A 55,674-nucleotide genomic window follows, 5' to 3' on the forward strand; every position below is an offset into this window, starting at 1 on the left:
ACTGATGCCCGCAAAAGCGGGGTGACATTCTTGCGAGGATGTCGCATTAACCGCGCGCCGCCCGGCGAAGCGTGCCGGGCACACGACAAAACGCGTTCCATTTCCTAGGGGGAAGCAATGGCCAAGTTCTTTGGAAACCTGCATCTGGTGCTGGTGGTCGGCCTGATCGCCGCCATTGCCGTGATGGTGGGATATGGTGAATCGGCCCCGATCACCGCGAATGGGATCTTCCGGTGGGCCCACACCTTCTTCGGCATCCTGTGGATCGGCCTGCTCTACTACCTGAACTTCGTCCAGGTGCCGACCATGCCCAAGGTCCCGGCCGAACTGAAGAAGGGCGTCACCGGTTACATCGCGCCCAAGGTGTTCTTCTTCTTCCGCTATGCCGCGCTGCTGACGGTCATCACCGGGCTCGGCGTCGCTTACCTGTCGGACTATGTCCACCAGGCGCTCGCCTTCTCGGGCGAAGGCAACGTCAAGCTGATCGGCCTCGGCATGTGGCTGGCGCTGATCATGGCGTTCAACGTGTGGTTCATCATCTGGCCCGCCCAGCAGAAGATCCTCGGCCTGAAGGAGGCCACCGACGAGGAGAAGGCCGCCGCCGCGCCGCGCGCCCTCGCCGCCAGCCGGACCAACCTGCTGCTGTCGCTGCCGATGCTGTACTGCATGGTGACGGCCAACCTCGGCGCCTGATCCAGACACCATCGCACCAAGCCGAAGGCGCCGGCCCGCAAGGGCGGCGCCTTTTTGCTTACCGGGAATGGGGACGGGCTGCCCGCTACCGTTCGCCTCGACCCGGCCGGCACCCGGGCGGACAGCCCTTCCGCGGGGAGAACCGGGACTGGCAGCCGGTGCCGGATCGTCCCGGGCTCCCTCGCGGAACCCGCCTTCCCGATAGCCCACGGCGATGGCGCCGTCATTGCGGCCCATCAAAACATGCTGGAAAAATGCTGGTTTAGCTGACGACCCAGGGCAGCAGCGGTTGCAGCATCAGATGGGCGCTGACGTGGCCCAGCACCCCGGCCATCCAGCCATGCCGGCAGTAGAGCCAGCCCCAGACCGACCCGGCCCCGACATGCAGGACGATCTCGCGCAGGAGCGTCAGGGCCGACCCATCCAGCTCCGCCAGATAGGGCCAGGCCCAGAGCGGCCACAGCACCGCCGCGGTCAACCCCACCGCCAGGGCATCGATCCGGGCGGTCCGTTCGCCCCGCCAGGCGACCAGCGCCACCATGATCAGGCTGAGCCCGCCCAGCCGCAACACCAGCTCATCCTCCACCGCGCCCAGGGCGAACCGGGCAAGCCGGTCCGTCAGGGACCATTCGTGGGCCAGGACGTGCTGAACGGCTGGTACGACCGGGCGGAACAGCGTGGCATCGGCCAGCGACATCGCCAGCCCCACCGTCAGCCCGGCGGTGATCGCGACCCGGGCCGAGCTCAGGCCGCTGCGCAGGGTCAGGATCAGTCCGGTCCGGGCAAAGGCGCGCAGCGGTCCGGCCCCGGCCACCACTCAGATCTCGACCTGGCTGCCCAGCTCGACCACGCGGTTGGTCGGGAGCCGGAAGAACTCCATCGCACTGGCCGCGTTGCGCAGCATCCAGGCGAACAGCTTTTCCCGCCACAGCGCCATGCCGGGCTTGGATGAGGGGATCAGCGTCTGGCGCGACAGGAAGAAGCTGGTCTTCATCATCTCGAACGGCTCGCCGCACATGCTGATCCTGGTCAGCGCCGCCGGCACGTCGGTTTCTTCCAGGAAGCCGAAGCGCAGCGCCACCTTGAAGAAGCCGGCACCATACTGCTTGACGGTGAACCGCTCCGCATCGTCGACATAAGGCACGTCCTGGATGGCCACGGTCAGGACCACGACGCGTTCATGCAGGACCTTGTTGTGCTTGATGTTGTGCAGCAGGGCCGAAGGCACGCCGTGCGCGGTCGAGGACATGAACACCGCCGTGCCCGGCACCCGCGCCGCGCTGGAATGGGCGCTCTTGGCGAAGACCTCGAACGGGATGGAACCCTCCGCCATGTTCTGGCGCATCAGCGCGCGGCCCTTGGACCAGGTGGTCAGCAGGGTGAAGATGCTCAGCCCCATGACCAGCGGCACCCAGCCCCCGTCGGGGATCTTGGTGAAGTTGGCCGAAAGGTAGGCCGCGTCGAGCGCGAAGAACAGGCCCAGCAGCGGCACCGCCTGCCACAGGCGCCAGTTCCACAGTTGCAGCACGACCACCGCCAGCAGCACGTTGTCGATCGCCATGGCCCCGGTCACCGCGATACCGTAAGCCGCGGTCAGGTTGCTCGACCGCTCGAACACCAGCACCAGCAGGATCACCGCGATCATCAGCGCCCAGTTGATCACCGGGATATAGATCTGCCCGGCGTTCAGGCTGGTGTACTTGATCGTCATGCGCGGGATGAAGCCCAGCTGGATCGCCTGCTGCGTGACCGAAAAGGCCCCGGTGATCACCGCCTGCGAGGCGATGATCGCCGCCGCGCAGGCCAGGCCGAGCAGGGGCCACTGGAACCACTGCGGCGCCAGGTAGTAGAACGGGCTCGCCAGCGCCTCGGGGTGGCGGACCAGCAGCGAGGCCTGCCCCAGATAGTTGAGCACCAGCGCCGGCAGAACGAGGGCCAGCCACGAGACCCGGATCGGCGAGCGGCCGAAATGCCCCATGTCGGCATAGAGCGCCTCGGCCCCGGTCACCGCCAGCACGGCCGCACCCATGGCCAGGAAGCCGCGGAACGGATCGGCCATGAACAACTGGACCGCGTAATGCGGGCTCAGCGCGGCGATCACCTGAGGATGGTCGGCGATGCTCAGCGCGCCCAGCACGGCGATCACGGCGAAATAGGTCAGCATGACCGGACCGAACAGCGTGGCGACCTTGGCCGTGCCGCGGCTCTGGATCACGAACAGGCCCACCAGCACGCCCACCACCATCGGCACGACCAGCGGGGCCAGCTCGGGCCGATAGACCGCCAGACCTTCGATCGCGCCCATCACCGAGACCGCCGGGGTGATCATCGAATCGCCATAGAACAGCGAGGTCGCGAAGACCCCCAACAGGACGATCCCGGCCGACCAGCGCTTGCCGCTGATCGACTGGTTGATCAGCGCGAGCAGCGCCAGGCTGCCGCCCTCGCCCTTGTTGTCGGCGCGCATGATGACCGTGACGTACTTGACCGTCACGATGATCATCATCGACCAGAACATCAGGCTGACGATGCCGAACACGTGGAGGGCATCCAGCGGCAGCGGATGGTGCCCGGCGAAGGTGTCGCGCATGGCGTACAGCGGGCTGGTGCCGATATCGCCGAAGACGACGCCGATCGCGCCGACGGCCAGCTTGATCACCGAACCCTGGTGATGCCCGTGGCCGCCGCCGGCGTGATCATGGGAAGGGTTTGCAGCGGCAGGGCCGGATACGGCGAAATCTGCGGCTTCACTCATTATGGTTGCCCCGGTATGGCCCCTGAGTCGCCGACCCCGGCGCAAAGGTGCCGCCGCTTAGCAGCAGCCCCCCTGCCCCGCAACGGCTTCCCGCAGAGGCTGCCTGTATTGCTACTGGGCGGCCTGGGCCCGCGAGAGGAACCCGTCCAGTTCCGCGACACGCGCCTGGAGGTCGGCACGCCACGGCGCATCGGGCGGAGTCCGCGCGAGCAGGCCGGCCCAGGCCTTGCGGCCTTCATCGATCCGGCCCGAGCGGATGAGGGCCAGGCCCTTGAAAAAGGCCGGCCCCGGGCTGCCCGGCGCGGCCCGCTCGGCCTGGTCGTAGGCATAGATCGCGGCGGGTGAAATGGTGCCCTCGGCGTGGCCGACCAGCGAATTGGCCATGGCCAGCCAGGCCTCGGCATTGTTGGGATTGCGCTGCACCGCGCCCCGAAGGAATTCCGCCGAATCGGCGAACTGGCCGTGCCGGGCCAGGGCATCGGCTACCACCAGGTCACGGTCGCTCATCGGGACCGAATCGGCCAGCTTCTGGCGCTCGGCCACGTCACCCGCCCCCTTGCCCCCGTCGATGGTCTCTGCCGGGGGCTTGGGCGCGCCGCGCTGGGCGGGCGAGCCCTGCCAGGCATAGCCGGCTATCCCCAGCAGCAGAGCCGCCCCGAGCAGCTCCCACGAGCTGCGCGGGGCCTTGAGCACCATGGCGAGCAGCACGAAAATGATCACGGCCAGGCCGATCACGAACACCCAGCTCATGCCTGCGGCCCTCCGTTCCGCTCACCCCGGCCGAAGCGCCGCCGCAGCAGCAGCGCCGCCACCAGCAGGATCGCCACCGGCGCGGCGAACAGCGGCCAGGTCAGGCTGGTCACGCGCGGGGTGTACGTGATGTAATCGCCATAACGCTCGACCAGCCAGGCGCGGATCGCCTCGGGCTCCTCGCCGGCGGCGATGCGTTCACGGATCTGGCTGCGCATGTCGCCCGCGATCGAGGCATCCGAATCGGCGATCGACTGGCTCTGGCAGGTCAGGCAACGGATCGTTTCCATCAGCCCCTGGGCCTTGGCCTCGAGCTTGGGATCGTCGAGCTGGCGATAGGCATAGGGTGCCGGCGGCATGGTATCGTCGGCCCGGGCCGCCACGGAGGGCAGCAGGGTGAGAGCCAGGACAATCACCAGCAGGAGCCGGCTCACAGCGCGGCCTCCTTCAGCTTGGCTTGCAACAGGGCCACGTCGTCCGGGGTGATGTCGCCGATGTGCTGGTAGCGGATCACGCCCTTGCCATCGATCACATAGGTTTCGGGCACGCCGGAAGACCCGATGGCAATCTGCAGCTTGCCGAGATCATCCGCGCCGATCCGGTGATAGGGGTTGCCGTTGCGCTGCAGGAAGGCGGCCAGGTCCTCGCGGTGATCGCGGATCGCCACGCCTTCCACCTCCACTCCGGCCGCGGCCAGCCTGGCCAGTTGCGGCGCCTCGGCAGCGCAGGGGATGCACCACGAGGCGAAGACGTTCAGCAGGCGCGGCTTGCCGTCGGCCAGATCGGCGTGCTTGAGGCCCGGCTTGCCGTCGGTCGCCGCAGGCAGATCAAAGGCGGGGAGCGGCCGGCCGACCAGACGGCTCGGCACCGTATCGTCCTTGGTCCGCACCAGCCCCCACAGGAACAGGGCGGCGAACAGGCCGAAGACCACCAGCGGCAGCCACAGGGCCCAGGAGCGGCGCTTGACGGACGCTTCGGTCATCGGCCCTGCCTCTGGCGCCGGAAGGCGATCTTGTCGGAGGCGACCAGGCGGCGCAGGTCGCTCGCCACGCGGCCGAGCAGCGCGAGCAGCCCGCCCAGCGCGATCAGCGCGCCGCCGATCCAGATCAATGTGACCAGCGGCTTCCACCACAGCCGCAACTGCCAGCGCCCGCCATTGGCGCCGCCATCCGCCTTGTCGCCCAGCACGGTGTAAAGCTGGCCATTCCAGCGGGTGAGCAGCGCGCTCTCCGCCGTGTTCTGCACCGGCGCCCAGAACATCCGTGCCTGCGGATGAGTCACGATCGGCGCGGCCCCCGCATAGCTTGCTTCCAGCGTCGCCTCGAGCGCGGTCCAGTTGGGTCCGGCGACCGGCTCGATCCGGGCCAGGCGGATCTGCCAGGGGCCGACCGGGGTGCTCTCGCCCACGCGCAGGGCCACCAGCCGCTCCGTGGTGAAGGCGCCTTCAGCGGCCATGCCGAGCAGGGCCACGGCGATGCCGAAGTGGGCGATCACCATGCCCCACAGCGGCAGCTTGACCTGGCGCAGCTTGCGCCCGCGCAGCGGCAGCAGGCTGGCCACGGCGACGGCGGGAGCCAGGGCCAGGCCGATGATCGGCAGGACCTTGCCCGGGGCCAGGCTGATCGCCACGGCCAGCCCGGTCAGCGCAACCCCTGCGGCGATCAGCATCGGCAGGCGGACGCGCGCCAACTGGTCGCGCCGCCAGCGCAGCAGCGGGCCGACCGTCAGCACCAGCAGCATCGGCACGACGAAGACCGCGCTCATCGGATTGAAATAGGGCGGGCCGACCGAGACGCGCTCGCCGAAGGCTTCGGTGACCAGGGGATAGAGCGTGCCCATCAGCACGATCCCCAGCGTGCCGGTCAGCATCACATTGTTGAACACCAGCGCGGATTCGCGGCTGGTCACGGCGAACCGCTCTCCCTCGGTCACGGTCGCGGCGCGGAAGGCGAACAGGGTCAGCGCACCACCGATGTAGATTGCCAGCAGGGCGAGGATGAAGGTCCCGCGCTTGGGGTCGACCGCGAAGGCGTGGACGCTGGTGAGGATGCCCGAGCGGACCAGGAAGGTCCCGACCATCGACATCGAGAAGGCGACCACCCCCAGCATCACTGTCCAGGCCCGCAGGGCATTGCGGGCGGCCAGGACCGAGCACGAATGGAGCAGCGCCGTCGCCGCCAGCCAGGGCATCAGCGAGGCGTTCTCGACCGGGTCCCAGAACCACCAGCCGCCCCAGCCCAGCTCGTAATAGGCCCAGTACGATCCCGCGGTGATGCCTAGTGTCAGGAAGATCCACGCCCCCAGCACCCAGGGCCGCATGGCGCGGGCGAAGGCGGGTCCCACCTCGCGCGTGATCAGCGCCCCGACGGCGAAGCTGAAGGCGATCGAGAGCCCGACATAGCCCAGGTACAGCGTCGGCGGGTGGAAGGCGAGGCCCGGGTCCTGCAGCAGCGGGTTCAGCCCCTGCCCTTCCGGCGGGACGGGATTGAGCCGCTCGAACGGGTTCGAGGCGAACAGCAGGAAGGCGTAGAACCCCAGGCTGACGAAGGCCTGTCCCAGCAGGGTGGCGATCATCGTGCGCTCGGGCAGGCGCCGCTCGACCAGGGCGACGAAGCTGCCGGCGAGGCCCATGACGGTCACCCACAGCAGCATCGACCCTTCGTGGTTCCCCCAGGCGCCGGCGATCTTGTACATCATCGGCTTGGCCGAGTGCGAATTGAGCGCGACCAGCTTCACCGACAGGTCGGTCTGGGCGAAGACCAGCAGCAGCGCGGCAAAGGCGAGCAGGGCCAGGGCGCCCTGCACCACCGCGACCGGGCGCACCAATGCGGCGAGCGGAGAGCCTTCACCCCGCAGCGCCGCGACGCCGCTGCCGAACTGGAGCAGCGCCAGGGCGGCAGCCAGCCACAGGGCGGCGAGACCGGCCTCCGCGATCACTGGGTGTCCCTCACCGCCGCACGGGCCGCCGTCATGTCCTTCATCTCGCGCGGGACGTACTTCTCGTCATGCTTGGCCAGCAGGTTGTCGGCCACGAACTGCCCGCCGGCATCGAGCCGTCCTTCGGCAACCACGCCGGAACCTTCCTTGAACAGGTCAGGGACGATACCCTTGAAGCGGACCGGCACCTCGGCCTTGCCATCGTCGACCACGAACTGCACGGTCACCCCGTCGGCCGCGCGGGCCACCGAGCCGGCCTTGACCATGCCACCCAGACGAACCGCGCGGCCCACTTCGGGCGGGTTGGCCTTGAGATCGGCCGGAAGGTAGAAATAGCTTGCCTGGCTGCGCAGCGCCCAGGCGGCGAGCGCCCCGGCGGCGAGGATCGCCGCCAGCGCGATCAGCGCCAGGATCAGCCGCTGGTGCTTGGCCTTGATTGCAGTCACTCGGCTTGTCCTTGCTTGCCCCGGTCCCGTCCGGCATCGCGCCGGCGTTCGGCCCGGCGCATGGCGAGCCAGCTCTGGGCCACCAGCGCCCCGCATCCGCCCAGCCCGATGGCATAGGCGGCGATGACGAAATGCCACTGGTTCAACGCTTCCCGCGCGATCGTGTCGCCCGCCATCAAGCCGCTCCCGTCATGCCGCCGCCCTCATGCCGCCTGCGCCTTGCGCCGCAGCCGGGCCTCGGCCTGCTGCTCGGCCAGCAACGCCCGCATACGCATCAGCACAATGCCGCCAAACAGCAGCGAGAAGCCTAGGGTCGACACGAGCAGCGGGACCAGGAAATCCGCTGCCATGGCCGACTTGCCCATGGTGATGCTCGGCGGCTGGTGCAGGCTGTTCCACCACAGCACCGAATAATGGATGATCGGAATGTTGATCGCGCCGACCAGGCCGAAGATCGCCGGGACACGCGATCCACCCGCGCCATCGCGCTGCGCGGCATCGGCCAGCGCGGCATAGGCCAGGTACAGGAACAGCAGGACCAGCATTGAGGTCAGGCGCCCGTCCCACACCCACCAGGTGCCCCAGGCCGGCCGGCCCCAGATGGACCCGGTCAGCAGGCAGATCGCCGCGAAGACCGCGCCGGGCACGGCGATGGCACGCGCCGCGATGGCCGCCAGCGGATGCCGCCAGACCAGCTCGGTCAGACTGGCGATGGCCAGCGCGGTCCAGCCGCCCATGCCGAGCCAGGCAGTCGGGACGTGGAGATAGAGAATGCGAACGGTATCGCCCTGCAGGCTGTCGGCCGGACCACGCAGCACGCCCCAGCCCATGGCCCCCAGGGCAAGGATGCCACCGCTCAGCATCAGCAAGGGAGTCAGCCAGCGCGCGAGGCGGAGGAAACGGGCGGGATTGGCGAAACCGTGCATGAGCCGAAACGGGTATCCAATGGCCGGCCCCTTGTTTCGGGCCGCAACCGATGCCGTCATTTGGCAGGTGGCAATCGTTCCGGCAAGCAGTCTCTTCGGACGCCCTCACCCGTCGCAAAGGCGGCCCCTTGCGAGCCCATTCCAGCGCTGCGGGAGGGGAAGCGATGGGGCGACCGATGGGGTTCGAACCCACGACCTCCGGTACCACAAACCGGCGCTCTAACCAACTGAGCTACGGTCGCCACGCTATCGCGCCGCGGCCCCCGAAGGGCCTTGGCAGGGCCGCGCCTTTGTCACAGGCGGCGGCGAATGGGAAGCGAAAAGTTGCTCCGCCGAACGTCGTCCCGGACTTGCTCCGGGACCACTGGCCGGATCAGACCGGCGCCTGATCGAGGAGGCCGGCGGCCCCGGGTCGAGCCCGGGACGACGGATACGAAAAAGGGCGGCACACCGGCCGCCCTGATCCGTCCGAAAACCGGCAAGCTTACTTCTTGAGCGTGAGCCCGCCGAAGCGCTTGTTGAACTGGGCCACGCGGCCGCCCTGGTCGAGCAGGCGGGTGTTGCCGCCGGTCCAGGCCGGGTGCGAGGTGGGGTCGATATCCAGCACCAGCGTATCGCCTTCCTTGCCCCAGGTGGAGCGGGTCTCGAAGACGGTGCCGTCGGTCATCTGCACCTTGATGGTGTGGTAATCGGGATGGATATCGGCCTTCATGATCTCGTCTTTCGCTGTGGCCGGTTCCGACCGGCCTGGAAACGGGAAGCTGCGCGCATAGCGGCGACCGCGGGAAAAGGCAAGGCTTGGTGGACCCAGGTCGCGCGTGGCCTTCGACACGCTCAGGCTGAGCGGGCTTTGGGGTGATACGGAGGATGGAGGCCCAATCCGGCGGGAGGGGCCAATCGACCAAACCCGCTCACGCTGAGCGTGTCGAAGCCCACGCGCCAGACTTGCACCAATAAGCTGCCCGATCTCAACCTTCGGGCGGGTCGGCGATCATCGCGGTGAACTTGACCTCGCAGGTGACCTTGTCACCGATCATCGCCCGGCCCTCGAACTTGCACACCCGGGCCCGCTTCTGGACAAAGGCGACGTGCAGGTCGAGCAGCACCCCGGGTTCCACCGGAGCGCGGAACTTGGCCTCCTCGATCGCCATGAAGTAGACCAGCTTGCCCGATCCGGCGAGGCCCAGGCTCTCCACCGCGAGGACCCCGGCCGCCTGGGCCAGGGCCTCGATCTGCAGGACCCCCGGCATGATCGGGCGTCCCGGGAAGTGTCCCTGGAAGAAATCCTCGTTGAAGCTGACCGCCTTGATCGCGTGAATCCGCTCGTCGACGACGAGATCGGCCACGCGATCGACGAGCAGCATCGGATAGCGATGCGGCAGCGCCGCAAGAACGCCCCGGATGTCGAGGGTCTTGGCGGCAGGGGCTGCCGCATTCTCTTCCGTCATGCTCCCGATCCCGGCGCGATCAGCGACCCGGAGGGGTCTGGGTGGTCGGACGCGGGGCGGCCGGTGCGGCCGGGGCCTGGCCCTGGGCCGGCTGGGCCGGAGCCACGGCCTGCAGCGAGGTCAGCGAGGCGTTGACCGCAGCGAGCAGATCGTTGGTCACGTCGAACTGGGGATCATAGGCCAGGGTGGTGCCAACCTCGATCAGCACGGTCGCGCCGCGCTTGGTCATGGTCGGAACATACAGCCCCTGCAGCTTGGTCAGCAACTGCTCGCGGACATAGGCCTGGTTGCGCTGGATCGTCTGCTGCTGGCCCTGCAGTTCCTGCGCGGCCGCCTGCTGGTTGCGCTGGAAGGTTTCGATGCGGGTCTTCAGCGCCGCATCGGGCTCCTTGCCGCCCAGCGCCTTCAGCGCGCCGTCCAGGTACTGGGCCTCGGGCCCGAGGCTGGACTGCAACTGCTGGGCGCGCGATTCATACGCGGCAACCTGCTGCTGCAGCGCGGCAGCAGCGGTCTTGCAGGCGTTGCATTCGCGGGTGATGCGATCGAGGTCGACCACGGCCACCTTGGCGGGAGCGACGGCCTGCTGCGCCTGGACCGGCGAAACGGCAGCGAGAGTGGCCGCAACGGCAGCCGGAATCAGGTACTTGCTCATCAGAACTGGGTTCCTACGTTGAAAGTGAAAGTCTTGGGATCGTCACCAGGCTGCGTCATCAGCGCCCTGGCGAAGTTCAGGCGGAACGGCCCGAAGGGCGAATTCCAGTTGAAGCCGACACCCACGGCGAGACGCGGGCGGATGCTGTTGCCAAAGAAGAACTCGCGCGAGATCAGCGAACCGGCGGTGCAGCCCGTGCTCGGCACGAAGGGCTGACCGGCCTTGGTCGTGCCGCTCGTGGTGGTGGTGCCCTGGGTGCCGTCGGTGTTCGTCACCGGGCAGGTCTGCTGGTACACGTCGTTCAGTTCAGGCGTGCGGATACCCCAGACCGCGCCGATATCGGCGAAGATCGACGGACGGATACCCATTTCGCGGGCGCCGGACCCCAGCGGGATCTCCAGCTCGGCACGGCCCTGGTAGTAATAGCGCCCGCCGATCGCGTCGTCCTGCCAACGGTCGCGGGTTTCGATGAAGGTGTTCGGAATGACCGCGCCGTTGGCGTCCACCGCCACCGGCTTGCGCACGATGCGCGGCCCCACGCCGCGGATGTCGAAGCCGCGGAACTCGGGCTCACCCAGATAGAAGCGGTCGGTCAGGTAGACATCCTCGACCCGGTTGCCCGAGGCATCGACGCGCTTCTTGAGCGCCTTGATCGCCCCGCCCTCGCCCGAAAGCGAGAAGATGAAGCCCTTGCCCACCGGGAAGAACCGCGCCGCATTGGCACGGAACCGGGCATAGCGGACATTGCCGCCCAGGCCCGAGAAATCGGCACTGACCGCCGCAGTCACGCCGCGGGTCGGCCGCACGCGGTTGTCCAGCGTATCGTAAATCAGCGAGGTGCCGAGGATCGAGCTGGTGCGCTTGCCGATCGCGTCGCACAGATAGCGGCCGGCGAAAGCGGGATCGCACTCGTTGGTGGGATTCCCGGCGGCGTCCTTCTTGTAATAGATGTCGCGATCCAGCGTCACGTCATCGAGGTTGAGCGTGTAGCGCCCGACCAGGCTCATGTATTCGGTCAGCGGCAGGCCCAGACGGAGCTGGAAGCCGGTGGTGCGCTGCTGGTAGATGTTGTTGCGGTTCTGCCCGGTGAAGTTGAAGCTGTTGAAGTCGCGCCGGTAGATGTTGCCGCCGAACGAGACGTTGCGATCGAACACGTAGGGCTCGGTGAAGCTCAGCTCGACGCTCTTCGAATAGCGCGAATAGGACACGCTGGTGCCGATCGTCTGGCCACGGCCACGGAAGTTGCGTTGCTGGACCGAGGCCTGGAGGATGAAGCTCTCGATCGACGAGAAGCCCGCCGACAACTGCAGTTCGCCGGTGGGGCGTTCCTCGACGTTGGCCTCGAGCACGATCCGGTCCGGCGCCGAGCCCGGCTTCTGTTCGACCTCGAACTTCTCCTGGAAGTAGCCGAGCGACTTGATGCGGTTGGTCGAACGCTTGACCTGGAGCGAGTTGAACGCATCGCCCTCGGCCAGACGGAACTCGCGGCGGACCACCTTGTCCTGGGTCAGCGTGTTGCCGTTGACGTCGATCCGCTCGACATAGACCCGCGGTGCCTCGGCGATCTGGAAGGTGATCCCCATGGTGAGATCATCCTTGTTGCGATCGTACGACGGGCGCACGTCCGCGAAGGCGTAACCGAAGGCCCCGGCCGTCTGGTTCAGCTTGTCGATGGTGTCTTCGACCATCTTCGCGTTGTACCAGTCATCCTTCTTCATCGGCAGTTGCTTGGCCAGCACGTCGCCATCGAAGTCGCGCAACTGGCTTTCCACCTTCACGTCGCCGAACTTGTAGCGCTTTCCTTCCTCGACCACGTAAGTGATGATGAAGTCATGCTTGTCCGGCGTAAGCTCGGCCACGGCCGACACCACGCGGAAATCGGCATAGCCCTTGGTCAGGTAGAACTGGCGGAGCTTCTGCTGGTCATAGGCCAGACGGTCCGGATCGTAGCTGGTGCGCGACGACAGGAAACGGAACGCGCGCGACTGCTTGGTCACCATCTCGCTGCGCAGTTCGCCGTCCGAGAACACCTCGTTGCCGAGGATGTTGATCTGGCGGACCTTGGACTTCGGGCCCTCGCTGATCTCGAACACGATGTCGACGCGGTTCTGGTCGAGCTGGACCATCTTCGGTTCGACCGTGGCGGCGAAGCGGCCCTGGCGCTTGTACAGCTCGATGATGCGGGCCACGTCGGCACGGACCTTCGACCGGGTGAAGATCTGGCGCGGCGCCAGCTTGATCTCGGGCGAGATCTTGTCTTCCTTCAGGCGCTTGTTGCCCTCGAAGATGATCCGGTTGATCACCGGGTTTTCCTTGACCTGCACGGTCACGATGCCATTCGCCTGGCGGATCTGCACGTCGGCGAACAGTTCGGTGGCGTAGAGGTCCTTCAGCGCCTGGTCCGCCGAGGTTTCGCTGTAGGCCTGCCCGTTGCGCAGGCGGATGTACGAAATGATCGTGTCGGGCTCGAGCCGCTGGTTGCCGATCACCTCGATCCGCTGGATCACGGTCGCCGCGGGTGCCGGGGTCGCGGCCGGCGCGGCGGCAGGAGCAGGCGCAGCGGCCGGCTGGGCCAGCACGGCCACCGGCGCGAGGAAGCTCGTGCCCAGCAAGCCCAGCACCAGCGCGGAAGAACGGCGCCCTGCCGTGTGTTGAGCCATGGTCCGTCCCTTCATCGACGCCAGTATCCCGATCTTGTCCGCGTCCACCCGACTGCCCGCCCGCGCCGACACCGGGCTCGGGACAGTCGCTGCCCTCTGCCCGATGCGGCCTCGCCAATCAAGCAAACAGTCCGGCTCCACATGGTTTGAGGGGCAAGGTTATGCCCGGCCTTCGGTGTTGAACGGCTCACCCGCGGCCCATCGGGAGCAGCGAGACAAGGTCGTTCAGTGTCACGAACAGCATCAGTGCCAGCACAAAGGCCAACCCGGTGCGGAACGCCCAGTTCTGACTGCGGGCGCCCAGTGGCCGGCGGCGGATCGCCTCGGCCGCGTAGAACGCCAGATGCCCACCGTCGAGCGCAGGAATTGGCAAGAGGTTGATGAATGCCAAGTTAATCGAGATGAACGCCGCGAACGAGACGAACGAGAGCCAGCCCAGGCTGAGCTGTTCGCCCGAATACTTGGCGGTCTTGATCGGCCCGCCCAGTTCCTTGACCGAGCGTTCGCCGGTGACGATCTGCTGCACCCCGACCACCAGCATGCGCATGATGCTCCAGGTCTGCCTGCCCGCCAGGGTCACCGCCTCACCGGGCCCGAGCGGGGCGATCCGCGCCTGCGCGGGCGAGATCCCGAGCCGTCCGATCCGGCTCTCGTTGCCGAACTTGTCCCGCTCGACATGAGCCAACAGCGGCACCGACAGGATCAGTTGCCGGCCGCCGCGGTCGATCGCGACCGACACGGTCCGTCCGGGATAGGGCACCACCAGGGCGACGATGTCGGGGAACTGCTCGACCCGCGTCCCGTCGATCGCGACGATCCGGTCGCCCACCCGGATCCCGGCCTCGCGGGCCGGTGCCTGTTCGGCGAAGTGGCCGACCACCGGCGGGGAGACGATCTTGCCGAACGCCAGATTGAACGCCGCGAAGATCAGCACCGCGAACAGCAGGTTGGTGAACGGTCCGGCGGCGACGATCAGGGTGCGTTGCCAGAGCGGTGCCGCGTTGAAGGTCTCGGCTCGTTCTGCGGGCGTGAGGTGGGCAAACTTCGCGTCGTCCGGCCGCGAGGTCGGATCCATGTCGCCCGCGAACTGGACATAGCCCCCCAGCGGAATGGCCGACAGCTTCCACCGCGTCCCGCGCCGGTCGGTGCGCCCGAACAGCTCGCGCCCGAAACCGACGGAGAAGGCCTCGGCCTTGACCCCGCACCAGCGCCCCACCCAGTAGTGGCCCAGCTCGTGGATCACGACCAGCGGGCCGAGCAGCAGGATGAAGCCGACGATCGTGATCAGCAGGGACGGGGTATGCGGCATGACGGTCAGGCAGGCTCCAGCAGTTCAAGGGTCCGCGCCCGCGCCTCGGCGTCGACCGCGATGACATCGGCCAGCGAGGCCGGGGCCGGCGGCGCGTAGCGGCCCAGCGACGCTTCGACCTGTGCCGCTATGGAGGTGAACGCAAGCTTGCCGGCAAGGAAGGCTGCCACAGCCACCTCGTTGGCGGCGTTCAGCACCGCGGGAATGGCGCCCCCGGCATGGGCCGCCTCACGGGCCAGGCGGGTCGCCGGGAACCGCACTTCGTCGGGGGCACGGAAGGTCAGCTCGCCGATGGCGGCAAGATCCAGCGGGGCGCAAGGCGTGTCCATCCGCCGCGGCCAGGCCAGGGCCGAGGCGATCGGCACCCGCATGTCGGACGGGCCGAGCTGGGCCAGGGTCGATCCGTCACGGTACTCGACCATCGAATGGACAACCGACTGCGGGTGGACGATGATCCGCAGCCGCTCGATCCCGACCGGAAAGAGGTGGAAGGCCTCGATGTACTCCAGGCCCTTGTTCATCATCGTCGCGGAATCGACGCTGATCTTGGCGCCCATCGACCAGTTGGGATGCTTGACCGCCTCGGCCGGGGTGGCATGGGCCAGCCGTTCGAGCGGCCAGTCGCGGAACGGGCCGCCGCTGGCCGTCAGGGTGATCCAGCGGACATCGGCCATGTCGTTGCCGGCCAGGCACTGGAAGATCGCATTGTGTTCAGAATCGACCGGCAGCAGCGTGGCGCCAGAGCGCAGCACCGCCGCGGTCATCACCTCGCCGGCCGAGACCAGCGCTTCCTTGTTGGCCAGCGCGACGGTCTTGCCCTGCTCGATCGCGGCCATGGTCGGCGCCAGCCCGGCACAGCCGACAATCGCCGCGACGGTCAGGTCCGCCCCGCGCGCCGCCGCCTCGATCAGCGCCGCCTCGCCCGCAGCCGCCGCGATCCCGGTCCCGGCCAGGGCCTCGCGCAGCGCGGGCAGCGCGGTCTCCTCGGCCACGACCGCCACCTCCGCAGCGAATTCGATCGCCAGTTGCGCCAGCGCCAGCGCATTGCCGTTGGCGGTCAGCGCAACGACCCGCCAGGCGGCGCGGTCGCGCCGGATCAGATCGAGGGTCGAGGCGCCGATCGAGCCCGTGGCGCCCAGCACCGAAATTGTCCGCACCGTCATGCCGCCACCTTGCCGACCACGGCCCCCAAGCCGATCAGAAACAGCACGGCCAGCAGTCCGTCGACACGATCGAACAGGCCGCCATGCCCGGGGATCAGGCGGGACGAATCCTTCACGCCCGCACGCCGCTTCATCCAGCTCTCGAAGAAATCACCCGCCTGGGCGACCACCGCGATCGGCAGCCCGGCAAGGGTAAGCCCCCAATCGCCCCGATGGGCGAAATGCATCACGATCATGGCCCCGATCACCGCCCCCAGCAGTCCGGCCCAGGTCTTGGAAGGGCTGATCGACGGCGCGATCTTGGGTCCCCCCAGGGTCCGCCCGAAGGCATAGGCACCGACATCGATCGCGATCACCACGCCCACCGAGATCAGCACGGGGACCATCCCGAACCCCAGCCGCATCACCAGCAGCGTGGCGGTGGCCAGGCCAACATAGACCAGCCCGCCGACGTGCCAGAGCAGCCGCCCCGGCGTGCCCGGCACGAAGGCCAGGACCAGGCGGGACCATTCGAACAGGACACCGGCTGCGACCAGTGCGACGAACACCGTCCAGACCATGCCCCCCAGCCACAGGGCGGCTCCGGCCACGGCCACCATCGCCAGGGCGGATGCGGTCCGGACCAGCAAGTCGCTCGGTGCTGCCGTTCCCGCCGCGGACCCCGCCTCAGCCATGCTCCACCCCGATCATCGCGCCCCCGCTTTCGTCTTGTGCCGCGCGAAGCCTAGCACGCAAGTCAGCGTCCGCCAAAACGCCGCTCCCGCGCCGCGAATTCCGACAGGGCGGCGTCCAGATGCCCGGCCCCGAAATCGGGCCAGAGCACGTCTACGAACAGCATTTCGGCATAGGCCGCTTGCCACAGCAGGAAATTGGACAGCCGAACCTCCCCCGAAGTCCGGATCAGCAGATCGAGCGGGGGGAGCCCGGCCGTGTCGAGATGGGCCTCGATTGTCTCCGGGGTCACCGGCCCCACCGCCGCGGCCCGCGCCGCAGCCCGGGCGATCTCGTCCTGCGACCCATAGTTCAGGGCGATCACCAGGTTGAGCCCGGTGTTGGTCGCGGTCCGCGCCAAGGCGCCGTCGATCAGGTCCTTGAGCTCGTCACCGAAGGCGGTGTGATCGCCGATCACCCGCAGCCGCACGCCATTGCCGGCGATCTCGTCCAGCTCGGACACAAGGAACCGCTTGAGCAGTCCCATCAGGGCCGAAATCTCGTCTTCCGGACGCCGCCAGTTCTCGGTCGAGAAGGCATAGAGCGTCAGGGCATCGAGCCCGAGCTCACCCGCCCGGCGGACCACGCGGCGCACGGCCTCGACACCCCGCTGATGCCCGACCGCGCGCGGCAGAAAGCGCTGCTTGGCCCACCGCCCGTTGCCATCCATGATGATGGCGACATGGCGGGGCGCCCGCGCGGTCTGGTCCGGCAAATGGGCCGGGCCCGGAGCCGTGCTCACTTGCCCAGGATTTCCTTTTCCTTCGCCGCGGCGGCCTCGTCAGCCGCCTTGATCACGTCGTCGGTCAGCTTCTGCAGGTCGGTCTCGGCCCGCTTGCGCTCGTCCTCGGAGATTTCCTTCTTGGTCTCGTCCTGCTTCAGCGCGTCCATCCCGTCGCGGCGGACGTTGCGGATCGCGATGCGCGCCTTCTCGGCATACTGGCTGGCCAGCTTGGCCAGTTCCTTGCGCCGCTCCTCGGTCAGGTCGGGGATTGGCAGGCGCAGCGTGTTGCCATCGTTGATCGGGTTGAGCCCGAGGCCGGCGGAACGGATCGCCTTTTCGACGTTGGTCACGTTCGACCGGTCCCACACCTGCACCGACAGCAGCCGCGGCTCGGGCACCGAAACGGTGGCGACCTGGTTCAGCGCCATGTGGCTGCCATAGACCTCGACCTGCACGGAATCGAGCAGCGCGGTGTTGGCGCGGCCGGTGCGCAGGCCCGACAGATCGTGCTTCAGCGCCTCGACGGCCCCACGCATGCGACGTTCGAGATCGGCCTTGTCGTACTTGGCCATGGATCAGGCTCCCTTCTGGACGATGGTCTGGGTCCCCTCACCCGCGAGAACCCGGGCGAGGTTGCCCTTTTCGCGGATCGAGAAGACCACGATCGGAATATCGTTGTCACGGCAGAGCGCGACGGCCGAGGCATCCATCACCTTCAGGTTATCTGCCAGAACCGTGTCATAATCCACGGTATCATAACGCTTCGCCTGGGGATTATGCTTCGGGTCGGAATCATAGATGCCGTCCACGCTGGTGCCCTTCAGCAGGGCGTCGCACTGCATCTCGGCCGCGCGCAGGGCGGCCCCGGAATCGGTGGTGAAATAGGGCGCGCCGACGCCGGCGGCGAAGATCACCACCCGGCCCTTTTCCAGATGGCGTTCGGCCCGGCGCCGGATGACGGGTTCGCACACCTGGTCCATCTGCACGGCGGACTGGACCCGGGTGTGGACGCCCAGCTGTTCCAGCGCGTTCTGCATGGCCAGGGCATTCATCACCGTGGCGAGCATGCCCATGTAATCGGCCTGGGCCCGGTCCATCCCGCGCGCGGCGCCGGCCATGCCGCGGAAGATGTTGCCCCCGCCGATCACCAGGCAGATCTCCAGCCCGGTGTCGCGCGCCGCCTTCACTTCCTTGGCCAGCTCGGCCACGAATTCGGGGTCGATCCCGAATGGCTGATTGCCCATCAGCACCTCGCCCGACAGCTTGAGGAGGATGCGTTTGTAGCGGGGCTGGCTCATCGGGCGGGGTGCTCGCGGATCATCGGCTGAAGGGATGCAGCGCCTTAGACTGTGGCTGGCTTGCTGCCAAGGCTGGATAAGGCCGCGGGCCATGCCGCGCCTGCCTTGTCCCGGTCCGGTCCAACGCACGGCACCCCCGGTCCCGGACTTTTCGGCAGCAGCGGAAACCTACGCGGCAGGCTTGGGGGCAAACCGCATGAACGCCATGCAAAAGGGCGCCCCACCGGAGCGCCCTTGTGGTCCGAATTGTGATCCGATGCGCCGAACGGTCAGGCGGCGAGCGGGCTGGCTGCGGAACCGGACAGCGCATGGAGCGCGCGGCGTCGGCGCATGACGAAGGCAAGCGTGCAGAAGCCAACCACCATCAGCCCCCATGACGAAGGCTCCGGCACCGCGCTGACGGGGACCGCATTGACCGCGACCGCATCGATGAAGGCGGTGTTGTCGTTGGTGGTCTTGCCCTGGAAGGTCAGGCGGTAACTGGTGCCGCCGGTCAGGGTCGTGTTCATGGCGCGCGCGGTCCAGACCTGCGCGGTGGTCGTGGCATGGGAGGACAGCGTGGTGACCGAGTTGGTTGCCAGATTGGTCAGGATCGCGTCATAGGCCTGGTTGCCGCTCTGCCCACCACTCGCAACGCGACCGGCATCGAGCCAATTCACCACATAGTCGCCAGTGCTGTTGATCGTGAAGACCTGCGACAGGAACCCGGCGGTCTGAACAAAGCCATAGTACGACCCCTGCGGAGTCGAAATGCCCGGCCAGGCCGAGTTGCTTGCAGACTGGATACCGCCGCCGTCTCCACCGCCGGTCCAGGCGCCAGCACCACAGACTGCCGATCCGGCAACCGACGCCCCCATGTAGCAGTACCCGGCCGGGCCGACTGCGGCCCCCTGGAGCTCGAACCCGCCGTCGCTCAGGATCGCGGCCTGCGCCGCCTGCCCCGGCAGGGTCAGCGCGGCCAGCAAGCCGGCCAACATTGGGATGCCCTTCGCGAAACCTGACGTCATGACTGTATGCCCCCGCTGCTGCGCACCTTTCCCGCAGCATTAACCCGCATTAACCATGATACCGATTGCAGTAAATCCGCGAGGCCGATCTGTTGCACGGGATTTTGTAACCGTCGCGTTTTGGTACGACTGCGGCGAACAGGCCAGCCTGTGCCATCCACGCTGGCTGGCACCGGTGGGGGCCGGAACCGGTGGGGCAACCGGACATGCAAAAAGGGCGCCCCCGCAGGAGCGCCCCCATGCGCCGGCGCCAATCCGCCGGCAGGTTCGGGTCGGCTTACTTCAGGCCGGCGGCGGCAGCCACTTCGGCGGCGAAGTCGGACTCTTCCTTCTCGATGCCCTCACCGAGCTGGAAGCGGACATAGTCGACCAGGGTGATCTTGGTGCCGGCGGCCTTGCCAGCCTGGGCAACGACCTCGGCAATCGGGGTCTTGTTGTCCATCACGAACAGCTGGCTGAGCAGCGCGTTCTCCTTGGCATACTTCGCCACGGCGCCATCGACCATCTTGGCCTGGACCTCGGCCGGCTTGCCGCTCTCGGCCGCCTTCTCGGCCGCGATCTTGCGCTCACGGGCGAGCAGCTCGGGATCGAGGTCGTCGGCCGACAGGGCCAGCGGGAAGGCCGCGGCGATGTGCATGGCGATCTGCTTGCCAAGCGGCTCGAGCACGTCGGCTCCGGCCTCGGACTCCAGCGCGACCAGCACGCCGATCTTGCCCAGGTTGGGAGCGGCGGCATTGTGCATGTAGGGCACGACCACGCCGCTGCTCACCGCAACGTGCTTGATCCGGCGGACCTGCTGGTTCTCGCCGATGGTGGCGACGTTGTTGGTCAGCTTGTCGGCCACGGTGCCGCCATCGGGATAGGCGGCGGCCTTCAGCGCCTCGACCTCGGTGGCGCCGGTGGCCAGCGCGACCTCGGTGGTCTTGCGCACGAAGTCCTGGAACTGGTCGTTCTTGGCGACGAAGTCGGTTTCCGAGTTGACCTCGACGGCCACGCCCTTGGTGCCCGACACGGCCACGCCGACCAGGCCCTCGGCCGCGGTGCGGCTGGACTTCTTGGCAGCGGCAGCCAGGCCCTTGGCGCGCAGCGCGTCGACCGCGGCCTCGAAATCGCCCCCGGATTCGTCGAGGGCCTTCTTGCAATCCATCATGCCGGCGCCGGTGCGCTCGCGCAGGTTCTTCACGTCAGCGGCGGTATAAGCCATGGCGTTTGTCCTTGTTGGGTATGGAAGCGGCGCCGGGCCCTTGGACCCGGCGCGCGACAATTGTGTGACGGACCGCTTGCGCAGCCCGCAGGGGATCAGGCCTCGATCGCGTCCTCGACCGGATTGTCCAGCGCGCCGATGTCGGCACCCGAATCGATCACGGCCTCGCGGCGACCCTTGGTGGCGGCGGCAGCAACGGTCTCGCAGTAGAGGCGGATCGCGCGGCTGGCGTCATCGTTGGCCGGGATCGGGAAAGCGATGCCGTCGGGCGAGACGTTCGAATCGAGGATCGCGACGACCGGGATACCCAGGACGTTGGCTTCCTTGATCGCCAGCTCTTCCTTGTTGGCGTCGATCACGAACATCACGTCGGGGATGCCGCCCATGTCGCGGATGCCGCCCAGCGACAGCTCCAGCTTGTCCCGCTCACGGGTGAGCTGCAGCACTTCCTTCTTGGTCAGCCCGGTGGTGTCACCGTTCAGCTGCTCTTCCAGCGTCTTGAGGCGCTTGATCGAGCCCGAGATGGTCTTCCAGTTGGTGAGCATGCCGCCCAGCCAGCGGTGGTTGACGAAGTGCTGGCCCGACGCGCGGGCGGCTTCGGCGATCGGCTGCTGGGCCTGGCGCTTGGTGCCCACGAACAGCACCTTGCCGCCGGCCTGGACCGTGGCGGAAATGAAGTCGAGCGCGCGGGCGAACAGCGGCACGGTCTGCGACAGGTCAAGGATGTGAACCCCGTTGCGGGCGCCGAAGATGTACGGCTTCATCCGCGGGTTCCAGCGGTGGGTCTGGTGGCCGAAGTGCGCGCCGGCCTCGATCAGTTGCTGCATGGTGACGACGGGAGCCGCCATAGGATATTCCTTTCCGGTTGAACCTCCGGGAAGCTGGAACCGTGCGGTTGGCCCGAAAGCCATCGATCCGCTGCGGCACCGGGTATGGTGCTTCCCGTGTGGATTTGCCGCGACAGCGGTACCCGGCATCGTGCCAAACCGCCCGCGACGCCGCGCCTCTAGCCGCTTCGCCCAGGAAATTCCACCCTAAAATGAGCCGGTTGGAACAAATCGGAACAAACCGCGAATTTCGGACTTGACGAGCGGAACAGGAGAGGAACATAAGGCGGCATGGATCGAAACGGGAACATCCTTCCATCGTTTTGATTACATTTCATAAAATGGCCTGAACACGCCGTCTGACGGCGATTTTCGGGTCAGACCGAAAGGATCCTTGCGATGATCGCCCAGGTTACCGCCGTCGTGCTTCCCGCCCTGTTCGTCGCCAGTGGCCTGTTCGGCCTGGGGGTGCTGGGCATGACCTGGCGGACCTATGGCGGAGCCTTCCGGCGACTGCAGCGTGAACTGGCGGCCTGCGACGTCATGCAGAGCGCGACGGTGACCCTGGTCCGTCATGACGTGCGCGTGATGGGCGATCCGGCGCGCGCCATGCCGGTGCTGCGCCGGCCGGTGCTGCGTCAGCCGGTGCGCGGCGCGGTCAGCCCCGTTCGGCTTCCCGCCCGGCCCGCTGCCGCCTGACCCGGGCGTAGCTGACCCAGCCATAGGGCAGCAGCATCAGATAGATCAGGCAGATCCCGGCCAGCGATGTCCACGGCTCACTGATCAGCGCGGCAAAGACCAGCGCTGCCAGTCCGATGATCTCCAGCCGGACACTGCGGCGCGGGCGCATCGCCCCCCAGCTCAGCGTCGGCAGGCTGGAAATGAGCAGGAAGGCCGTCACGACCAGCCAGCCACCAACCACCTCGGGGCGACGGAACAGGTCATTGCCACCTGTGGCGAACCACAGGTACATCGGCAGGAAGGCCAGCCCGGCGCCGACCGGGGCCGGCACGCCGGTGAGAAAGCCCGCGGCCTTGCGGGGCTCGTCGGCCATATCGATCCGGGCGTTGAAGCGGGCCAAGCGTAGCGCCATGCAGATGGCGAAGGCCAGGGCGGCGAACCAGCCGAGCCGCGGCACGTCCTGAAGCGACCAGAGGAACACGATCAGCGCCGGGGCGACCCCGAAGGAGATGACGTCGGACAGGCTATCGAGTTCGGCGCCGAACCGGGACTGCGCCTTGAGCAGCCGGGCAATGCGCCCGTCGATCCCGTCGAGCATGCCCGCCAGGATCACCGCCAGCACCGCCTTCTGCCAATCGTCGAGCGGCAGACCCGGTGTGGTTGTTGCCGGACTGCCGGTTGCGGCAGTGATGGCGAAGCGGATGCCGGTCAGGCCCGAGGCCAGGGCGGCGGCGGTGATCGCATTGGGCACCAGAGCGCGCAGGCTCAATCCCCCGGGCAGCCGCACCGCCTCGCGGCGCGCACGCCGCACCGGCTCGTCGCTCACTGGCTGACGCCCTCGATCAGGCCCTGCTGGCCGATTTCCGCCAGGACGGTTTCCCCGGCGATCACCCGCTGGCCCAGCAGGACGCGCGGCTCGGTGCCCTCGGGCAGGTAGACGTCGACGCGGCTGCCGAACCGGATCAGGCCCACGCGCTGCCCCGCCGCCAGGATGTCCCCCGGCTTGACGAAGGGCACGATCCGGCGCGCCACCAGCCCGGCGATCTGGGTGAAGCCGATGCGCTGGCCATCAGCCCGTTCGATCAGGATATGCTGCCGCTCGTTCTCGTCACTCGCCTTGTCGAGATCGGCATTCATGAACCGGCCTGGAATATAGACCACCCGGCGCACCGTGCCGCCGATCGGCGCGCGGTTGATGTGCACGTCGAACACCGACATGAAGATCGACACGCGCGTCACCGGCCCGGCGGGCAGGCCGGCCGTTCCTGTCCCGTCATCCAGCACCAGTTCACGCGGGGGATCGACCTTCTGGATAAGGGTGATCAACCCGTCGGCTGGCGAGACCACGAAGCGTTCACCCTGCGGCGTGACCCGCAGCGGATCGCGGAAGAAGGCCAGGACCCCCAGGGTCAGGAAGCCGATCGGCCAGGCCAGGGTCTCCCACGCCATGAAGGCGAAGAACGCGGCCACCGCCGCCGCGATCACCCCGAACTTGCGCCCCTCGGGATGAACCGAAGGCCAGTGCCACGCCGCATCCCCGCGGCCCCGATTGTCTGTGATTTCGCCGGACATCGCGCCCATCTAGGGGCTTGCACCCGCCGGGGCAAGGCGGCAGCGACCGAACCCGCTCCGCGTGGCTGCCAAACGCAACCAGCGGGGGGATCGGGGCCGATCAACAGCCCCTGGCCCGGGTGCGCCCGGCTTTGATGCCCGGCCTGTGATGAAGGTGGTGGTGGACAGGGCTAGATTCGAACTAGCGTACGCTTGCGCGGGCAGATTTACAGTCTGCTGCCTTTAACCACTCGGCCACCTGTCCACACCAGCATGCCGGTGGCGGAAACCCGCCGTTCGTGTGGTCCCTTGCGAGACCGTCCGGCCGAGAGGCGGCCCCAATGGCGAAGCCGGGCTTGCCTGTCAATGGGGGTGCGGGCATGAGCGCCACGCAAATTCGACCACCGGTCGACATTCACGGGACAATGACCATGGCAGAACGCGGCGGCAACAGAGGCGGGGACGACAAGCCGAGGAGCGCCCTGCGCGGCCGCGCGGGCCGCATGCAGGGCGGGCGCGGCTCGGGTCGGGGCTCGTCGGGGGCGGTGCGCCTGTGGGGCCGCCATGCGGTCGAGGCGGCGCTGAAGAACCCGGAACGGCAACACCGCAAGCTGTGGGCCACGCGGGAAGGAATCGCCTCGCTCGATGGCGAACTGCCCGCCGATTTTCCGGTGGAATTTGCCCAGGGCGCCGATCTGGCCCGGCTGGTGGCGCGCGATGCGCCGCACCAGGGGCTGGTGCTCGATTGCGAGCCCCTGCCGGACATCTTCCTCGACGAGGTGCTCGATGGCGATCCGGGGCGACCGCTGTTGATTCTCGACCAGGTCACCGATCCGCACAATGTCGGGGCGATTCTCCGCTCCGCCGCCGCCTTCAACGCCTGCGCGATCGTCACCCAGGATCGCCACGCCCCGCCCGAATCGGGCACCCTGGCCAAGAGCGCCTCGGGCGCGCTCGAAATCGTCCCCTGGGTGCGGGTGGTGAACCTGTCGCGCGCGCTCGACGAGGTGGCCGAGGCCGGATACTGGCGCATCGGCCTGGATGGCGGCGGCAAGGACACGCTGGGCGCGGTCATCCCCACCGGGCCGGTCGCCCTGGTGCTTGGCGCGGAAGGCGAAGGCATGCGCCACAATGTCGCCCAGCATTGCGATGCCCTCGCCCGGCTGCCGATCAGCGCGGCGATGGAGAGCCTGAACGTCTCGAACGCGGCGGCCATCGCGCTTTACGCGATCGCAACCCGCGCAGGCTAAGCGGGGTCCCGGACGGAGGGATGTTCGCTTCCCTCTGTCCGTGTCGACCAGCGCGAAGGGTGCGGCATGGCCCCATGCGGCTGTCATCGATCGCCCGAGGAGACATCGATGTTCCGGACCCATACCCCCAAGGCCGCAGCCGCGCTGTTGACCATTCTCGCCATGGCGCTCAGCGCCTGTCTGCTCACCCCGGGCCGGTTCACCTCCAGCCTCGACCTGCGCCGCGATGGCACCTTCCGCTTTGCCTACCAGGGCGAGATCCACATGCTGGCCCTGACCAAGCTGGCGCAGATGGGCAGCAAGCCCAAGGTGTTCGAGCCCGACACCTGCTACAACGACGAGGCCAAGGAACGCCCCTGCACCGCCGAGGAACTCGCCGACCAGAAGCAGGCCTTCGAGGAACGGCTCAAGCAGAGCGGCCCCAAGGACAAGGCCGAGGCGGAACAGATGAAGGCCCTGCTGGGCGGGATCGACCCGTCCAACCCGCAGGCCGCCGAGGACATGGCCGCCCGCCTCCGCCGCCAGGCCGGCTGGAAGAGCGTGGTCTACAAGGGCGACGGGCTGTTCGTGGTCGACTATGCGATCGCCGGTCGGCTGGACCACGATTTCGTCTTCCCGACCGTCGAGCGGCTGCCGCTGGCCAATGCCTTCGTCCAGCTTTCGCGCCGCAATGACGGCACCGTCCGGATCGATGCGCCGGGCTACAGCGGTCAGTCGGGCGCCGGCAACCCCATGGGCATGGCCCTCGCCGGTATGGCGGGTGCGATGGCCAAGGCCGGCAAGGCTGGAAAGGATGGCGGCGACCTGCCCGGCAATCCCTTCGGCCCGTTCGAAGGCACCTTCACCCTCACCACGGACGGCGTGATCGTGGCCAACAACACCGACGAGGGGCCCAAGCCCGTCGCCGGCGGCCAGCAGCTCGACTGGACGGTCAACATCCGCAACGCCGCGCCGACCGCGCTGGTGCGGTTGGGGAGCTGAAAGCACCATCCTCGCATCGCCGAGGCCGCGCCTGAACGGGAGCGATCCCGGACTTGGGCGGGTTGCCGGAACGTGGCGCCTCGGCGGGACAATCCCCAAAGGAAGGCGATTGGGTCGATTGCCAACGCGACGGCCGAGCCCCCTCCCCGCTGCGACTAGCCCCGCCTGCGGCAGGGCAAGTCTCACTCCCCTCCCCGTTGGGGAGGGGATGGGGGTGGGGGTTCCTGGCGTGTGTTTGCAATCGACCCCATCCCCAAAGGAAAAAGAGATAGGGATAGGGGTGTTCGCCGAAACAACCGCGGCCCCCTCCCCCCCATCCCCTCCCCCGCTTATCCTGAGCTTGTCGAAGGACATGGAAGGATGCGAGACTGGCCCGGCCGCAGGCGGGGCTAGTCGCAGCAGGGAGGGGCTTTGGCCGGCGCGTTGGCAAGCACCCCCATCACCCAAGCAAAAGCGCCGCTCCCTTGCGGGGCGGCGCTTCTGCGAAACCACGGCCCGTGAAGGCCAGGGCCATCCTCAGTTCACGGCGTCCTTGAGACCCTTGCCCGCCTTGAACTTGGGCTGGCTCGACGCGCTGATCTTCATCGGCTCGCCGGTGCGCGGGTTGCGGCCGGTGGAGGCCTTGCGCTTGGCGACCGAGAACGTGCCGAAGCCCACCAGGCGAACTTCCTCACCCTTCTTCAGGGCGCCGCTGATCGCGTCGAAAACACCTTCCACGGCCTTGGTGGCATCGGCGCGGGTCAGACCGCTGGATTCGGCGACGGCGCCGATCAGTTCGTTCTTGTTCATTCGGGAACCCCCTACCTCGTGTGAAACCGGGCTGATTTGGAGCAATCGCGTCGGTTGGCGCGGAATTGAACGGGTTTTCCCGGCCCTGTCAAAGCCTAACCCTGCCCGAATGGTGTGCCCATTAACGATTCGCCGCCGATTTTCGCACCTCACTCGATTGCAACTGTGGATATCCGCGAAAATGCTGCGCCGCAGCGCCCGGCGCAAGCCCGATTGGGCCTGCGCCAAGGCGATTCGCTGGGGTCAAGCGCAGGCCGGCAAGGGCCCGCCCGGAGACCTCCCGAATCAATGCGCGGTGGGCGAAACCGGACCCGGTTGACCCGCAGGTGCCGGCTGGCTGGCCAGATCGTCGGCCTCGGTCCAGACGATCGGTTCGACCGGCGCGGTCAGGGCCCGCACCAACACCTCGTCGACATGGCTGACCGGAACGATCTCGAGCCCCTGGCGGATATTGTCGGGGATCTCGGACAGGTCCTTGCGGTTCTCCTCGGGGATCAGGACGGTCTTGATCCCGCCGCGCAGGGCCGCGAGCAACTTTTCCTTGAGCCCGCCGATCGCCAGCACCCGGCCGCGCAGCGTGACCTCGCCGGTCATCGCCACGTCGGCGCGGACCGGGATCCCGGTCAGGGTCGAGACCATGGCCGTGACCATGCCGATCCCCGCCGAGGGGCCATCCTTGGGCACGGCGCCCTCGGGCAGGTGGATGTGCAGATCCTTGCGCTGGAACAGCGAAGGCTTGATGCCATAGGCCGGGGCCCGCGCCTTGACGAAGCTGAACGCCATCTGGACGCTCTCGCTCATCACCTCGCCCAGCTTGCCGGTGGTCTTGACCGCGCCCTTGCCCGGCACGGTGACGCTTTCGATGGTCAGCAGCTCGCCGCCCACCTCGGTCCAGGCCAGGCCCGTGACCGCGCCGACCTGGTGCTCGGTGTCGGACACCCCGTGCTTGAACTTCCGCACCCCGGCGAAGTCGGCCAGGTTCTCGGGCGTGATGGTGATCGCCTGGTCCTTGCCTTCCAGGATCCGCCGCAGGCTCTTGCGCGCCAGCCGGGCGATCTCGCGCTCCAGCGTGCGGACCCCGGCTTCGCGGGTGTAGAACCGGATCAGATCGCGCAGGCCGGCCTGGGTCAGCGTGAACTCGCCCTTCTTGAGGCCATGGGCCTCGATCTGCTTGGCGATCAGGTGCCGCTCGGCGATTTCGACCTTTTCGTCCTCGGTGTAGCCCTCCAGCCGGATGATCTCCATGCGGTCGAGCAGCGGCTGCGGCAGGTTCAGGCTGTTCGCCGTGCAGACGAACATCACGTCCGACAGGTCGTAGTCGACCTCCAGATAGTGGTCCTGGAACTTGCTGTTCTGTTCCGGATCGAGCACCTCGAGCAGGGCCGAGGCCGGATCGCCGCGGAAGTCCTGGCCCAGCTTGTCGATCTCATCGAGCAGGAACAGCGGATTGCTGGTCCCGGCCTTCTTGAGGTTGTTGATGATCTTGCCCGGCAGCGAGCCAATATAGGTGCGGCGATGGCCGCGGATCTCGGCCTCGTCGCGCACACCGCCCAGCGACTGGCGGATGAACTCCCGCCCCGTGGCCTTGGCGATCGACTTGCCGAGGCTGGTCTTGCCCACGCCCGGCGGGCCGACGAGGCACAGGATCGGACCCTTCAGCTTGTTGGTGCGGGCCTGGACCGCCAGGTACTCGACGATCCGGTCCTTGACCTTCTCCAGCGCGTAATGGTCCGCGTCGAGGATCGTCTGGGCGCGGCCGATGTCCTTCTTGAGCTTCGACCGCTTGCCCCACGGCAGCCCCAGCAGCACGTCGAGGTAATTGCGCACGACGGTCGCCTCGGCGCTCATCGGTTGCATCGACTTCAGCTTCTTCAGCTCGGCATTGGCCTTGGTCCGGGCCTCGTCCGAAAGCTTCAGCTTCTCGATCTTCTCCTGCAGCTCGGCGATCTCGTTGCTCTCGTCGCCATCGCCGCCGCCGAGCTCGGACTGGATCGCCTTGAGCTGCTCGTTCAGGTAGTACTCGCGCTGGGTCTTCTCCATCTGGCGCTTCACGCGGCCACGGATGCGCCGCTCCACCTGGAGCACGCCCAGCTCGCCTTCCATGAACGAGAAGACCATTTCGAGCCGCTTGAGCGGATCGCTTTCGCTCAGCAGCGCCTGCTTGTCCGACACCTTGGCGCCAAGCTGCGCCGCGATGGCGTCGGCCAGGCGCGAGGCATCGTCGATCTCACCCAACTGGTCGCCCGCCTCGGCCGACAGCTTCTTGTTGAGCTTGGCATATTCGCGGAACTGCTCGATCGCCGAGCGCATCATCGCGGACACCTCGTTGCCCGAGGTGGTCACCAGCTCGGCCGTCTCCACCCGCGCCGAGGTCAGCGGGCCATGCTCGCTCAGCTCGATCAGGCGCGCGCGCTGCTGGCCTTCGACCAGCACCCGGACGGTGCCGTCGGGCAGCTTGAGCAGCTGGAGCACGCTGGCGATCACGCCGACGTCGTAGAGATCGTCGGCCGAGGGATCCTCGCAGCCCGGATCAAGCTGGGCGAGGAGGAAGATATCCTTGTTGCCGGACATCGCCGCCTCGAGAGCGGCGACCGACTTTTCCCGGCCGACGAAGAGCGGGACGACCATGCCGGGAAACACGACGATATCGCGCAGCGGCAGCAGGGGGAGAGTAAGCTGTTCCATATCCGTCCAATCTGGGCGCTGCCCGACCGCTCCGCAAGGGTGCGGGGCGTAAGGCGGCGGGCGGGCGCCGGTGTTGCATCGGATATGGGGACAGGGGGGGCGCCGCGCAATGGCGGGCGGCCTCACCCCCTGTGGATTGCCGCTCAGGCGCGGCTGCGGGTCACAGGCCCGGGAAGTTGAACCCCGGCGGCAGGCCCAGGCCCTGCTGCATCTTGGCCATTTCCTCGCCCGAGACCTGATCGGCCTTGGCGCGGGCATCGTTGAAGGCGGCCGCGACCAGATCCTCGAGGATGCCCTTCTCGCTGGGCTGGAGCAGGCTGTCGTCCAAGCTGACGCCCACCACCCGGCCCTTGGCCGAGCAGCGGATGCGGACCAGTCCGCCGCCTGCCACGCCTTCGACCTCGATCTGGTCGAGCCGGCCCTGCGCCTCGTTCATCTGCTTCTGGATGGTCTCGGCCGCCTTCTGGGCGGCCTGGATCATCTCTTCCATCGACTTCATGCGGTTCTGCTCCAGTTGCGTTCGCCCCGGCCCGACTGCGGACCGGGCGAGGAATCCTCTTCGACGATCTGCGCCTGCGGAAAGACGGCGAAGGCGGCTTCGACCAGGGGGGCACGGCGCATGGCCGCGCGGGCATCGCGCTCCACTGCCTCGCGCTGCTCCTCCAGGCTCGGCTGGCCCTCGCCGTCACCGGGTTCGACCTCCCAGCTCGCACCGGTCGCGCTTTCCAGGGCCTTGCGGATCTCGGTGGCGGGCATCGGAGCGAGGCCTGGGGCGAAGCCGTAGCGCAGCAGCCCCGGACGCAGCTCGATCACGCGCAGGCCCAGGCGCAGGGCGGCCCCGGCCATCGGGGAATGCTGTTCGACCTGGTGGACCAGCCCTTCCCAGTCCATCGCCACGGCGACGGGAGCCGACCCGGCCGAAGCAGTCCCACCGCCTGGCGGCGCTGCCCCCGCCTGGACCACGCCCGGCTGCGCGGCCAGGTGCTCCAGCTTGCGCACCAGTTGCCCCGGATCGGGCAGGTCGGCGGCGTGCAGCACGCGCAGCAGCGCCATCTGCGCGGCGATCAGCGGATCGGGCGCGGTCCGCACCTCGTCATGGCCCTTGAGCAGCAGTTGCCACAGCCGATGCAACTGCCCAGCCGAAAGCTGCGCGGCCCAGCCATCGATCGCCGCCCGCTCCTCGGCCGAGATCGCCTCGGCTCCGGTCCGGCCGACCTGGGCCACGGTGATCCGGTGGACCAGGTCCATCTGCGAGCGCAGCAGCGACAGCGGCTCGACCCCCAGGGCAAACTGCGCCGCCACCAGATCGAGCAGGGCCGGCGCATCACCCGCCAGCACGGCGGCCAGCAGGCGGCGCTGGACGGTCTTGTCGGCCAGTCCCAGCATGTCCTGGACCTGGGCCGGGGTCACACGCCCCTCTCCGCCCAGGTCGGCATGGGCAATCGCCTGGTCGAGGATCGACAGCCCGTCGCGGACCGAACCCTCGGCCGCCTCGGCGATCATCGACAGGGCTTCCGGCTCGGCGGGAACGCCTTCCTCGGCACAGACCCGGGCGAAGTGTTCGGCCAGCAACGGCGCGGGAATGCGCCGCAGGTCGAAACGCTGGCAGCGGGACAGGACCGTGACCGGCAGCTTGTCCACCTCGGTCGTGGCGAACAGGAACTTCACATGGGCCGGCGGCTCTTCCAGCGTCTTGAGCAGCGCGTTGAACGCGTTGCGGCTGAGCATGTGGACTTCGTCGATGATGTAGATCTTGTAGCGCGCCGAGACCGCGGCATAGCGCACCGCCTCGATGATCTCGCGCACGTCGTCGACGCCGGTGTGGCTGGCGGCGTCCATCTCGATCACGTCGATATGGCGGCCCTCGGCAATCGCCACGCAGGGTTCGCACTGCCCGCAGGGGTCGATCGTCGGCCCGCCCTGGCCATCGGAGCCCACGCAGTTGAGCGCCTTGGCGATCAGCCGCGCGGTGGAGGTCTTGCCCACACCGCGCACCCCGGTCATCAGGAAGGCATGGGCCAGCCGGTCGCGGCGGATCGCGTTGGCCAGGGTCTGGACCATCGCGTCCTGCCCGATCAGCGCCGAGAAGGTCTGCGGCCGGTACTTGCGGGCGAGCACACGATAGGGCTGCGCGGCCGCTGGGGGCGCGGCCGGTGACACAGGCGGTGACACAGGGGCTGCCGCAGCGGGCGCAGCATCGCCGAACAGGGCCGATTGCCCCGCCGCCTCAAGCTCCGCCGCCGAGGGGGCGTCATCCTCGTCGTCCTCGGGGCCCGGGCCGAACATGTCAGCGGAATCGTCCATCGCGCGCCTAGGTAAGCGCTGGCGGGGCGCTTGTCGAATGGGGAGAGCGGCGCGCGCTGCGGTTAGGTGGGGAAACCGGCCGAACGGGAGAAGCCGCACGCGAAAGAGGGAAAAAGGAGCCGGCCGACCCGCCGCAACCCGTTGTGGCTGCTTCCTTCCGGACCTGACCAGGTTGGCGGACGCAAGCGTCCGACCGACTCCCGGCCGCGCATATGGCGGGGGACCGGCGCTTTGTCCAGCCCCGCGCCCTCAGCCGTTCAGCGGAAGTTGTCGGCGTAGGCCTGCAGCTTCAGCCGCTTGGGCGGGGTCGCCTGGACCCGCGCGGCGATGCCGTAGCGATCGGCATAGGCCTGGGCCTCGGCCTGGGTGGCAAAGCGCAGCACGACCTGCTGCTGCGTGTCGCCCGATCCGGCCCAGCCCATCAGCGGATCGGGCTTCTTGGCCTCGGCCGGCACGAATTCGAGCAGCCAGGCATCGGTCAGGGCCTTGCCCGACTGCATGGCGTTCTTGGGGCGCTGGTAGATGCGAGCGGTCATGAGCGGCGCTTTCGGGCGAATCGGTGATGGAATCAAGTGGCCATTTGGTTCGCGCAAAGGCGCAAAGGCGCAAAGGTGGTTGCGCTTGCGGCGAAGCCGCCTTCCGATCGAGCGGTGGTGGCGGAGCAAAGCCACGAGGCCGTTGCGCGGAGCTTGTCATCCGCCCCCTTTGCGCCTTTGCGCCTTTGCGCGAACCCAACTATCGCCCCTTCTCCCGGGCGAAGGCGTTCTTGGTCTTGAGGCTGGGATCCTCCTCCCACGGCGCCTCGGGCCAGCGGTGCTTGGGGTAACGGCCCTTCATGTCCTTCACCACGTCCTTCCACGATCCGCGCCAGAAGCCCGGCAGATCGCGCGTGGTCTGGAGGGGCTTGCCGCCGGGATCGGTCAGCTTGAGCAGCAGCGGCTGCGGTGGCTGGCCGAAGGTCGGGTGGCGATCGAGCCCGAACAGGGCCTGGACCCGCACCTCGACCGCCGGGCCGCCCGGATCGGCATAGTCGATGGCGTGAGACGTCCCCGCCGGGCTGCGGAACTGCGCCGGGGCGAGCCGGTCGAGCGTCTGGCGCTCGGCGTAATCGAGCCTGGCCAGCAGGGCTTCGTGCAGGCGGCCGGGGTCCAGATCGTCCAGCCGCCGCCCCAGCAGGGGAACCAGCCAGTCCGCCACGGCATCACGCAGCGCGGCATCGGACAAGGCCTCCAGCCCGGCGAAGGCCGCGCGGGTGAGCAGCGCGGCGCTGGCCCCGGACAGCGGCAGCAGCCCCAGCCCCTCCTCGGCCACGCGCGCGGCCAGGAACCGGGCAACCGCCGCCGGATCGGGCCGCGGATCGGGCACCCGCGCCAGCACGATCGCGCCCAGCCGCTGTTCGAGCAGCGCCTCGACCCGGCGCTCCTCGGCCACCCAGCGCAGCGTGGTGCGCCGGTCGATCCGGTTGCCCAGCCAGCGCTGGACCTCGGCCTCGGCCAGCGCGATCGCGGCGGTGATGCGCGCGCCTTTCGCCTCGCCCTGGGCCTCGCCCACGGCCAGCCATTCGGCCCGGATCAGCGGCGAGGCCGGATCGAGCCGCAGCCCCCTGCCCCCGGCGGTAAGCCACTGTTCGCCGGACGGATCGCGGCGGCGGGCGAGCAGATCGGGGAACCCGGCGGCGAGAAGGATGCCGAGCGGAGGCGGGGAGTTGGGTTGGCGTGATGGGTGGCCTGCGACAGGCTCAGGCCGAGCGGGGTTTATCAGTTCCTTCCCAATCAACACCCGTTCAGGCTGAGCTTGTCGAAGCCCACGCGCGGCCTTCGCCCAACGCTCTGCCAGCCTGCGTGAGGATTCCGCCCGACCCGACCGATCCCGCGCAAGGCTGTCGAACCGCCCGTGCAGGTCATCGCTTCGCCCGCCCAACCCGCGCTCCTGCAGCAACAGGGCGAGCATGGCGGCATCGTCCTCGGCACCCCCCTCTACCGCGCTCAGCACCATATGGGCGAGCCGGGGTTCGAGCGGCAGGCCGGCCATCGCCTTCCCGTGCGGTGTTATCCGACCCTCCCCGTCGAGCGCGTCGAGTTGCCTGAGCAGATCATGGGCCGCCGCCATGGCTGCGGCGGGCGGGGCATCGAGCCAGGGCAGCGCGGCGGGATCACCTGCGCCCCACTGCGCCAGGGTCAGCGCCAGCGGGGCGAGGTCCGACACCAGCATTTCGGGCGGATCGAAGGGCGCACGCCCGGCATGGGCGGCCTCGGCCCATAGCCGATAGGCCACGCCCGGCCCCTGTCGCGCCGCTCGCCCGGCGCGCTGGGCCGCGGCGGCCTGGCTGGCGGTGTGCGTGACCAGCCGGGTCACTCCGGCGGCCTTGTCGAACTCGGCGCGGCGCGACAGGCCGGCATCGACCACCACCGACACGCCGTCCAGCGTCAGCGAGGTCTCGGCGATCGCGGTGGCCAGCACGATCCGGCGGCGCCCTTGCGGATCGCGGCGGATCGCGGCGCGCTGGGCAGCAGGGTCGCACTGGCCGTGCAGCGGCAAGACCAGCGCCGCCGGCAGCCGCTCCGCCAGACGTTCGCGGGTGCGCTCGATCTCGCCCACGCCGGGGAGGAAAGCGAGGAGATCGCCCGGCTCCTCGCGCCAGGCGGTCAGGATTGCCGCGGTCATCGCCTCATCCAGGCGCAGCTCGGGCCGGGCGCCCAGCCACCGGATGTCCAGCGGCCAGGCCTTGCCCGCGCTCTCTATCACCGGTGTACCCTCGCCCAGCAGGGCGGCAAAGCGCGCGCCGTCCAGTGTCGCCGACATCACCAATATGCGCAGATCCTCGCGCAGCACCGCCGCGCTCTCCAGCGCCAGGGCCAGCCCGAGGTCGCTGTCGAGATGCCGCTCGTGCGCCTCGTCGAACAGGACGGCGGAGACCCCCGCCAGTTCGGGATCGCGCTGGATCGTACTGACGAAGATCGCCTCGGTCATCACCAGCACCCGCGTGCGGGCGGACCGCTTGCTGTCGAGCCGGGTCAGATAGCCGATGGTGTCTCCGGCCTGCTCTCCCAGCAGCTCGGCCATGCGCTCGGCGGCGGCGCGGGCCGCGACGCGGCGGGGGGACAGGACGATTACCGAACCGCTGCACCACGGCTGGTCCAGCAGGGCCGGCGCCACCGCGGTGGTCTTGCCCGCCCCCGGCGGCGCAATCAGCACGGCCTTTGGCCCGGCCCGCATGGCGGCGAGCAGGTCGGGCAGGACGGCGTGGATGGGCAGGTCGCTCACGCAGGGGCGTTTAGGGGGGATTGGCGCGAGAGGCGAGAGGGGGCTGACTAAGCCATCGGGACAGTCTGTTGCCGGAGTGGTCCGATGGCCACTCCCCTCACGCGCTCAGGCTGACATGACCCGACGCGCAGTCCCCAGCCCCGCTCAGGCTGAAGTGACCAGACGGTCACGCCCCACACCCGATCAGGCTGAGCGTGTCGAAGCCCACGCGCGGCGGGTGCTGCCTGGTCCTGCTGATGCTCCACTGAGTTGGGAGCTGGCAGGAGTGTGGGGCGGCTGTTGGCGCGTCGCCTTCGACAGGCTCAGGCCGAGCGGGGGTCGGACAAGGGCGGGGGTTGCGTCTGGTGTCCCACGCGACCCAAACCACCCATTTTCCTACCCGGCGCCGACCTGCCACGCTGGGCCAATGCGCCGGCCCCATCCCCAGACACCAGCCAGAACCCGCCCACCGGGGCAGCCTGACAGACGTCCTCAGAACCCTGTCAACCGTGTCAACCAGTTCAGCCCAGCCGCACCGAACCTGAACGTAATCGGCGAATCAGTACCGCCGCGCCACCGCGAACTCGGCCGCCTCGGCCATGGCCGAACGGGCGGGACCGGCGGGGAACACGGCGATCGCGTCGATCGCCCGCTGGGCATAGTGCCGCGCCCGCTCACGCGTGGCGGAAACGGTATCATGCTTGGCGATCAGCGCCACCGCATGAGCCAGGTCCTCGTCCTCGGTGCGGAAGCCGGCGATGGCCTCCTGCCAGAACCGGCGCTCTTCGGCACTGCCGCGGGCATAGGCCAGGATCACTGGCAGGGTCATCTTGCCATCCCGGAAATCGTCGCCCTTGCCCTTGCCCATCTCGTCGGCCTCGGAGTCATAGTCGATCGCGTCGTCGACCAGCTGGAAGGCGATGCCGAGGTTACGGCCATAGGCATCGAGCGCGGCCTCCTCGGCCTCGCTGCGTTCGGCCACCACGGCGGCGATCCGGGTGGCGGCGGCGAACAGCGCGGCGGTCTTGGCGCCGATGATCGACAGGTAATGCTCTTCGCTGGTTTCCACCCGGCGCTGCGCGGTCAACTGGTCCACCTCGCCCTCGGCGATCACCGAGCTGGCCTTGGACAGGATCTTGAGCACCTTGAGGCTGCCGTCCTCGACCATCAGCTCAAAGGCGCGGGTGAACAGGAAGTCGCCGACCAGCACGGTCGCGGGATTGCCGTAAACGATGTTCGCGGTCTGCTTGCCGCGGCGCAGCTCCGACCCGTCGACCACGTCATCGTGCAGCAGGGTGGCGGTGTGGATGAACTCCACCGCGGCGGCCAGCTTGTGGTGGCGCGCGCCCTGGTAATCGCACAGCGCCGCCCCGGCGATGGTCAGCATCGGCCGCATCCGCTTGCCGCCACCGGCGATCAGGTGCCCGGCCAGCGTCGGGATGAGGGGAATTTCGCTCTGCATCCGGTCCAGGATGATGGCGTTCACGCTGTTCATGCCCGGCGCGGTCAGCGACAGCAGGGGGGCCAGCGAAGGCTGGGGCGCCGCGGCGCGCAGCGGGATGATGTCAGCGCTCATGCCTGCGTCCTTGGTCAAGGGGCGGCGGTTCGTCAAGGGAACCCGATGGGCAGGACCGGTGGCGTGCCGGATTCACTGGCTTGGACTTGCCCCGCATCCCGTGCTAGCGGCCCTGCCGATGGCTCACGACAGGAACACTCTTGCGCCGGATCCCGCTCCGGATGCGGTTCTCGCCGGTTTTCGCGCCAGCATCGACAATATCGATGCGGCGCTGATCCACATTCTGGCCGAACGGTTCCGGATCACCAAGGCGGTGGGCGCCTACAAGGCGGCGAACAACCTGCCGGCGTCGGACCCGGGGCGCGAGGATCGCCAGATCGCGCGGCTTCGCAAGCTCGCCGCCGAGGCCCAGCTCGATCCGGATTTCGGCGAAAAGTTCCTGCGCTTCATCATCGACGAGGTGATCCGCCACCACCACCAGGCCCAGGCCGGCAGCTAGGCCTTGCCCGCGATCGATGGTTAGACAGCCGCCCGCGGCAGGCGCAGCCTGACGATCAAGCCGCCCAGGTCCTCGCTTTCGCCCAGCTCCACCGTCCCGCCATAGATCTCGGCCACGTCGCGGACGATGGCGAGCCCCAGCCCGGTTCCCGGCTTGCCGGTATCGAGCCGCGCTCCACGATCGAAGATCCGGGTCCGCTCGGCCTCGGGAATGCCGGTGCCATCGTCCTCGACCCAGATCTCGCAGGTGGCAGGATCGTCCGGCACGGCATCGATCGTGACGAAGACCGATCCGCCCCCATACTTGGCCGCGTTCTCGATCAGGTTGCCGAGGATCTCGTCGAGATCCTGCCGCTCCACCGCCACGGCCGCATTGCGGTCCCCGTCGAGATCGAAGCGGGTGCGGTCATAGAGCCGCGTCACCGCGCGCAGCACCGCCTCCACGCTTTCGGCCACGGTCGCGCGCGACTGGCCCACCGCACGCCGGCCGACCGCGCGGGCCCGGGCCAGGTGGTGATCGACCTGGCGCCGCATCACCGCCGCCTCGCGGATCACCGTGTCACCCAGGTCCGGAGCGCGGGCCGTGGCGGCGTTCATCACCACGGTCAGCGGGGTCTTGAGCGCATGGGCCAGGTTGCCGGCGTGCATCCGCGCCTCCTCGGCCTGACGTTCGGCATGGGCAAGCAGCCCGTTGAGCTCCTCGACCAGCGGCTGGACCTCCAGCGGCAGGGGATCGGTCACGCGGTTGGCCCCGGTGGTGCGCAACCGCTTGATCGCCATGCGCACGCGGCGCAGCGGGCCGAGCCCGTACCAGGTCTGGATCCCGGCCATCAGGAACAGACCGGCGCCCAGCACGATGAAGCTCCACACCAGGATCAGGCGGTTGCGCCGGATCTGGGCGTCCAGCTCCTTGCGGCTGGCGGCGACCACGAACCACCATTTGGTGTCGCTGCCCGGCAGGATGATCGACCGCTCCATCATCCGCAGCGGCTCGCCGGCGAACTGGTTGCTGTCATAGATGTGGGGTTCGTTGTCGAAGTGGCCGGCGCGGACCTTGAGGCTGCGGTCCCACAGCGAGCGCGAGGGGAAATCGTCATGCCCCGGTCCGCTGATCTGCCAGTACAGGCCCGAGTTGGGTTCAAGGAAGCGCTGGTCGCCCAGTGGGCGGTTGAAGAACACCTCGCCGGCCGAATCGACCTCGGCCGAGGCGACCATGGCGGTCAGCATGTAGCCCAGCTGATCATCGAGATTGCGGGTGACCAGGCCGGTCAGCGTCCGGTCGAGTGTCAGCCCGCCGACCAGCAGCAGGATGGTGATCCACCCGGCCGCGATCAGCATCATGCGGCGCGACAGCGAGCCGGTGTGCGCCCGCACGGCCGGTGCCGAAGTGGTGCCTTCGTCCGACTGGGCTGGATCCGTCACGCGCGCCGGTCGCCAGGGTCAGCCGCGCGGGGCTTCGGCCGGATCGTCCAGGCTGTACCCCAGCCCGCGGATCGTGGTGATGACGTCGGCCCCCAGCTTCTTGCGGATGCGCGTGACGAACACCTCGATCGTGTTCGAATCCCGGTCGAAGTCCTGATCGTAGATGTGTTCGATCAGTTCGGTCCGGCTGACCACCTTGCCCTTGTGGTGCAGCAGGTAGGACAGGAGCTTGTACTCCTGCGCGGTCAGCTTGACCGGCTCGCCCTTCAGCGTGACCCGCCCGGACCGGGTATCGAGCCGCACGTCACCGGCAATCAGCTCGCTCGACGAATTGCCCGAGGCGCGGCGGATCAGCGCACGCAGCCGGGCGATCAGCTCCTCGGTCTGGAACGGCTTGGCCAGGTAATCGTCCGCCCCTGCATCCAGCCCCGCCACCTTGTCGGACCAGCTGTCGCGCGCGGTCAGGACCAGCACCGGGAAATTGCGCCCTTCCTTGCGCCACATGCCGAGCACGGTCAGCCCGTCGATCTCGGGCAGGCCCAGGTCGAGCACGACGGCATCGTATTCCTCGGTCGAGCCCATGAAGTGCCCGTCCTCGCCATCGGTCGAAAGGTCCACGGCATAGCCGGTCTGCTCCAGCGTCGTCTTGAGCTGGCGGCCCAGGGTGGGTTCGTCCTCGACGATCAGGATGCGCATGTCAGTGGGTTCCCTGGAGACGGATGGTTCGGGCGGCGTGATGGGCAGAATAGCCCGGGGCGTCAAGCCGGGCGCCGGTCGCGGAGCGGGCCATGCCGGGGCCTAGCGACGGTCAAGCACCTGGCCGGTGCGCGCATCGACGTCGACGAAGACCACCCGGCCGTCGCGGATGAACTTGAAGCGATAGGCCATGGCCACGGAATCGTACTCGGGACCCAGGTATTGCATCCCCGCCATCATCGCGATGACGCGGGCTTCCACCTCGCGCGGGGGGCGGACGTTGCCGGCCCGGATCTCGCGCCGGAGCTGCGCCTGGGCGTCCTCGCCGGTCGCGGCGCGGGCCGGGCCGCAGCCCGCCGCGACGGCTCCCGCGATCGCGGCACCAAGCAGGAGGGACTTGCCGATCGAACGTTCCATAGCGCCCTGATGCCTAAGCCGGACGCGTTGAACAAGGTGTGAATGGCGTAGACGGCGCGCAGGGCCCGGCCTTTCCCTTGCCTTCCCGCCGCCCGCCGCCTAACGCCCCGCCATGGCCGCCGCACCGATCCTCTCGTGGGAGGGCCTCAGCCTGCAACAGGGCTCGGGCTGGCTCTTCCGCGACCTCGACATCCACATCGCCCCGCGCGATCGCCTCGCCCTGATCGGGCGCAACGGCGCGGGCAAGACGACCCTGCTCAAGCTGCTGTCGGGCGCGGTCGAGGGCGATCGGGGCACCCGGTCGGTCCAGCCCGGCACGCGCATCGTCACGCTGGAGCAGGACCCGTTCTTCACCGGCTTCGACACCCTGCTCGACTTCGCGCTGTCGGGCCGGGACGCCCCGCCCCGCCACGAAGTCGAGGCCATCGCCGGCCAGCTCGGGATCGATCTGTCGCGCCGGGCCGATAGCGCCTCGGGCGGGGAGCGCCGCCGTGCCGCCCTGGCCCGCGCCCTCGCCAGCGAACCCGACCTGCTCCTGCTCGACGAACCGACCAACCACCTCGATCTCGCCGCGATCGAATGGCTGGAGGGCTGGCTGCAGCGCTACAACGGCGCCTTCGTGGTGATCAGCCATGACCGCACCTTCCTGGAACGCCTGACCCGGGCGACCCTGTGGCTGGATCGCGGCTCGCTGCGCCGGCGCGAGATCGGCTTCGGCGGCTACGAGGCGTGGATGGAAGCGGTCTATGCCGAGGAGGCCCGCGCCGCCGAGAAGCTGGACGCCAAGCTGAAGATCGAGGCGCACTGGCTGGAGCGGGGCGTCACAGCGCGGCGCAAGCGCAACATGGGCCGGCTCGAGAAGCTTTACGAAATGCGCGCCCAGCGCGCCGCGATGCTCAGCCCGCAGGGCGCGGCCAAGCTCGCGCTGGCCAGTGACGATGCCAAGAGCAAGGCCGTGATCGTCGCCGACAAGGTCACCAAGCGCTTCGGCGAACGGGTCATCGTCAAGGACTTTTCCCTGCGCATCACGCGCCGTGACCGGATCGGCCTGGTCGGGGCGAACGGCGCGGGCAAGACCACGCTGCTCAAGCTGCTGACCGGCGAGCTGGAGCCCGACAGCGGCTCCGTCACCCTCGCCAAGACGCTCACCCCCATCGTCATCGACCAGCAACGCAGCCTGATGGCGCCGGACAAGCGGGTCCGCGACGTGGTGGCCGAAGGCGGCGACTGGGTGGACGTCCAGGGTGTCCGCAAGCACGTCCACGGCTATCTGAAGGACTTCCTGTTCGATCCCGGCATGGTCGAGGCCCGGGTCGGCACCCTCTCCGGCGGTGAGCGATCGCGCCTGCTGCTGGCGCGCGAGTTCGCCCGCTTCTCCAACCTGCTGGTGCTGGACGAGCCGACCAACGATCTGGACCTCGAAACGCTCGACCTGCTGCAGGAGGTCATCGCCGATTACGACGGGACCGTCCTGATCGTCAGCCACGACCGCGATTTCCTGGACCGCACGGTGACGATCACGCTGGGCATGGACGGGTCGGGCAAGGTCGATATCGTCGCGGGCGGCTATGCCGACTGGGAGAAACAGCGCAAGGCCCGGCTGGCCGGCAAGCCGGTCCAGCGGACCGACGCGGCGACGAAGGCATCGGCCGCCGCCCCGCCCCCGCCTGCAGCCCCGAAGAAGACCAAGCTGTCGTACAAGGATCAGCGCGACTACGATCTGCTGCCGCAGCGGATCGAGGAGCTCGCCGCGGCGATTGCCCGCGATGAGACGGCCCTGGCCGATCCCGCACTCTATGCCCGCGATCCCGCCCGGTTCGCGGCGCTGACCGCGGCAATCGACAAGGCCCGTGCGGAAAAGGATGCGGCCGAAGAGCGCTGGCTGGAGCTGGCCGAGCTGGTCGAGGGCTGATCAGGTCTATCCACCGATAACCGTCTGTCCCCGTTCGCCTCGAGCGCAATCGAGAGGCCGGGGGCAACGTGTCTCGACTGCGCTCGACACGAACGGGGACAGCTCAAGAGGGGTTTGGGCCAAACCGCCCCCTCACCCCGCCGCAAGGCGCTCCGCGATCCGCTCGTTCACCCGCCGGTCGAGCAGGGCCAGCGGCATCGACCCTTCGAGCAGCACGTCATGGAACCAGCCGAGGCTGAACCGGGCGCCCAGCTTCTGCTGGGCCCGGTTGCGCAGCTCGAGCCACTTGTTGTGACCGATCTTGTAGCTGCAGGCCTGGCCGATCGACGCGCAATAGCGCTCGATCTCGCGCTGGCTGCGGCCCTGGGTGAAGCCCGTGGTCTCGACCATGTAGCGGATCGCCTGCTCACGGGTCCAACGCTTGTGATTGAGCCCCGTGTCCACCACCAGCCGGGTCGCCCGAAACAGGAACGACTGCAGATCGCCGGCCCGCTCGATGCCCTTGTAGCCGCCGAGCTCGTCCGCCAGTTGCTCGGCATAAAGCGCCCAGCCTTCGCCGTAGGCCGAGATGAAATAGTTCTGCAGCAGCTTGGGCAGGTCACCGCCGAGACGGGCAACGCCGCCCTGCAGATGGTGGCCCGGAACCCCTTCGTGATAGGTCAGTGACGGCTGCTGGTACTTGGGCCAGTCCCCGGTGTCCTTGAGGTTGATCCAGTAGATCGCCGGGCGGGTGCCGTCGAGGGCCGACGGATAGTAGTATCCGTTGGCCGCGCCGTCCTGGATCTCCGGAGGAACGCGCCGGATTTCCAGGGTCTCGGTCGGCAGGCGATTGAAGGCCCGGGGCAGCAGGCCGGTCATCTTCGTCACATCGGCATTGAGCGAGGCGATCAACGCCTCGCGCCCGGCATCGGTGTTGGGGAAGCGCTGGTCCGCCGAGGTGTTGAGCGCGACGAGACGCGATCCCACCGAGCCCTGGGTGTAGCCGGCCTCCTTGAGGATCGCGTCGAGCTGCGCGGTCAGCTCGGCAACCTGATCAAGGCCGATCTTGTGGACCTCGTCCGGGGTCATATCGGTGGTGGTCGCATGGCGCAGGGCCATGGTGTAGATCGCCTCGCCCTGGGGCAGACGCCAGGCGCCGTCGCCGGGCCGGGTGGTGGTCTTGAGCCGTTCCAGCAGGGCCGCCTGGCGATCGAGCGCGGGAAAGACCCCGGTGCTGACGATCTGGGCCGCCCGGCGCTCCCAGTCCCCGGCCAGCCCCTTGGCCCGCGCCCGCTCGACCAGCGACTGCACCAGGCCACTCTGCTCGGCTGCGCCCGATCGCAGCTGGCGGATCTGCCCCAGCGCGAGATCGAGCGACCAGGCCGGCGCGACGATCGACCGGGCCGCCTCGGACCGCTGGAGTTCGGTTTCGGCATCGAGCGCGGTCGGAAAAGCGGCAAGACGCGCGAGGTAGGCCTCGGCATCGGCCCCGGTCTCGATCGTATGCTGGTTGGCGAGGAAATCGGGCACGCCGAAATAGGCCCCGTCCTGCTGGGAAATCGGATAGGGCGACTGCGCGCTCGACAGCCCGAACCGCGCCGGTTCGATGTCAGAATCGACGCGGAACAAGGCGATCTCGCGATTGCGGCGCATCGCCGGGCTCAACCCCGCCGGATCGATCGCCTTCAGCGCATCGCGCGACTGCCGGGCAAAGCGCAGGGCGGTCTCGCGCCCACCTGGGCCATAGTCGCTGAGCTGGCTCTTGAGCGCCGCGTAGGGCCCCTTGTCCAGCCCGAGCGAGGTCGCAGCTTCGGGCTCCAGCATCAGCTCGCCGTAGAACTGCCGATCCAGGGCATTGACCAGGCGATCGTCGGCGGGGGTGGCAGCCATGGCCAGCGGGATACGGCTGGCCAGCGCGGCGACGGCGCCACTCCCCAGAAACTGACGACGATCCATGTTTGCCCTCGATATCGTTGCAAAGGTGACCTGTTGGCACAGCCGCGCCGGGTCGGGCAAGCCGGGACACGGGCCCAAGTGCTTGATGGGCCATCGCTTCAGCGCAGACGGTAAAAGCCCGCGACCCGATCGAGCGCGAAGCGCAGCACCAGCTTGCCGCTGCGGCTGGGCCAACCCAGGCCCCGCTCCGCATCGGCCAGACTCTCTCCCGCGCAGACCACCCGCCAGAGCACATCGGACAACCCGGCACCCGCGGCCGCGACGGCGGCATGGAACCGCTCGCGCGCGGCCAATTGGCGCTCCGTCGCATTTAGGCCGGCGCCGACGCCGCCCAGCTTCACCGGGTCCCACCGCATGGTGGTTCCGGGAACCAGTTGCGCCGCCTCGAAATCGCGGCGCAGGCATTCCCCCGCTGCCAGTTCGCGATCGGTCAGATGCCCCCGCGCATGGAGCCAGGTCAGCGGGGATTCGGCGAGATTGACCGTCACGCTCCGCCCGTTGGGCGCCGGAACGCGCGGTCCGGGTCCCACTTCGGTCCACTCCCGCTCGACCAGATGACGCTTCATCGATTCATCCTCCCTCGGCGCGGTCACGTGCCAGTAAGCGCGGCTTGTAGGAAAGCGAAAACACCAATATGGTTATCGCTCAGCCATGGGAGAGGGCGCTTGATCAACCGCATCCGGGATATCCGCAAGGACAAGGGCCTGACCCTCGCCGATGTCGCGGCCCGCTGCGTTCCGCCCACCACGGCCCAGACGATCGGCCGGCTCGAGACCGGCATGCGGCAATTGTCGCTCACCTGGATGAACCGGATCGCCGCCGCCCTGCAGGTCGATCCGCAGTTGCTGGTGCGGAGCGAGCACGGCCTGGTCCCGATGACGGTTGCGCGTCTGACCGACAGCGGGGCCGAGGCCCTGACCCATCCGCGCGAGGCGATCCTGCCCAGCCAGATGGCCGGCGAGGATCCGCTGGTGGCCCTGACCATCGAAGCGAGCAGCGGGGAGTACCGGGCGGGCGATCAGTTGTGGCTGCGACAGATCGTCAATGACTCGGGGTGGGGTCGGCTGCTCAACCGTGACGTGCTGGTTCCCCGGCCCGCCGGCCGCTTTGCTTTCGGCCGGCTGGTCGACCGCGACGGGCGTCGGCTGGCCGTGTTGCCGCCGGGTATCGGCCAGCGCCAGATCGTGATCGAAAATCCGGCCTGGCTGGCGGTGGCCGCCATGCTCGTCCGGCCCCTGTGAATCAGCCTGACGCTGTGAGTCATCCTGGCGGGCGCCTGCGCGTCCTGTCCCTGGCCACGCTCTATCCCAACGCGGCCGCGCCCAACTTCGGGGTCTTCGTCGCGCGGCAGATGGAGGCCGTGGTCCGGACCGGCGCGGTTGACCTGACCCTGGTCAACCCGGTGGGGCTGCCCCCCTTCCCGCTCGACCGCCATTCCCGCTACCGCTCGCTCCGGGGCCTGCCGGAGCGCGAGACCTGGCACGGCGTCGACGTGCTGCGCCCGCGGTTCCGCCTGCTGCCGGCCATTGGCGGCCGCTTCAACCCCGGGGCCATCGTCCGCGCGGTGTGGCCGATCGTCCGCCGCCTCCACGCGGCGCAACCGTTCGACCTGGTGGATGCCCAGTTCTTCTATCCCGACGGCCCCGCGGCGGTTCGTCTGGCCGCAGCGCTGGGCGTGCCGTGCTCGATCAAGGCTCGGGGTGCGGACATCCATCACTGGGGACATGCCGCGGGCACGGCCGAGCAGGTGCGACGGGCCGGACAGGCGGCTGCCGGACTGCTGGCCGTGTCGCAAGGTCTGGCCGACGACATGGTCACCCTGGGCCTGCCGCGCGAACGGATCACCGTGCACCGCACAGGTCTGGACCGCACGGTGTTCCGTCCGCTCGACCAGGCCGCCTGCCGCACCGCCCTGGGTTTGCCGCAAGCGGGACCGGTGCTCGCCACGGTGGGCGCCCTGATCCCGCGCAAGGGCCAGCGCCACGCCATCGAGGCCCTGGCTGCTCTGCCCGAAGCCACCCTGGTGCTGGCCGGGGCCGGTCCGGACGAGGCGGCCTTGCGCGGACTGGCCCGGGATCGCGGCGTCGGTGAGCGGGTCCGCTTCCTGGGCCCAGTTCCGCATACCGATCTCCCCCAGGTCCTTTCGGCCGCCGACGTGTTCGTCCTGCCGACCGCCAGCGAGGGCCTGGCCAACGCCTGGGTCGAGGCCCTCGCTTGCGGAACCCCGGTGGTCACCACCCCGATCCCCGGCGCGCAGGAATTGCTGACCAGCCCCGATTACGGCCGTTTCGCCGGGCGTGACGGCCAGGACATCGCCATGGCGGTCAGCGACTTGCTCGCCCACCGCCCAACGCGCGAGGCGGTTTGCGCCGGAGCGGCGGGCTTCAGCTGGGAGGCCAACGCCGCCAGCCTGATCGATCACTGGCGCAGGTTGATCGTCTGATCCTGTGGTCCTGCCCGGGGACCAGGCGCTCAGGCCTCAGCCGCGTTCGCGGGCGAGGCGTTCCTGCTTGTCGATCTCGCTCTCGGTCGGGACGAAGCTCTTCGGGGTGACCTTCAGCCAGATCAGGATCGGCGCCGCCATATAGATCGAGCTGTAGGTGCCGACGAAGATGCCCAGCGTGATCGCAGCGGTGAAGCCGAAGATCACGTTCGGACCCAGCAGCAGCAGCGCGACCAGCGTGATGAGCATCGACAGCGAGGTGACGATCGTCCGCGCCAGCGTCTCGTTGACCGACAGGTCGAGCAGCTCGGGCAGCGGCATCTTGCGATACTTCTTCAGGTTTTCGCGGATGCGGTCGTAGACCACGATCGTATCGTTGAGCGAATAGCCGATCAGCGTCAGCAGCGCCGCGACGATGTTGAGATCGAACTCCATCTGGGTGATGGCGAACAGGCCCAGCGTCAGCGTCACGTCGTGGACCAGCGCGAACAGGGCACCCACGCCGAACTGCCATTCGAACCGGATCCAGATGTAGGCCGCGACCGCCAATGCGGCGAGGCCCAGCGCCTGGAATGCGGTCCAGCCCAGTTCCTTCGAAACCTTGCCCGAAACCGAATCGACCCCGTCGATCCGCACGTCGGCATGCTTGGCCTTGATATCGGCGGTGATGCGCTTGGCCATCGCGTCGGCGAGGCCCGCGTCCTTGTCCGACCCTTCCGGCAGCTTCATCCGGATCGAGACCTCGTTCGGCTTGCCGAACTGCTGGATGATCGGCTCGCCGAAGCCGAGCGCGGTGACCTCCTCCCGCAGCGGACCGACCGGAGCGGCGGCCGACTGGGTGAAGGTGACGCGGATCATCTGCCCGCCGACGAAATCGACGCCCATGTTCAGGCCGCGGGTCATCACCAGGGTGATGCTGGCGGCCATCAGCAGCAGGCTGACCACGTAGAACGGGACCCGCCAGCGCAGGAAGCGGATGTTGGTGTTGTCGGGGACGAGCTTCAGCAGTTTCACGGTCGGCTCTCCCTTACAGCGCGATTTCGGTGGGACGGGCGCGGCGCAACCAGTTGGCCACCCACATCCGCGTCATGGTCACGGCGGTGAACACCGAAGTGACGATGCCGATGACGAGCACCACGGCGAAACCCTTCACCGGACCCGAGCCGAAGATGAACATCAGCGCGGCGGCGATCACGTTGGTGATGTTGGCGTCGAAGATCGCGCGGCTGGCCTCCTTGTAGCCCATCTCCACCGCCTGGACGACGCGCCGCCCCCGGTGCCGCTCCTCGCGGATGCGCTCGTTGATCAGCACGTTCGCGTCCACCGCGGCACCGATGGTGAGCACGAACCCGGCAATGCCCGGCAGGGTCAGCGTGGTGTTGGCGATGGCCATGATCCCCAGGATCATCAGCACGTTCACAATCAGCGCGGCGCAGGCATAGACCCCGAAGCGGCCATATGTGACGAGGATGAACACGGCCAGCGCGGTCGTGCCGACCAGCATGGCGAGCATGCCCTTCTTGATCGAATCCGCGCCGAGATCGGGACCGACGGACCGCTCCTCCACCACCTTGAGATCGACCGGCAGCGCGCCCGAGCGCAGCGAGATCGCCAGCTGGTTCGCGCTTTCCACGGTGAAGTTGCCCGAAATCTGGGCACTGCCGCCCAGGATCGGCTCGTTGATGTTGGGCGCGGAGATGACCTTGCCGTCCAGGATGATGGCGAAGGGCTTGCCGACGTTCTCGCTGGTCAGCTTGGCGAACTTGGCACCACCGGCCTGATCGAAGGTGATCGACACCACCGGCCGGTTGTTCTGCTGCTCGAAGGTCTGCTGCGCGTTGGTCAACTGATCGCCCTTGATCCCGCCCAGCCGGCGAACCGCGAGAGTCGGCGCACCGCCGCAGGAACCGGCATCGGCGCAGGGCACGATCTGGCTGCCCGGGGGGACGATGCCCTGGGCCAGATCGGTCGGGCTGGCGGTGCTGTCGACCAGCTTGAATTCCAGCTTGGCGGTCTGGCCGAGCAGCGCCTTCAGCGCGGCCGGATCCTTCAGCCCGGGCACCTGCACCACGATGCGCTGCGCCCCCTGGCGGATGATCGTCGGCTCGCGCGTGCCAAGCGCGTCGATGCGCTTGCGCACCACCTCGGTCGCGGTGTCCATCGCCTGTGACACCGCCAGGTCGATCCCGGCCTGGGTGGGCGTCAGGACGATGCGGTTGCCGTCCAGCACCTGGATGTCCCAGTCACGCTGGCCGGTCAGCTGCGCGCCATTGGTCAGCGGCAGCACCGCCTCGCGGGCCTTGTCGAGCTGCGACGGATCGTCGACCAGGAAGCTGACCGTGCCGTCCTTGGTCGAGATATCGCCGATCCGCACGTCAGGCGCATTCTGCTTCAGCCGCTGGCGCACGTCCTCGTCCATCGCCTCGAGCCGCTGCCGGCGCACCTGGTCGGGATTGGCCTCGAGCAGGATGTGGCTGCCGCCGGCCAGATCGAGCCCGAGATTGACCTCGGGCCGGGGCAACTGGCTGGGCCAGCGCAGCTGGGCAAAGGCGAAGATCGAAGGGAGGGCGGCCAGCATCGCGATCGCGGCGAGCGACCAGTAGAAGGCCTGCTTCCAGCGGGGGAAATCGAGCATCGGTATCAGGCGTCCTGCTGCAGGAGTTCAGCCATTGTCATGGACCCCGGGGCAAGGGGGCGGAGCTCAGTCGTTGGCGGGGACGCCGCCGGGCTGCAACACGTCGGCGATCGTGGCCTTGACCGCGCGGACCTTGACGTTGGGGCCAAGCTCGAGTTCGACATAAAGCTCCTCGACCTTGATCACCTTGCCCAGCAGGCCACCGGCCGTGACCACCTGATCGCCCTTCTTGATCGCGGCCAGCTTGGCCCGCTGCCGCTTCTGCTGCTGCATCTGCGGGCGCAGGAGCAGGAAGTAGAACACAAGGCCCATGCCCACAAACGGGATGAAGCTGGTCCAGGCCGGCGGGGCGCCGGCGGTCGCGGCGGCGAGGAGGGTAAGAGAGGCGCTGCTCATGGAAGGATCATCGGCTTTCTGATCGAAGGACCGGCCCGCACCGCCCATGCCGGATCGGCATCGGGGCCCGGGCCGGCCGGAATGGGGCGCGGTTAGCAGCAATGTGGGGACGTGGCAACGCGAGCGCCAGCCCCCCGGCCGACGCTGCCGGCATCTGCCTCCCGCCGAGACATTTGCACCACCCCGCGCAAGCCCGCTTGCATCCTCACCGGAGCGTGCCTATAGGCCGCCGCTCCGGTCGGGACGTAGCGCAGCCTGGTAGCGCATCACACTGGGGGTGTGGGGGTCGGAGGTTCGAATCCTCTCGTCCCGACCAATATTTCAAGAACTTAGATCGATTTTCTAAAAAGCCGCGTCACCCCCAAATCGGCATGGTGGTGCGCTGGTGGTGCAGATAGTGCCAAGATGTTCTCATCGCGATGCATCGCAGAGCATCGAATATGGACAGCACGACCTCCCTTTTCCGAATTGAACGGCGGATTGATTCCCCCTACTCCGAGGGGACGGATGCAGGAGCAATTGCCTCTTAGCCCCGCCGAGTTCGTCAAAATCCGGGACGGCTTCATTGCGGAATTTGCGATGAGGTGGCGAAGTTGTTGCAAGACCGGATGGTGCCGCTCAACACCTTTCGCGAGATGAAAAAACTGCGCCCCATGCGGCAGATAGAAGTCGCCGAGACCATGATCGCGATGAACAGGTTTTCATGGCCCTATGCCAAGTCGCTTGTTGCCGCCACGCCGCAGCATCTGTTGACCAGCGAAAAGCGCAAGACCGTGCGCGGCCTCAGCGATGAGCAGATCGAGCACATGGAACGGGAAGCGACAAACATCGACCGCGAGTTCCGCATGATCGAGCAAAGCTACGGCACCGATCATCTCGATTTGGTTCTGGCGACCGGCTACTTGGCCCGCATGACGGAAAACGTGCGCGTGGTTCACCACCTAGCCCGCTTCCATCCGGAACTGTTGGCGGAGTTTCAGCGGATCGTGCAGCTGCGCGAAGCAGCGTAGTCATTCAAACAGCTTGCAACACCCGCAGAATCCGAGCCCTTCGCCAAAGCCGGGCGTCAGATTTCAAGCAGCAAGCGGCGATGCCATCGGCCTCTTCGACGGACGCGCACGAGGCGCGACCGAAATTTTCACGCGGACATCACGGTTGAGCCGGTCGAGAATGCGCATCAGGCGGTCAATGGTGAAGCGGTCGAGCTTGACCTGGCGGATACGCGAAAAATCCGCAGCCGCAATGCCAGTGCGCGCCTCGGCATCCCGCACCGTCAGCTTCTCGTTATCAAGCGTTTTGACGATTTCAGCGGCAAGGATAGCGCGGACCTGACGAAGGTTCGCGTCGGGGACATCGAAATCCGCAAAGACGTTGCCGGAACCACGGACCAGCTCGAAATCGTCATCATGGTCAGCCATCGAGCATCTCCTTCAATCGCTTGATCCGCTCGCGCACGAGGTCGATTTCATGGCGCGGCGTCGAAATTCCTTTGGTCGATTTCTTCTGGAAAGCATGAACCACCCAGATGTCATCGCCCATTTGCAGTGCGTAAACGACGCGAAAGGCGTCACCACGCTCCTTGATCGCCAACTCCCAGACACCTGCCCCAAGTGCGGCGAGCGGCTTGGCGATTTCCGGCGTACCACCATCGGCCACAACCGTCAGGGCATCGAACGCCCGATTCATGGCCCGTTCGGGAAACGCCTCAAAATCCTTCCGCGCCGCCTTAATCCAAGAGATTGTGCGAAGGGTGTTACGCGATTTCGTCATATGTAGTCATATCTGCCAACAAAGTCAATCTAGGATAGCTGTCATGCCGCCGCCGCAAGGGATGTTCGACGATCAAGCACCTCAACCGCCTTCAGCTTATGTTCGGGAGCGAGATGGGCATAGCGCAACGTCATGGCATAGTCGCTATGGCCTAGCAGCTCGCGGACCGTGTTGAGATCAACTCCACCCATCACCAACCGCGATGCAAAGTGATGGCGCATATCGTGCCAGCGGAATGCGCCGATTTCGGCGTCCTTGAGCAATCGACGCCACGAAAAATTCACGCGATCAAACCGCTCCCCGGCTTCATTGAGGAACACCAACCCGTCCGCGTCTTCTGCCTGTGCGCGCCAACCCTGCAAGACCAGAGTAGCCTCCCGGTTTAGCGGGATATGGCGCGTGCGCTTGGATTTGGCCGTTGCCCCTGTCACGGTCAGAATGCGCCGGTCGAGATCGACGTTGGACCACGTGAGATCGAACAATTCACCGCGACGGCAGCCGGTATTGATCGACAGCAGGATCAGCGGCTTCACATGATCGGTGAACATCACCGTTCGCAAGCTGGGGAGCAGGACATAGCCACGTTCACGCCGCCAATGATTGGCGGAATCGCGTTCGGCGCGGCGGCGCTCCTCGCGCGCATCCATTGCTGCGCGAAGCCTCTTCTCTTCGCTGTCGCTGAGGAACCGGACCTTCAGGCAGTCGTCCGTTTTCGACTTCTTGACCTTGGCGAGAGGATTGGCCGAAATCAGTTCCCAATCGACAGCTCGATTGAGCGCTGCCTTGATCGACGAAATATCGCGGTTGATGGTTTCCAGACTGAGGCCTCGCTCAATCTCACTGGCGCGCCACTTCTCGACATCCAGCCCTGTGATTTCATCCAGCCGCTTATTCAGCAATGGCTTGAAAGCCGTCGCCAGCCGCTTGAGGTTCTGCGCGTGCGCCCGCTGATTGGCCTTCGCCCAGATTTTATAGTCGCCATCAAGGAAGTCTTGAAAGGTCGGCACGCCCGGCTTGGGCTTGCGTGCCTCTATTGGATCGATCCCGCGATAAACATCAGCAAGGATCGTGCGGGCGCTCTCACGCGCATCGGCAACGCCGAGCACATCTGCCCGCCCTAGGAAGACCCGCTTCCCACGTCCGTATTCGCAATACCAAGATTTTACGCCCGATGGCATCACTCGCAGCACCAGCCCCTTTAGCCTCGTGTCGCGATGCTCGACTTTGGAAGCCGGAACAGGCAACTTATCGATTGCCATTTGGGTAAGTGCCGCACGCATCGTCCACCGCCTTTGCTTGGTCCGCGAATCATTCTGGTGGTGCGCTGGTGGTGCAACTTGGTGAAACAAGGCGCATCAAAATGGCACCCCGCGCAACGCCTTCAGTGACAAAAAAGTGGCTGATTCCGTAGGGAAAATCAAGAATTATCGGACCAATTGCGTTGCACCGTGAACCCCCAAAAAAAGCGGCTGGGGGTGTGGGGGTCGGAGGTTCGAATCCTCTCGTCCCGACCAAATTTTCCGCTTCATCGCAATCACAACCCGGCGCCCTGCGCCAGGCAGCCGAGCTGCGGGTTCCGGAACCTTTCTCCATTGAACGGAAACGGGGCGATGCCGATCCCACGCCGGCGAACAGGGCCTTAGTCCGCGTCGTCGCCGATCGGCATGCCGGGGGGCACCGCGAGCCCGGCCTTGCCTCCGGTCACCATGGCCATCAGGCCCTCCCGATCCTGCACCAGCCGCGCCGTCGACAGCGCCCAGGCGCGATCAGCCGGATCGGCGAAGCGCCGGCGCGGCTGGGCATCGGCCCAGTCCTGCAGGGCCTGCTGGAGCACCGCCGCCGCCTCGTCCCCGCTGGCGGGCGCCGCTGCGGCCCGGGCCAGCGACAGCACGATCCGCGTTCCCAGTGCGCGCCGGATTGCCCCGAGGCGAGGCTCGACCACCGGCCCGTCGAGCAAGGCCAGCAATCGCCGCGCGATCAGGTCCGGCCCGGGGCTGGCCAGATTGCTCCGGTGCTGGTCGGCCAGCCGGGCCAGGCGTTCCGGCGCCAGCAGCGCGTCGAGTGTCACCTGCGCCGCCACCTGCGCGGCCGACAGCGGGTCGAAAGCGGCGGCCCCGGCCATCGGCATGATCTCGATCTCGGTCTGGCGATCATCGTCGGCCGGGGTTCCCGCCGACAGTTGCGGTACCAGGCCGGCGGGCACTTCGAGCCGAGCCGGGGCCAGGGTGGCCAGCAGCGATTCGAGCGCCCGGCCCTGCTCGGCCGGAGGCACCGGCGCCGCCGCGTCCCGGCCCTCGCCGCTGACCGCATACTGCGAGTAGAGCCCACCCAGCAGCTTGGCCGCCGCCTCCACCTGATAGCGGTGCAGCAGCCAGATGGGGACAAACTTGCGTCGCAGATCGGCCAGAGGCTCTCCGGGCGCCAGGGCCGCCGGGCCGAAGCGCGCAACGGCGGCGGCGCGAACCTGCACCGTCCGGTCGAGCTCCGCCACGGGATCGGCGCCGTCGTCCCACAGGCTGCCCCACGGCTGGCTGGTCGAAACGCTGCGGGCATTCTCGTCGGAAACAAACCGCAGCCCTTCCCGCCGCGCCCGGTCGGCCTTGGCCCGCGCGGCCAGATCGGGATCGCCCGCCGCTGGATCGCCATAGAGCCAGTCGATCGCATGACGATCCCACCGGCCGAGTCCGGCGCCATAGGCATCGGACAGGTCGGGCACGCCATCCTTCAGTCCGATCCTTGGCGCCGGATAGTCCATCACCGAGGCCCGGTCCTGCGTGCTCCCGGCGAAATTGTGCAGCAGGCCAAGGGCATGGCCCACCTCGTGCGCGGCAAGCTGGCGGATCCTGTCGAGCGCCACCTTGGCCGGATCGTTCGGCCCGCCCCGCCCGGTCTTGTCGGCTCCGACCAGCCCTTCGTAGATCAGGATATCCTGACGCACCCGCAGCGACCCGAGCAGGACCGTGCCCTTCAGGATTTCACCGGTGCGCGGATCGGTGATGGCATAGCCGTAGGACCAGCCCCGGGTGGCCCGGTTGACCCAGTTGACCACGTTGTAGCGGATATCGAGCGGATCGACGCCATCGGGCAGGATCTCGACCCGGTAGGCATCGATGAACCCCGCCGCCTCGAAGGCCGCCTTCCACCAGGATGCACCCTCGAGCAGGGCCGTGCGAATCGGTTCGGGCGCGGCGTTGTCGATGTAGAACACGATCGGTTTGCGCACGCGCGATTGCGGGGCTTGCGGATCGAGCCGTTCCAGCCGGAACCGGTTGGCCAGGTTCTGCACGATCTGCCGGCCGAGCGGGGCGGAGAAATCGAGGATCTGGGTTGAAAAGCTGCCGCCGCGCGGATCGAACCGGCGCGGCACATAGCCGCCTTCCGGCAGCGCAATGAAGCTGTGCCGGACCACCAGCGTGACCTGGCGCGAATCCGGAGCGATGTTGCGCACCTCGGGCCCCGGGGTGTCGCTGACGTAGGTCTGGCGGGCCTCGAACTCCAGGTTCTGGGGGAAGGTGCGGACCGCTTGGGGATCGGCCGCGCTCAGGCTATCGACCAGGCGCCAGCCCTTCTCGCCACTGGTGTTGAGCTGGCCCGTGACGTTGCGGGTGTCGCGCGCGAGGAACGGCGCGATGTCCACCAGCAGCCGCCCGTCCGGCGCGTCCAGCGCATCGCCCAGCCAGAGCACCGAGGTGGCGAAGGCATCGGCGGCGGCCGCCTGCTCGGCCGGCGTTCCCCCGGTCGCGCGGAACCGCGGGTTCTCCAGCTCGAAGGCGACCTTCTTGCCCAGGCGACGGATCAGCAGGATCCGGGCCGGGCCTGGCTGGGCCCGGTCGAGCCCGATCGGGGCCGAACCGAGCCCGGTGCGCAGAGCCGTGGCATAGAGCACCCGTGCCACCACGCCATCGCTACCGGCGGCCGGCAGCGAGAGCAGGATGCGACCCGCTGCCTTGTCGACATGGACCGGGAACAGGCCGTCGCGTTTCTCGGTCCCGGCATAGGGACCGGCAGCGCTGGCAGGTGCCGCCGGACCGGCAAGGGCCGCGCCGGAAACCGATAGGGCCGCCAGGCCGAAGGCCAAAGAGCCCAACCCCTGGGCCAGTGTCCGACGCATGCTTTCCCTCCCCGATCTTGGCCGGCCGAGACTAGGCGCCATCCTCCCGCCCGCACAAGCGCCTTTGGGATGGGCGCCCCCGTACCGGCCACCTGGGCGACAAGGCTGTGCGCGAGGCGTTCGGCCGGGGCGGGCCGTCCTCTGCCCAGGCGCCAAGATGGGCGCTTGTTCGCGCCGAACCAATTTGTTAGCCCCCCGGGTCCACGCACCCGACCTGCCGCGCGGCAGGGGTCCCGCGCACGACATCGCCTTCGGAGACCGGCTGGCCGGCCCGCGATCGGCTGTCGTGGCTGGCGGCCCCTGCTCCGTCAGGACCGGGGCATCCCGTTGGGTGAGGTATCCATCATGTCGTTGCCGGCAGTCCTGCAAGGCCGTTTGTCAGTCCCGGTGATCGGGTCTCCGTTGTTCATCATCTCGCAGCCGGACCTGGTCCTGGCGCAATGCCGGGCGGGCGTGGTCGGCTCGTTCCCCTCGCTCAACGCGCGCGCGCCGGGTTTGCTCGAACAATGGTTGCAACGGCTCACCACCGAACTGACCGATGCCGATGCGCCCTTCGCGGTTAACCTGATCGTCCACCGCAGCAATCCCCGGCTGGAAGAGGACCTCGCGCTCTGCGTGAAGTACAAGGTGCCGCTGGTGATCACCTCGCTGGGCGCGCGCGAGGACGTCAACGCGGCCATTCACAGCTATGGCGGGATCGTCCTGCATGACGTGATCGACAACGCCTTCGCCCGCAAGGCCGTGCAGAAGGGCGCCGATGGCCTGATCGCCGTGGCGGCCGGGGCCGGCGGTCACGCGGGGACGCTGTCTCCCTTCGCCCTGGTCCAGGAAATCCGCAGCTGGTTCGACGGCCCGCTGATCCTCTCGGGCTCGATCGCGCATGGCCGCGCCGTGTTGGCCGCGCAGGCGATGGGCGCGGATCTGGCCTA

54 protein-coding genes, 3 tRNA genes and 1 other RNA gene (2 of these 58 running past the window's edge) are annotated in these 55,674 nt (G+C 67.9%); 12 read left to right on the top strand and 46 right to left on the bottom strand.

The genetic code is table 11. The features are described 5' to 3' along the window. A protein-coding gene (locus tag H7F49_RS02685) for an inner membrane-spanning protein YciB (protein ID WP_185682027.1) crosses the window boundary here: on the top strand, positions 1–5 show its end. It extends 670 nt beyond the left edge of the window; 5 of the gene's 675 nt are visible here — the last part of the coding sequence; its start codon lies beyond the left edge, outside the window; its stop codon occupies positions 3–5. A gap of 112 nt (positions 6–117) precedes the next feature. Next, positions 118–693, top strand: a complete 576-nt coding sequence (locus H7F49_RS02690; RefSeq protein ID WP_185682028.1) for a urate hydroxylase PuuD — start codon at positions 118–120, stop codon at positions 691–693. A gap of 262 nt (positions 694–955) precedes the next feature. Here H7F49_RS02690 and H7F49_RS02695 read toward each other — a convergent pair whose 3' ends face one another. The 23 genes from H7F49_RS02695 to rpsB all read right to left on the bottom strand — a co-directional run bounded on the left by H7F49_RS02695 (position 956) and on the right by rpsB (position 21,531). After that, a complete protein-coding gene (locus H7F49_RS02695; protein WP_185682029.1) occupies positions 956–1,507 on the bottom strand; it encodes a hypothetical protein in 552 nt (183 codons plus the stop codon). A gap of 3 nt (positions 1,508–1,510) precedes the next feature. Beyond that, positions 1,511–3,448, bottom strand: a complete 1,938-nt coding sequence (locus tag H7F49_RS02700; protein WP_185682030.1) for a potassium transporter Kup — start codon at positions 3,446–3,448, stop codon at positions 1,511–1,513. 111 nt (positions 3,449–3,559) lie between these two features. Continuing rightward, positions 3,560–4,198 (bottom strand): tetratricopeptide repeat protein, encoded by a 639-nt coding sequence (locus H7F49_RS02705; RefSeq protein WP_185682031.1) that lies wholly within the window; start codon positions 4,196–4,198, stop codon positions 3,560–3,562. Then, on the bottom strand, positions 4,195–4,632 hold the full coding sequence (locus H7F49_RS02710) for a cytochrome c-type biogenesis protein (protein WP_328806478.1): 438 nt from the start codon (positions 4,630–4,632) through the stop codon (positions 4,195–4,197). Before H7F49_RS02710 ends, H7F49_RS02705 begins: the two co-directional genes overlap by 4 nt. Then, on the bottom strand, positions 4,629–5,180 hold the full coding sequence (locus H7F49_RS02715; RefSeq protein ID WP_185682032.1) for a DsbE family thiol:disulfide interchange protein: 552 nt from the start codon (positions 5,178–5,180) through the stop codon (positions 4,629–4,631). Before H7F49_RS02715 ends, H7F49_RS02710 begins: the two co-directional genes overlap by 4 nt. Next, a complete protein-coding gene (locus tag H7F49_RS02720; protein ID WP_185682033.1) occupies positions 5,177–7,135 on the bottom strand; it encodes a heme lyase CcmF/NrfE family subunit in 1,959 nt (652 codons plus the stop codon). Before H7F49_RS02720 ends, H7F49_RS02715 begins: the two co-directional genes overlap by 4 nt. Continuing rightward, positions 7,132–7,572, bottom strand: a complete 441-nt coding sequence (gene ccmE / locus H7F49_RS02725) for a cytochrome c maturation protein CcmE (RefSeq protein ID WP_185685551.1) — start codon at positions 7,570–7,572, stop codon at positions 7,132–7,134. Before ccmE ends, H7F49_RS02720 begins: the two co-directional genes overlap by 4 nt. Positions 7,573–7,577: 5 nt before the next feature. Continuing rightward, positions 7,578–7,757, bottom strand: coding sequence for a hypothetical protein (locus H7F49_RS02730; RefSeq protein ID WP_185682034.1), 180 nt, complete (start codon positions 7,755–7,757; stop codon positions 7,578–7,580). Between the two features lie 27 nt (positions 7,758–7,784). After that, positions 7,785–8,507 (bottom strand): heme ABC transporter permease CcmC, encoded by a 723-nt coding sequence (gene ccmC / locus H7F49_RS02735; protein WP_185682035.1) that lies wholly within the window; start codon positions 8,505–8,507, stop codon positions 7,785–7,787. A gap of 165 nt (positions 8,508–8,672) precedes the next feature. Next, a tRNA-His gene (locus H7F49_RS02740) sits at positions 8,673–8,749 on the bottom strand. 242 nt (positions 8,750–8,991) lie between these two features. After that, entirely contained in the window at positions 8,992–9,219 is a 228-nt protein-coding gene (gene rpmE / locus H7F49_RS02745) for a 50S ribosomal protein L31 (protein ID WP_185682036.1), read from the bottom strand. A 256-nt stretch (positions 9,220–9,475) separates the two neighbouring features. Beyond that, complete coding sequence (fabZ, locus tag H7F49_RS02750) at positions 9,476–9,955, bottom strand: 3-hydroxyacyl-ACP dehydratase FabZ (RefSeq protein WP_185682037.1); 480 nt, start codon at positions 9,953–9,955, stop codon at positions 9,476–9,478. 19 nt (positions 9,956–9,974) lie between these two features. Further along, positions 9,975–10,607 carry an OmpH family outer membrane protein gene (locus tag H7F49_RS02755; RefSeq protein ID WP_185682038.1) on the bottom strand — a complete coding sequence of 211 codons (633 nt, stop codon included), beginning with the start codon at positions 10,605–10,607 and terminating at the stop codon, positions 9,975–9,977. Continuing rightward, on the bottom strand, positions 10,607–13,267 hold the full coding sequence (gene bamA / locus H7F49_RS02760; protein ID WP_185682039.1) for an outer membrane protein assembly factor BamA: 2,661 nt from the start codon (positions 13,265–13,267) through the stop codon (positions 10,607–10,609). The genes H7F49_RS02755 and bamA overlap by 1 nt, the downstream gene beginning before the upstream one ends. A 187-nt stretch (positions 13,268–13,454) precedes the next feature. Continuing rightward, positions 13,455–14,576 carry an RIP metalloprotease RseP gene (gene rseP, locus H7F49_RS02765; RefSeq protein ID WP_185682040.1) on the bottom strand — a complete coding sequence of 374 codons (1,122 nt, stop codon included), beginning with the start codon at positions 14,574–14,576 and terminating at the stop codon, positions 13,455–13,457. Positions 14,577–14,581: 5 nt separating this feature from the next. Then, complete coding sequence (gene dxr / locus H7F49_RS02770; protein ID WP_185682041.1) at positions 14,582–15,739, bottom strand: 1-deoxy-D-xylulose-5-phosphate reductoisomerase; 1,158 nt, start codon at positions 15,737–15,739, stop codon at positions 14,582–14,584. Then, positions 15,736–16,413 carry a phosphatidate cytidylyltransferase gene (locus H7F49_RS02775; RefSeq protein ID WP_185682042.1) on the bottom strand — a complete coding sequence of 226 codons (678 nt, stop codon included), beginning with the start codon at positions 16,411–16,413 and terminating at the stop codon, positions 15,736–15,738. Before H7F49_RS02775 ends, dxr begins: the two co-directional genes overlap by 4 nt. A gap of 62 nt (positions 16,414–16,475) precedes the next feature. After that, complete coding sequence (uppS, locus tag H7F49_RS02780; protein WP_328806479.1) at positions 16,476–17,192, bottom strand: polyprenyl diphosphate synthase; 717 nt, start codon at positions 17,190–17,192, stop codon at positions 16,476–16,478. After that, complete coding sequence (gene frr, locus H7F49_RS02785) at positions 17,189–17,746, bottom strand: ribosome recycling factor (protein WP_185682043.1); 558 nt, start codon at positions 17,744–17,746, stop codon at positions 17,189–17,191. Before frr ends, uppS begins: the two co-directional genes overlap by 4 nt. A gap of 3 nt (positions 17,747–17,749) precedes the next feature. Further along, complete coding sequence (gene pyrH, locus H7F49_RS02790) at positions 17,750–18,472, bottom strand: UMP kinase (protein WP_185682044.1); 723 nt, start codon at positions 18,470–18,472, stop codon at positions 17,750–17,752. A 269-nt stretch (positions 18,473–18,741) separates the two neighbouring features. Further along, positions 18,742–19,449 (bottom strand): PEP-CTERM sorting domain-containing protein, encoded by a 708-nt coding sequence (locus tag H7F49_RS02795; protein ID WP_185682045.1) that lies wholly within the window; start codon positions 19,447–19,449, stop codon positions 18,742–18,744. A 307-nt stretch (positions 19,450–19,756) separates the two neighbouring features. Continuing rightward, on the bottom strand, positions 19,757–20,683 hold the full coding sequence (gene tsf, locus H7F49_RS02800) for a translation elongation factor Ts (RefSeq protein ID WP_185682046.1): 927 nt from the start codon (positions 20,681–20,683) through the stop codon (positions 19,757–19,759). Positions 20,684–20,778: 95 nt separating this feature from the next. Beyond that, on the bottom strand, positions 20,779–21,531 hold the full coding sequence (gene rpsB / locus H7F49_RS02805; protein WP_185682047.1) for a 30S ribosomal protein S2: 753 nt from the start codon (positions 21,529–21,531) through the stop codon (positions 20,779–20,781). Between the two features lie 378 nt (positions 21,532–21,909). On the opposite strand from rpsB, the gene H7F49_RS02810 reads away from it, so the two are divergent. Then, positions 21,910–22,209, top strand: a complete 300-nt coding sequence (locus tag H7F49_RS02810) for a hypothetical protein (RefSeq protein WP_185682048.1) — start codon at positions 21,910–21,912, stop codon at positions 22,207–22,209. On the opposite strand, the gene H7F49_RS02815 is transcribed toward H7F49_RS02810, so the two are convergent. The 3 genes from H7F49_RS02815 to H7F49_RS02825 all read right to left on the bottom strand — a co-directional run bounded on the left by H7F49_RS02815 (position 22,169) and on the right by H7F49_RS02825 (position 24,007). After that, positions 22,169–23,017 (bottom strand): CDP-alcohol phosphatidyltransferase family protein, encoded by an 849-nt coding sequence (locus H7F49_RS02815; RefSeq protein WP_185682049.1) that lies wholly within the window; start codon positions 23,015–23,017, stop codon positions 22,169–22,171. The two genes, H7F49_RS02810 and H7F49_RS02815, sit on opposite strands and share 41 nt — an antisense overlap. After that, positions 23,014–23,763, bottom strand: a complete 750-nt coding sequence (locus H7F49_RS02820; RefSeq protein ID WP_185682050.1) for a phosphatidylserine decarboxylase — start codon at positions 23,761–23,763, stop codon at positions 23,014–23,016. The genes H7F49_RS02815 and H7F49_RS02820 overlap by 4 nt, the downstream gene beginning before the upstream one ends. A gap of 158 nt (positions 23,764–23,921) precedes the next feature. Next, a tRNA-Tyr gene (locus tag H7F49_RS02825) sits at positions 23,922–24,007 on the bottom strand. Positions 24,008–24,173: 166 nt separating this feature from the next. Between H7F49_RS02825 and H7F49_RS02830 the strand changes: the two genes are divergently transcribed. Further along, positions 24,174–24,992 carry a TrmH family RNA methyltransferase gene (locus H7F49_RS02830; RefSeq protein WP_185682169.1) on the top strand — a complete coding sequence of 273 codons (819 nt, stop codon included), beginning with the start codon at positions 24,174–24,176 and terminating at the stop codon, positions 24,990–24,992. Between the two features lie 108 nt (positions 24,993–25,100). After that, positions 25,101–25,973 carry a hypothetical protein gene (locus tag H7F49_RS02835; RefSeq protein ID WP_185682051.1) on the top strand — a complete coding sequence of 291 codons (873 nt, stop codon included), beginning with the start codon at positions 25,101–25,103 and terminating at the stop codon, positions 25,971–25,973. Positions 25,974–26,489: 516 nt separating this feature from the next. Here H7F49_RS02835 and H7F49_RS02840 read toward each other — a convergent pair. The 8 genes from H7F49_RS02840 to H7F49_RS02875 all read right to left on the bottom strand — a co-directional run bounded on the left by H7F49_RS02840 (position 26,490) and on the right by H7F49_RS02875 (position 36,570). Continuing rightward, positions 26,490–26,762 (bottom strand): HU family DNA-binding protein, encoded by a 273-nt coding sequence (locus tag H7F49_RS02840; RefSeq protein ID WP_185682052.1) that lies wholly within the window; start codon positions 26,760–26,762, stop codon positions 26,490–26,492. Between the two features lie 285 nt (positions 26,763–27,047). Continuing rightward, positions 27,048–29,447, bottom strand: coding sequence for an endopeptidase La (gene lon / locus H7F49_RS02845; protein WP_185682053.1), 2,400 nt, complete (start codon positions 29,445–29,447; stop codon positions 27,048–27,050). 160 nt (positions 29,448–29,607) lie between these two features. Then, on the bottom strand, positions 29,608–29,946 hold the full coding sequence (locus tag H7F49_RS02850; RefSeq protein ID WP_185682054.1) for a YbaB/EbfC family nucleoid-associated protein: 339 nt from the start codon (positions 29,944–29,946) through the stop codon (positions 29,608–29,610). After that, a complete protein-coding gene (locus tag H7F49_RS02855) occupies positions 29,943–31,751 on the bottom strand; it encodes a DNA polymerase III subunit gamma/tau (RefSeq protein ID WP_185682055.1) in 1,809 nt (602 codons plus the stop codon). Before H7F49_RS02855 ends, H7F49_RS02850 begins: the two co-directional genes overlap by 4 nt. A 109-nt stretch (positions 31,752–31,860) precedes the next feature. Further along, positions 31,861–31,955, bottom strand: an RNA gene (ffs, locus tag H7F49_RS02860) — signal recognition particle sRNA small type. Between the two features lie 53 nt (positions 31,956–32,008). Further along, a complete protein-coding gene (locus H7F49_RS02865; protein WP_185682056.1) occupies positions 32,009–32,287 on the bottom strand; it encodes an ETC complex I subunit in 279 nt (92 codons plus the stop codon). A gap of 199 nt (positions 32,288–32,486) precedes the next feature. Beyond that, positions 32,487–35,015: an ATP-dependent helicase HrpB gene (gene hrpB, locus H7F49_RS02870; RefSeq protein WP_185682057.1), complete on the bottom strand. Its 2,529-nt coding sequence runs from the start codon at positions 35,013–35,015 to the stop codon at positions 32,487–32,489. Between the two features lie 538 nt (positions 35,016–35,553). Beyond that, on the bottom strand, positions 35,554–36,570 hold the full coding sequence (locus H7F49_RS02875) for a polyprenyl synthetase family protein (RefSeq protein ID WP_185682058.1): 1,017 nt from the start codon (positions 36,568–36,570) through the stop codon (positions 35,554–35,556). A 118-nt stretch (positions 36,571–36,688) separates the two neighbouring features. On the opposite strand from H7F49_RS02875, the gene H7F49_RS02880 reads away from it, so the two are divergent. Beyond that, a complete protein-coding gene (locus H7F49_RS02880; protein ID WP_185682059.1) occupies positions 36,689–37,009 on the top strand; it encodes a chorismate mutase in 321 nt (106 codons plus the stop codon). Between the two features lie 20 nt (positions 37,010–37,029). Here H7F49_RS02880 and H7F49_RS02885 read toward each other — a convergent pair whose 3' ends face one another. The 3 genes from H7F49_RS02885 to H7F49_RS02895 form a co-directional block, all read right to left on the bottom strand. After that, positions 37,030–38,349: a sensor histidine kinase gene (locus H7F49_RS02885; RefSeq protein WP_185682170.1), complete on the bottom strand. Its 1,320-nt coding sequence runs from the start codon at positions 38,347–38,349 to the stop codon at positions 37,030–37,032. Between the two features lie 99 nt (positions 38,350–38,448). Then, entirely contained in the window at positions 38,449–39,126 is a 678-nt protein-coding gene (locus H7F49_RS02890) for a response regulator transcription factor (RefSeq protein ID WP_185682060.1), read from the bottom strand. 102 nt (positions 39,127–39,228) lie between these two features. Further along, a complete protein-coding gene (locus tag H7F49_RS02895; RefSeq protein ID WP_185682061.1) occupies positions 39,229–39,543 on the bottom strand; it encodes a PepSY domain-containing protein in 315 nt (104 codons plus the stop codon). 112 nt (positions 39,544–39,655) lie between these two features. On the opposite strand from H7F49_RS02895, the gene H7F49_RS02900 reads away from it, so the two are divergent. After that, positions 39,656–41,455 (top strand): ABC-F family ATP-binding cassette domain-containing protein, encoded by a 1,800-nt coding sequence (locus H7F49_RS02900; protein WP_185682062.1) that lies wholly within the window; start codon positions 39,656–39,658, stop codon positions 41,453–41,455. 132 nt (positions 41,456–41,587) lie between these two features. Here H7F49_RS02900 and H7F49_RS02905 read toward each other — a convergent pair whose 3' ends face one another. Both H7F49_RS02905 and H7F49_RS02910 read right to left on the bottom strand, forming a co-directional pair. Then, the gene (locus H7F49_RS02905; protein WP_185682063.1) at positions 41,588–43,390 is read right to left on the bottom strand and encodes a DUF885 domain-containing protein; all 1,803 of its coding nucleotides are present in this window, start codon (positions 43,388–43,390) and stop codon (positions 41,588–41,590) included. A 98-nt stretch (positions 43,391–43,488) separates the two neighbouring features. Next, a complete protein-coding gene (locus H7F49_RS02910) occupies positions 43,489–43,956 on the bottom strand; it encodes a DUF6456 domain-containing protein (protein WP_185682064.1) in 468 nt (155 codons plus the stop codon). Positions 43,957–44,055: 99 nt separating this feature from the next. Between H7F49_RS02910 and H7F49_RS02915 the strand changes: the two genes are divergently transcribed. Continuing rightward, on the top strand, positions 44,056–44,631 hold the full coding sequence (locus H7F49_RS02915; RefSeq protein ID WP_185682065.1) for a helix-turn-helix domain-containing protein: 576 nt from the start codon (positions 44,056–44,058) through the stop codon (positions 44,629–44,631). Positions 44,632–44,645: 14 nt separating this feature from the next. Continuing rightward, a complete protein-coding gene (locus H7F49_RS02920; RefSeq protein ID WP_328806482.1) occupies positions 44,646–45,833 on the top strand; it encodes a glycosyltransferase in 1,188 nt (395 codons plus the stop codon). Positions 45,834–45,869: 36 nt separating this feature from the next. Here H7F49_RS02920 and secF read toward each other — a convergent pair whose 3' ends face one another. The 3 genes from secF to yajC form a co-directional block, all read right to left on the bottom strand. After that, positions 45,870–46,847, bottom strand: coding sequence for a protein translocase subunit SecF (gene secF, locus H7F49_RS02925; RefSeq protein WP_185682066.1), 978 nt, complete (start codon positions 46,845–46,847; stop codon positions 45,870–45,872). 13 nt (positions 46,848–46,860) lie between these two features. After that, the gene (gene secD / locus H7F49_RS02930; protein WP_185682067.1) at positions 46,861–48,468 is read right to left on the bottom strand and encodes a protein translocase subunit SecD; all 1,608 of its coding nucleotides are present in this window, start codon (positions 48,466–48,468) and stop codon (positions 46,861–46,863) included. Positions 48,469–48,534: 66 nt separating this feature from the next. Then, positions 48,535–48,864 carry a preprotein translocase subunit YajC gene (gene yajC, locus H7F49_RS02935; protein WP_185682068.1) on the bottom strand — a complete coding sequence of 110 codons (330 nt, stop codon included), beginning with the start codon at positions 48,862–48,864 and terminating at the stop codon, positions 48,535–48,537. Between the two features lie 239 nt (positions 48,865–49,103). Here yajC and H7F49_RS02940 point away from each other — a divergent pair. Then, positions 49,104–49,180, top strand: a tRNA-Pro gene (locus tag H7F49_RS02940). Between the two features lie 256 nt (positions 49,181–49,436). Further along, entirely contained in the window at positions 49,437–49,874 is a 438-nt protein-coding gene (locus tag H7F49_RS02945) for a plasmid partitioning protein RepB C-terminal domain-containing protein (protein ID WP_328806498.1), read from the top strand. A 63-nt stretch (positions 49,875–49,937) separates the two neighbouring features. On the opposite strand, the gene H7F49_RS02950 is transcribed toward H7F49_RS02945, so the two are convergent. From H7F49_RS02950 to H7F49_RS02965, 4 genes are all read right to left on the bottom strand, one after another. After that, positions 49,938–50,282, bottom strand: a complete 345-nt coding sequence (locus tag H7F49_RS02950) for a helix-turn-helix domain-containing protein (protein ID WP_185682070.1) — start codon at positions 50,280–50,282, stop codon at positions 49,938–49,940. After that, entirely contained in the window at positions 50,275–50,634 is a 360-nt protein-coding gene (locus H7F49_RS02955) for a type II toxin-antitoxin system RelE/ParE family toxin (RefSeq protein ID WP_185682071.1), read from the bottom strand. The genes H7F49_RS02950 and H7F49_RS02955 overlap by 8 nt, the downstream gene beginning before the upstream one ends. A gap of 41 nt (positions 50,635–50,675) precedes the next feature. Beyond that, positions 50,676–51,914 (bottom strand): tyrosine-type recombinase/integrase, encoded by a 1,239-nt coding sequence (locus H7F49_RS02960; RefSeq protein WP_185682072.1) that lies wholly within the window; start codon positions 51,912–51,914, stop codon positions 50,676–50,678. A gap of 359 nt (positions 51,915–52,273) precedes the next feature. Then, on the bottom strand, positions 52,274–54,745 hold the full coding sequence (locus H7F49_RS02965; RefSeq protein ID WP_185682073.1) for a zinc-dependent metalloprotease: 2,472 nt from the start codon (positions 54,743–54,745) through the stop codon (positions 52,274–52,276). 345 nt (positions 54,746–55,090) lie between these two features. Between H7F49_RS02965 and H7F49_RS02970 the strand changes: the two genes are divergently transcribed. After that, on the top strand, positions 55,091–55,674 hold the 5' portion of the coding sequence (locus H7F49_RS02970; protein WP_185682074.1) for an NAD(P)H-dependent flavin oxidoreductase. 355 nt of this gene lie beyond the right edge of the window; the window shows 584 of its 939 coding nt (coding positions 1–584); it begins with the start codon at positions 55,091–55,093; the stop codon falls past the right edge of the window.

The sequence above is a fragment of the Novosphingobium aerophilum genome (genome assembly GCF_014230305.1).
Lineage (GTDB): Bacteria > Pseudomonadota > Alphaproteobacteria > Sphingomonadales > Sphingomonadaceae > Novosphingobium > Novosphingobium aerophilum.

Coding starts and splice junctions, on each gene's coding strand:
- tsf (WP_185682046.1), bottom strand. CDS start 20,683: ATGGCTTATACCGCCGCTGACGTGAAGAACCTGCGCGAGCGCACCGGC.
- H7F49_RS02905 (WP_185682063.1), bottom strand. CDS start 43,390: ATGGATCGTCGTCAGTTTCTGGGGAGTGGCGCCGTCGCCGCGCTGGCC.
- H7F49_RS02955 (WP_185682071.1), bottom strand. CDS start 50,634: ATGACGAAATCGCGTAACACCCTTCGCACAATCTCTTGGATTAAGGCG.
- H7F49_RS02910 (WP_185682064.1), bottom strand. CDS start 43,956: ATGAAGCGTCATCTGGTCGAGCGGGAGTGGACCGAAGTGGGACCCGGA.
- H7F49_RS02810 (WP_185682048.1), top strand. CDS start 21,910: ATGATCGCCCAGGTTACCGCCGTCGTGCTTCCCGCCCTGTTCGTCGCC.
- H7F49_RS02885 (WP_185682170.1), bottom strand. CDS start 38,349: ATGATGCTGATCGCGGCCGGGTGGATCACCATCCTGCTGCTGGTCGGC.
- H7F49_RS02830 (WP_185682169.1), top strand. CDS start 24,174: ATGGCAGAACGCGGCGGCAACAGAGGCGGGGACGACAAGCCGAGGAGC.
- H7F49_RS02795 (WP_185682045.1), bottom strand. CDS start 19,449: ATGTTGGCCGGCTTGCTGGCCGCGCTGACCCTGCCGGGGCAGGCGGCG.
- H7F49_RS02715 (WP_185682032.1), bottom strand. CDS start 5,180: ATGACCGAAGCGTCCGTCAAGCGCCGCTCCTGGGCCCTGTGGCTGCCG.
- H7F49_RS02890 (WP_185682060.1), bottom strand. CDS start 39,126: ATGCGCATCCTGATCGTCGAGGACGAACCCACCCTGGGCCGCCAGCTC.
- rseP (WP_185682040.1), bottom strand. CDS start 14,576: ATGCCGCATACCCCGTCCCTGCTGATCACGATCGTCGGCTTCATCCTG.
- H7F49_RS02850 (WP_185682054.1), bottom strand. CDS start 29,946: ATGAAGTCGATGGAAGAGATGATCCAGGCCGCCCAGAAGGCGGCCGAG.
- ccmC (WP_185682035.1), bottom strand. CDS start 8,507: ATGCACGGTTTCGCCAATCCCGCCCGTTTCCTCCGCCTCGCGCGCTGG.
- H7F49_RS02820 (WP_185682050.1), bottom strand. CDS start 23,763: ATGTCCGGCGAAATCACAGACAATCGGGGCCGCGGGGATGCGGCGTGG.
- H7F49_RS02880 (WP_185682059.1), top strand. CDS start 36,689: ATGGCTCACGACAGGAACACTCTTGCGCCGGATCCCGCTCCGGATGCG.
- secD (WP_185682067.1), bottom strand. CDS start 48,468: ATGCTCGATTTCCCCCGCTGGAAGCAGGCCTTCTACTGGTCGCTCGCC.
- H7F49_RS02875 (WP_185682058.1), bottom strand. CDS start 36,570: ATGAGCGCTGACATCATCCCGCTGCGCGCCGCGGCGCCCCAGCCTTCG.
- rpmE (WP_185682036.1), bottom strand. CDS start 9,219: ATGAAGGCCGATATCCATCCCGATTACCACACCATCAAGGTGCAGATG.
- H7F49_RS02895 (WP_185682061.1), bottom strand. CDS start 39,543: ATGGAACGTTCGATCGGCAAGTCCCTCCTGCTTGGTGCCGCGATCGCG.
- H7F49_RS02730 (WP_185682034.1), bottom strand. CDS start 7,757: ATGGCGGGCGACACGATCGCGCGGGAAGCGTTGAACCAGTGGCATTTC.
- H7F49_RS02700 (WP_185682030.1), bottom strand. CDS start 3,448: ATGAGTGAAGCCGCAGATTTCGCCGTATCCGGCCCTGCCGCTGCAAAC.
- pyrH (WP_185682044.1), bottom strand. CDS start 18,472: ATGAGCCAGCCCCGCTACAAACGCATCCTCCTCAAGCTGTCGGGCGAG.
- H7F49_RS02835 (WP_185682051.1), top strand. CDS start 25,101: ATGTTCCGGACCCATACCCCCAAGGCCGCAGCCGCGCTGTTGACCATT.
- rpsB (WP_185682047.1), bottom strand. CDS start 21,531: ATGGCGGCTCCCGTCGTCACCATGCAGCAACTGATCGAGGCCGGCGCG.
- H7F49_RS02690 (WP_185682028.1), top strand. CDS start 118: ATGGCCAAGTTCTTTGGAAACCTGCATCTGGTGCTGGTGGTCGGCCTG.
- dxr (WP_185682041.1), bottom strand. CDS start 15,739: ATGACGGTGCGGACAATTTCGGTGCTGGGCGCCACGGGCTCGATCGGC.
- H7F49_RS02865 (WP_185682056.1), bottom strand. CDS start 32,287: ATGACCGCTCGCATCTACCAGCGCCCCAAGAACGCCATGCAGTCGGGC.
- H7F49_RS02775 (WP_185682042.1), bottom strand. CDS start 16,413: ATGGCTGAGGCGGGGTCCGCGGCGGGAACGGCAGCACCGAGCGACTTG.
- H7F49_RS02705 (WP_185682031.1), bottom strand. CDS start 4,198: ATGAGCTGGGTGTTCGTGATCGGCCTGGCCGTGATCATTTTCGTGCTG.
- H7F49_RS02855 (WP_185682055.1), bottom strand. CDS start 31,751: ATGGACGATTCCGCTGACATGTTCGGCCCGGGCCCCGAGGACGACGAG.
- H7F49_RS02965 (WP_185682073.1), bottom strand. CDS start 54,745: ATGCGTCGGACACTGGCCCAGGGGTTGGGCTCTTTGGCCTTCGGCCTG.
- H7F49_RS02755 (WP_185682038.1), bottom strand. CDS start 10,607: ATGAGCAAGTACCTGATTCCGGCTGCCGTTGCGGCCACTCTCGCTGCC.
- H7F49_RS02900 (WP_185682062.1), top strand. CDS start 39,656: ATGGCCGCCGCACCGATCCTCTCGTGGGAGGGCCTCAGCCTGCAACAG.
- yajC (WP_185682068.1), bottom strand. CDS start 48,864: ATGAGCAGCGCCTCTCTTACCCTCCTCGCCGCCGCGACCGCCGGCGCC.
- frr (WP_185682043.1), bottom strand. CDS start 17,746: ATGGCCAAGTACGACAAGGCCGATCTCGAACGTCGCATGCGTGGGGCC.
- bamA (WP_185682039.1), bottom strand. CDS start 13,267: ATGGCTCAACACACGGCAGGGCGCCGTTCTTCCGCGCTGGTGCTGGGC.
- lon (WP_185682053.1), bottom strand. CDS start 29,447: ATGGAACAGCTTACTCTCCCCCTGCTGCCGCTGCGCGATATCGTCGTG.
- H7F49_RS02960 (WP_185682072.1), bottom strand. CDS start 51,914: ATGCGTGCGGCACTTACCCAAATGGCAATCGATAAGTTGCCTGTTCCG.
- fabZ (WP_185682037.1), bottom strand. CDS start 9,955: ATGACGGAAGAGAATGCGGCAGCCCCTGCCGCCAAGACCCTCGACATC.
- H7F49_RS02840 (WP_185682052.1), bottom strand. CDS start 26,762: ATGAACAAGAACGAACTGATCGGCGCCGTCGCCGAATCCAGCGGTCTG.
- H7F49_RS02950 (WP_185682070.1), bottom strand. CDS start 50,282: ATGGCTGACCATGATGACGATTTCGAGCTGGTCCGTGGTTCCGGCAAC.